57 protein-coding genes, 1 tRNA gene and 4 pseudogenes (2 of these 62 only partly in view) are annotated in these 54,715 nt (G+C 63.2%); 38 read left to right on the plus strand and 24 right to left on the minus strand.

Annotated features, from left to right (window positions below; all coding sequences use genetic code 11):
* The 4 genes in view from P3R82_RS12385 to P3R82_RS12400 are tightly spaced (at most 8 nt apart) and all read left to right on the plus strand, a layout consistent with a single transcriptional unit that may run on beyond the window.
* A protein-coding gene (locus P3R82_RS12385) for a DUF2325 domain-containing protein (RefSeq protein WP_283194046.1) crosses the window boundary here: on the plus strand, window positions 1-228 show its 3' portion. The gene continues 180 nt to the left of window position 1, outside the view; 228 of the gene's 408 nt are visible here — the last part of the coding sequence; its start codon lies off the left edge, out of view; the stop codon is at window positions 226-228.
* Window positions 225-494: a hypothetical protein gene (locus P3R82_RS12390; protein ID WP_283194047.1), complete on the plus strand. Its 270-nt coding sequence runs from the start codon at window positions 225-227 to the stop codon at window positions 492-494. The genes P3R82_RS12385 and P3R82_RS12390 overlap by 4 nt, the downstream gene beginning before the upstream one ends.
* Before the next feature lie 8 nt (window positions 495-502).
* Window positions 503-817, plus strand: a complete 315-nt coding sequence (locus tag P3R82_RS12395; protein WP_283196330.1) for an antibiotic biosynthesis monooxygenase — start codon at window positions 503-505, stop codon at window positions 815-817.
* 3 nt (window positions 818-820) lie between these two features.
* Window positions 821-1,192: a VOC family protein gene (locus P3R82_RS12400; protein WP_283194048.1), complete on the plus strand. Its 372-nt coding sequence runs from the start codon at window positions 821-823 to the stop codon at window positions 1,190-1,192.
* Between the two features lie 21 nt (window positions 1,193-1,213).
* On the opposite strand, the gene P3R82_RS12405 is transcribed toward P3R82_RS12400, so the two are convergent.
* The gene (locus tag P3R82_RS12405) at window positions 1,214-1,588 is read right to left on the minus strand and encodes a DUF423 domain-containing protein (protein WP_283194049.1); all 375 of its coding nucleotides are present in this window, start codon (window positions 1,586-1,588) and stop codon (window positions 1,214-1,216) included.
* Window positions 1,589-1,598: 10 nt separating this feature from the next.
* The gene (locus P3R82_RS12410; RefSeq protein ID WP_283194050.1) at window positions 1,599-1,988 is read right to left on the minus strand and encodes a group II truncated hemoglobin; all 390 of its coding nucleotides are present in this window, start codon (window positions 1,986-1,988) and stop codon (window positions 1,599-1,601) included.
* A gap of 153 nt (window positions 1,989-2,141) precedes the next feature.
* On the opposite strand from P3R82_RS12410, the gene P3R82_RS12415 reads away from it, so the two are divergent.
* The 3 genes from P3R82_RS12415 (at window position 2,142) to P3R82_RS12425 (ending at window position 4,113) form a co-directional block, all read left to right on the plus strand.
* Window positions 2,142-2,702: a TetR/AcrR family transcriptional regulator gene (locus tag P3R82_RS12415; protein WP_283194051.1), complete on the plus strand. Its 561-nt coding sequence runs from the start codon at window positions 2,142-2,144 to the stop codon at window positions 2,700-2,702.
* Between the two features lie 26 nt (window positions 2,703-2,728).
* The gene (locus P3R82_RS12420) at window positions 2,729-3,070 is read left to right on the plus strand and encodes an SMR family transporter (protein ID WP_283194052.1); all 342 of its coding nucleotides are present in this window, start codon (window positions 2,729-2,731) and stop codon (window positions 3,068-3,070) included.
* A gap of 197 nt (window positions 3,071-3,267) precedes the next feature.
* Window positions 3,268-4,113, plus strand: a complete 846-nt coding sequence (locus P3R82_RS12425; RefSeq protein ID WP_283194053.1) for an aspartyl/asparaginyl beta-hydroxylase domain-containing protein — start codon at window positions 3,268-3,270, stop codon at window positions 4,111-4,113.
* A 206-nt stretch (window positions 4,114-4,319) separates the two neighbouring features.
* On the opposite strand, the gene P3R82_RS12430 is transcribed toward P3R82_RS12425, so the two are convergent.
* Window positions 4,320-4,544 carry a hypothetical protein gene (locus P3R82_RS12430; RefSeq protein ID WP_283194054.1) on the minus strand — a complete coding sequence of 75 codons (225 nt, stop codon included), beginning with the start codon at window positions 4,542-4,544 and terminating at the stop codon, window positions 4,320-4,322.
* A gap of 395 nt (window positions 4,545-4,939) precedes the next feature.
* Between P3R82_RS12430 and P3R82_RS12435 the strand changes: the two genes are divergently transcribed.
* Window positions 4,940-6,778, plus strand: coding sequence for an ABC transporter ATP-binding protein (locus P3R82_RS12435; RefSeq protein ID WP_283194055.1), 1,839 nt, complete (start codon window positions 4,940-4,942; stop codon window positions 6,776-6,778).
* 124 nt (window positions 6,779-6,902) lie between these two features.
* Here the strand turns inward: P3R82_RS12435 and P3R82_RS12440 are convergent, their stop codons facing one another.
* Window positions 6,903-7,160 carry a hypothetical protein gene (locus P3R82_RS12440; RefSeq protein ID WP_283194056.1) on the minus strand — a complete coding sequence of 86 codons (258 nt, stop codon included), beginning with the start codon at window positions 7,158-7,160 and terminating at the stop codon, window positions 6,903-6,905.
* Between the two features lie 168 nt (window positions 7,161-7,328).
* Window positions 7,329-8,765, minus strand: coding sequence for an efflux transporter outer membrane subunit (locus P3R82_RS12445; protein ID WP_283194057.1), 1,437 nt, complete (start codon window positions 8,763-8,765; stop codon window positions 7,329-7,331).
* Between the two features lie 248 nt (window positions 8,766-9,013).
* Here P3R82_RS12445 and P3R82_RS12450 point away from each other — a divergent pair, with 248 nt between their 5' ends.
* The 5 genes from P3R82_RS12450 (at window position 9,014) to P3R82_RS12470 (ending at window position 13,566) form a co-directional block, all read left to right on the plus strand.
* On the plus strand, window positions 9,014-9,469 hold the full coding sequence (locus P3R82_RS12450) for a MarR family transcriptional regulator (RefSeq protein WP_283196331.1): 456 nt from the start codon (window positions 9,014-9,016) through the stop codon (window positions 9,467-9,469).
* Window positions 9,459-11,552 (plus strand): FUSC family protein, encoded by a 2,094-nt coding sequence (locus tag P3R82_RS12455; RefSeq protein ID WP_283194058.1) that lies wholly within the window; start codon window positions 9,459-9,461, stop codon window positions 11,550-11,552. Before P3R82_RS12450 ends, P3R82_RS12455 begins: the two co-directional genes overlap by 11 nt.
* Window positions 11,549-11,758, plus strand: coding sequence for a DUF1656 domain-containing protein (locus tag P3R82_RS12460; RefSeq protein ID WP_018897209.1), 210 nt, complete (start codon window positions 11,549-11,551; stop codon window positions 11,756-11,758). The genes P3R82_RS12455 and P3R82_RS12460 overlap by 4 nt, the downstream gene beginning before the upstream one ends.
* Window positions 11,755-12,621, plus strand: a complete 867-nt coding sequence (locus tag P3R82_RS12465) for an HlyD family secretion protein (RefSeq protein ID WP_183902628.1) — start codon at window positions 11,755-11,757, stop codon at window positions 12,619-12,621. The genes P3R82_RS12460 and P3R82_RS12465 overlap by 4 nt, the downstream gene beginning before the upstream one ends.
* 282 nt (window positions 12,622-12,903) lie before the next feature.
* On the plus strand, window positions 12,904-13,566 hold the full coding sequence (locus P3R82_RS12470) for a GNAT family protein (protein ID WP_283194059.1): 663 nt from the start codon (window positions 12,904-12,906) through the stop codon (window positions 13,564-13,566).
* A gap of 132 nt (window positions 13,567-13,698) precedes the next feature.
* Here the strand turns inward: P3R82_RS12470 and P3R82_RS12475 are convergent, their stop codons facing one another.
* A complete protein-coding gene (locus tag P3R82_RS12475) occupies window positions 13,699-13,860 on the minus strand; it encodes a hypothetical protein (protein WP_183902626.1) in 162 nt (53 codons plus the stop codon).
* A gap of 195 nt (window positions 13,861-14,055) precedes the next feature.
* On the opposite strand from P3R82_RS12475, the gene P3R82_RS12480 reads away from it, so the two are divergent.
* Complete coding sequence (locus tag P3R82_RS12480; protein ID WP_283194060.1) at window positions 14,056-14,760, plus strand: hypothetical protein; 705 nt, start codon at window positions 14,056-14,058, stop codon at window positions 14,758-14,760.
* 34 nt (window positions 14,761-14,794) lie between these two features.
* Here the strand turns inward: P3R82_RS12480 and P3R82_RS12485 are convergent, their stop codons facing one another.
* Entirely contained in the window at window positions 14,795-15,406 is a 612-nt protein-coding gene (locus P3R82_RS12485; RefSeq protein WP_283194061.1) for a GNAT family N-acetyltransferase, read from the minus strand.
* 264 nt (window positions 15,407-15,670) lie between these two features.
* Between P3R82_RS12485 and P3R82_RS12490 the strand changes: the two genes are divergently transcribed.
* Window positions 15,671-15,958 (plus strand): hypothetical protein, encoded by a 288-nt coding sequence (locus tag P3R82_RS12490; protein ID WP_283194062.1) that lies wholly within the window; start codon window positions 15,671-15,673, stop codon window positions 15,956-15,958.
* Window positions 15,959-15,995: 37 nt separating this feature from the next.
* On the opposite strand, the gene P3R82_RS12495 is transcribed toward P3R82_RS12490, so the two are convergent.
* Window positions 15,996-16,071: transfer RNA gene (locus tag P3R82_RS12495), tRNA-OTHER, on the minus strand.
* A gap of 171 nt (window positions 16,072-16,242) precedes the next feature.
* Between P3R82_RS12495 and P3R82_RS12500 the strand changes: the two genes are divergently transcribed.
* Window positions 16,243-17,004, plus strand: coding sequence for a hypothetical protein (locus P3R82_RS12500; RefSeq protein ID WP_283194063.1), 762 nt, complete (start codon window positions 16,243-16,245; stop codon window positions 17,002-17,004).
* Between the two features lie 58 nt (window positions 17,005-17,062).
* Here P3R82_RS12500 and P3R82_RS12505 read toward each other — a convergent pair whose 3' ends face one another.
* From P3R82_RS12505 to xylF, 3 genes are all read right to left on the minus strand, one after another.
* Complete coding sequence (locus tag P3R82_RS12505; protein WP_283194064.1) at window positions 17,063-17,863, minus strand: ATP-binding cassette domain-containing protein; 801 nt, start codon at window positions 17,861-17,863, stop codon at window positions 17,063-17,065.
* 13 nt (window positions 17,864-17,876) lie between these two features.
* Entirely contained in the window at window positions 17,877-19,187 is a 1,311-nt protein-coding gene (locus tag P3R82_RS12510) for a sugar ABC transporter permease (protein WP_283194065.1), read from the minus strand.
* Window positions 19,188-19,439: 252 nt separating this feature from the next.
* Window positions 19,440-20,480: a D-xylose ABC transporter substrate-binding protein gene (gene xylF, locus P3R82_RS12515; protein ID WP_283194066.1), complete on the minus strand. Its 1,041-nt coding sequence runs from the start codon at window positions 20,478-20,480 to the stop codon at window positions 19,440-19,442.
* Between the two features lie 229 nt (window positions 20,481-20,709).
* Between xylF and P3R82_RS12520 the strand changes: the two genes are divergently transcribed.
* Complete coding sequence (locus P3R82_RS12520; protein WP_283194067.1) at window positions 20,710-21,927, plus strand: ROK family transcriptional regulator; 1,218 nt, start codon at window positions 20,710-20,712, stop codon at window positions 21,925-21,927.
* Here the strand turns inward: P3R82_RS12520 and P3R82_RS12525 are convergent.
* The gene (locus P3R82_RS12525; protein WP_283194068.1) at window positions 21,924-23,069 is read right to left on the minus strand and encodes an acyltransferase; all 1,146 of its coding nucleotides are present in this window, start codon (window positions 23,067-23,069) and stop codon (window positions 21,924-21,926) included. The genes P3R82_RS12520 and P3R82_RS12525 overlap by 4 nt on opposite strands.
* Window positions 23,070-23,376: 307 nt before the next feature.
* Complete coding sequence (gene iolG, locus P3R82_RS12530) at window positions 23,377-24,369, minus strand: inositol 2-dehydrogenase (protein WP_283194069.1); 993 nt, start codon at window positions 24,367-24,369, stop codon at window positions 23,377-23,379.
* A 167-nt stretch (window positions 24,370-24,536) separates the two neighbouring features.
* On the opposite strand from iolG, the gene P3R82_RS12535 reads away from it, so the two are divergent.
* Window positions 24,537-24,785 carry a hypothetical protein gene (locus tag P3R82_RS12535; protein WP_183902308.1) on the plus strand — a complete coding sequence of 83 codons (249 nt, stop codon included), beginning with the start codon at window positions 24,537-24,539 and terminating at the stop codon, window positions 24,783-24,785.
* Here the strand turns inward: P3R82_RS12535 and P3R82_RS12540 are convergent.
* Window positions 24,786-25,314 (minus strand): annotated as a pseudogene (locus P3R82_RS12540) (hypothetical protein).
* Window positions 25,315-25,415: 101 nt separating this feature from the next.
* Complete coding sequence (locus tag P3R82_RS12545) at window positions 25,416-26,420, minus strand: LysR family transcriptional regulator (protein WP_183902306.1); 1,005 nt, start codon at window positions 26,418-26,420, stop codon at window positions 25,416-25,418.
* 270 nt (window positions 26,421-26,690) lie between these two features.
* Between P3R82_RS12545 and chvE the strand changes: the two genes are divergently transcribed.
* The 9 genes and pseudogenes from chvE (at window position 26,691) to P3R82_RS12590 (ending at window position 36,350) form a co-directional block, all read left to right on the plus strand.
* Window positions 26,691-27,755: a multiple monosaccharide ABC transporter substrate-binding protein gene (gene chvE / locus P3R82_RS12550; protein ID WP_183902305.1), complete on the plus strand. Its 1,065-nt coding sequence runs from the start codon at window positions 26,691-26,693 to the stop codon at window positions 27,753-27,755.
* A 92-nt stretch (window positions 27,756-27,847) separates the two neighbouring features.
* A pseudogene (gene mmsA / locus P3R82_RS12555) lies at window positions 27,848-29,385 on the plus strand (multiple monosaccharide ABC transporter ATP-binding protein).
* Window positions 29,382-30,590: a multiple monosaccharide ABC transporter permease gene (gene mmsB / locus P3R82_RS12560; protein WP_283194070.1), complete on the plus strand. Its 1,209-nt coding sequence runs from the start codon at window positions 29,382-29,384 to the stop codon at window positions 30,588-30,590. Before mmsA ends, mmsB begins: the two are co-directional and overlap by 4 nt.
* 126 nt (window positions 30,591-30,716) lie before the next feature.
* Window positions 30,717-31,712 carry an AraD1 family protein gene (gene araD1, locus P3R82_RS12565; RefSeq protein ID WP_283196332.1) on the plus strand — a complete coding sequence of 332 codons (996 nt, stop codon included), beginning with the start codon at window positions 30,717-30,719 and terminating at the stop codon, window positions 31,710-31,712.
* Window positions 31,713-31,782: 70 nt separating this feature from the next.
* Window positions 31,783-33,216: an aldehyde dehydrogenase family protein gene (locus tag P3R82_RS12570; protein WP_283194071.1), complete on the plus strand. Its 1,434-nt coding sequence runs from the start codon at window positions 31,783-31,785 to the stop codon at window positions 33,214-33,216.
* A 63-nt stretch (window positions 33,217-33,279) separates the two neighbouring features.
* The gene (araD, locus tag P3R82_RS12575; protein ID WP_183902302.1) at window positions 33,280-35,019 is read left to right on the plus strand and encodes an L-arabinonate dehydratase; all 1,740 of its coding nucleotides are present in this window, start codon (window positions 33,280-33,282) and stop codon (window positions 35,017-35,019) included.
* Between the two features lie 167 nt (window positions 35,020-35,186).
* Window positions 35,187-35,441 carry a hypothetical protein gene (locus P3R82_RS12580; RefSeq protein ID WP_283194072.1) on the plus strand — a complete coding sequence of 85 codons (255 nt, stop codon included), beginning with the start codon at window positions 35,187-35,189 and terminating at the stop codon, window positions 35,439-35,441.
* Window positions 35,442-35,545: 104 nt separating this feature from the next.
* On the plus strand, window positions 35,546-36,019 hold the full coding sequence (locus tag P3R82_RS12585) for a VOC family protein (RefSeq protein ID WP_283194073.1): 474 nt from the start codon (window positions 35,546-35,548) through the stop codon (window positions 36,017-36,019).
* 106 nt (window positions 36,020-36,125) lie between these two features.
* Entirely contained in the window at window positions 36,126-36,350 is a 225-nt protein-coding gene (locus tag P3R82_RS12590) for a hypothetical protein (protein ID WP_283194074.1), read from the plus strand.
* A gap of 35 nt (window positions 36,351-36,385) precedes the next feature.
* Here the strand turns inward: P3R82_RS12590 and P3R82_RS12595 are convergent, their stop codons facing one another.
* From P3R82_RS12595 to P3R82_RS12605, 3 genes are read right to left on the minus strand one after another with little or no spacing between them, the layout of a single operon-like run.
* Window positions 36,386-37,210, minus strand: a complete 825-nt coding sequence (locus P3R82_RS12595) for a transglutaminase family protein (protein ID WP_283194075.1) — start codon at window positions 37,208-37,210, stop codon at window positions 36,386-36,388.
* A 12-nt stretch (window positions 37,211-37,222) separates the two neighbouring features.
* Complete coding sequence (locus P3R82_RS12600; RefSeq protein ID WP_112943882.1) at window positions 37,223-38,164, minus strand: alpha-E domain-containing protein; 942 nt, start codon at window positions 38,162-38,164, stop codon at window positions 37,223-37,225.
* A gap of 4 nt (window positions 38,165-38,168) precedes the next feature.
* On the minus strand, window positions 38,169-39,578 hold the full coding sequence (locus tag P3R82_RS12605; RefSeq protein WP_018897244.1) for a circularly permuted type 2 ATP-grasp protein: 1,410 nt from the start codon (window positions 39,576-39,578) through the stop codon (window positions 38,169-38,171).
* 338 nt (window positions 39,579-39,916) lie between these two features.
* Here P3R82_RS12605 and P3R82_RS12610 point away from each other — a divergent pair, with 338 nt between their 5' ends.
* Entirely contained in the window at window positions 39,917-40,816 is a 900-nt protein-coding gene (locus P3R82_RS12610) for a DMT family transporter (RefSeq protein ID WP_283194076.1), read from the plus strand.
* A 71-nt stretch (window positions 40,817-40,887) separates the two neighbouring features.
* Here the strand turns inward: P3R82_RS12610 and P3R82_RS12615 are convergent, their stop codons facing one another.
* Both P3R82_RS12615 and P3R82_RS12620 read right to left on the minus strand, forming a co-directional pair.
* Window positions 40,888-42,600, minus strand: coding sequence for a DEAD/DEAH box helicase (locus P3R82_RS12615; RefSeq protein ID WP_283194077.1), 1,713 nt, complete (start codon window positions 42,598-42,600; stop codon window positions 40,888-40,890).
* Window positions 42,601-42,967: 367 nt separating this feature from the next.
* Window positions 42,968-43,351: a hypothetical protein gene (locus tag P3R82_RS12620; protein WP_283194078.1), complete on the minus strand. Its 384-nt coding sequence runs from the start codon at window positions 43,349-43,351 to the stop codon at window positions 42,968-42,970.
* Window positions 43,352-43,630: 279 nt separating this feature from the next.
* Between P3R82_RS12620 and P3R82_RS12625 the strand changes: the two genes are divergently transcribed.
* Window positions 43,631-46,849 carry a response regulator gene (locus tag P3R82_RS12625; RefSeq protein ID WP_283196333.1) on the plus strand — a complete coding sequence of 1,073 codons (3,219 nt, stop codon included), beginning with the start codon at window positions 43,631-43,633 and terminating at the stop codon, window positions 46,847-46,849.
* A gap of 346 nt (window positions 46,850-47,195) precedes the next feature.
* Here the strand turns inward: P3R82_RS12625 and mnmD are convergent, their stop codons facing one another.
* Window positions 47,196-47,936, minus strand: coding sequence for a tRNA (5-methylaminomethyl-2-thiouridine)(34)-methyltransferase MnmD (gene mnmD / locus P3R82_RS12630; RefSeq protein ID WP_283194079.1), 741 nt, complete (start codon window positions 47,934-47,936; stop codon window positions 47,196-47,198).
* Here mnmD and P3R82_RS12635 point away from each other — a divergent pair.
* From P3R82_RS12635 to P3R82_RS12675, 9 genes and pseudogenes are all read left to right on the plus strand, one after another.
* Window positions 47,935-49,113, plus strand: a complete 1,179-nt coding sequence (locus P3R82_RS12635; protein ID WP_283194080.1) for an FAD-binding oxidoreductase — start codon at window positions 47,935-47,937, stop codon at window positions 49,111-49,113. The genes mnmD and P3R82_RS12635 overlap by 2 nt on opposite strands.
* A gap of 224 nt (window positions 49,114-49,337) precedes the next feature.
* Window positions 49,338-50,060, plus strand: a complete 723-nt coding sequence (locus P3R82_RS12640) for a DUF1045 domain-containing protein (RefSeq protein WP_183902293.1) — start codon at window positions 49,338-49,340, stop codon at window positions 50,058-50,060.
* Between the two features lie 98 nt (window positions 50,061-50,158).
* Entirely contained in the window at window positions 50,159-51,085 is a 927-nt protein-coding gene (gene puuE, locus P3R82_RS12645) for an allantoinase PuuE (RefSeq protein ID WP_283194081.1), read from the plus strand.
* Window positions 51,082-51,579, plus strand: a complete 498-nt coding sequence (gene uraD / locus P3R82_RS12650; RefSeq protein WP_283194082.1) for a 2-oxo-4-hydroxy-4-carboxy-5-ureidoimidazoline decarboxylase — start codon at window positions 51,082-51,084, stop codon at window positions 51,577-51,579. Before puuE ends, uraD begins: the two co-directional genes overlap by 4 nt.
* A 60-nt stretch (window positions 51,580-51,639) precedes the next feature.
* Window positions 51,640-51,933, plus strand: coding sequence for a nucleotidyltransferase family protein (locus P3R82_RS12655; RefSeq protein ID WP_283194083.1), 294 nt, complete (start codon window positions 51,640-51,642; stop codon window positions 51,931-51,933).
* Window positions 51,930-52,292, plus strand: coding sequence for a DUF86 domain-containing protein (locus tag P3R82_RS12660; protein WP_283194084.1), 363 nt, complete (start codon window positions 51,930-51,932; stop codon window positions 52,290-52,292). The genes P3R82_RS12655 and P3R82_RS12660 overlap by 4 nt, the downstream gene beginning before the upstream one ends.
* Before the next feature lies 1 nt (window position 52,293).
* Window positions 52,294-52,794 (plus strand): ureidoglycolate lyase, encoded by a 501-nt coding sequence (locus P3R82_RS12665; protein ID WP_283194085.1) that lies wholly within the window; start codon window positions 52,294-52,296, stop codon window positions 52,792-52,794.
* The gene (gene uraH / locus P3R82_RS12670) at window positions 52,791-53,147 is read left to right on the plus strand and encodes a hydroxyisourate hydrolase (protein ID WP_183902287.1); all 357 of its coding nucleotides are present in this window, start codon (window positions 52,791-52,793) and stop codon (window positions 53,145-53,147) included. Before P3R82_RS12665 ends, uraH begins: the two co-directional genes overlap by 4 nt.
* Window positions 53,148-53,150: 3 nt before the next feature.
* Window positions 53,151-53,892, plus strand: a pseudogene (locus P3R82_RS12675) (metallophosphoesterase family protein).
* Between the two features lies 1 nt (window position 53,893).
* Here the strand turns inward: P3R82_RS12675 and P3R82_RS12680 are convergent.
* From P3R82_RS12680 to P3R82_RS12690, 3 genes and pseudogenes are all read right to left on the minus strand, one after another.
* Window positions 53,894-54,298, minus strand: coding sequence for a type II toxin-antitoxin system HicB family antitoxin (locus P3R82_RS12680; RefSeq protein ID WP_283194086.1), 405 nt, complete (start codon window positions 54,296-54,298; stop codon window positions 53,894-53,896).
* A gap of 2 nt (window positions 54,299-54,300) precedes the next feature.
* Window positions 54,301-54,489, minus strand: a complete 189-nt coding sequence (locus tag P3R82_RS12685) for a type II toxin-antitoxin system HicA family toxin (protein WP_283194087.1) — start codon at window positions 54,487-54,489, stop codon at window positions 54,301-54,303.
* 43 nt (window positions 54,490-54,532) lie between these two features.
* A pseudogene (locus tag P3R82_RS12690) lies at window positions 54,533-54,715 on the minus strand (alpha-hydroxy acid oxidase) (it continues 959 nt past the right edge of the window).

The raw sequence follows: 54,715 nt of genomic DNA on the forward strand, positions 1-54,715 counted from the left end.
ATCCATCACGATGGCGGGCTGCGCGAGGCCGTGTCGCGCATCGACACCGTGCTCCCCTCCGTCGACTGCGTCTTCTGCCCGATCGACTGTATCAGCCATGATGCCTGCCTGCGGGTGAAGACCGGCTGCAAGAAGTTCGGCAAGACCTTCATTCCGCTCCGCAACGGCAGCAAGTCGAGCCTCGAGCGGGCGCTGACGACGATGAACGAACGCGACGCCAACCGATGACCGACAGAGGCCCGCAAGGGTATACGCTGATCGGCCTGCACAAGCTGGCCGCGCACGATGGCGGCGGCATGGTGCCCGAGCTTTTGGAGCTGTTGATGGAGCGCGAGGAGAGACGCGAGCGCTATCCCAATATCGAGCCGTTTCCGATCTGGAAGGCGCGCAAGCCTGGCGTGCTGCCGGCGAAGCCCCTCGAGCGCGATGCCCTCGACGGCCGGAATGTGATAGCGTTCGAATTTCCCGAGGCCGAAAGGAAACGCAAGGCGTGAGTGTTCCCATGTTTATCGCGATGAACCGCTTCAAGGTGACGATCGGGTCGGAAGCGGAGTTTGAAAGCGTCTGGCGCAACCGCGATTCCAGTCTTTCGGAGGTGCCCGGCTTCGTCGAATTCCGGCTGCTGCGCGGCCGGGAGAATGCGGAGGAGGGCTATACGCTGTTTTCCTCGCACACGATCTGGCGCAGCGAGGAGGATTTCCTCGGCTGGACCAAGTCCGAGCAGTTCCGCGCCGCCCATCGCAATGCCGGCGACCGCAAGGCGATGTACAAGGGACCGCCGGTGTTCGAGGGCTTCCAGGTCGTGGACGGAATCTGACGGATGGTGGCTGACAATCCAGATCGCATCGAGGTTCTGCCGGTTCTGCCATCGCTCGATATCGGCGAGACGCTTTCCTTCTATCGCGGCCGGCTCGGCTTCGAGATGATCGTCTATCAGGACAAGGACTATTTGATCCTGCGCCGCGACGAGATGGAGCTGCATTTCTGGCTGACGGACGATCGATCGCTGTGCGAGCGGACATCCGTTTATCTGCGCGGCGGCGGCATTGCCGGGCTGCACGCCGAATACAAGGCGCGGGGCGTCGAGACGCTCAGCGACATGATGGTGCGGCCGTGGAACATGGAAGAGTTCTACATCCACGATCCGCACGGCAATCTGCTGCGCTTCGGCCGTATTCCGCAGCCGGTCTAAGCCGGTTGTTCCCGGCCAGGCTTATCGGGCCCGGTTGCGGAAGAAGGCGCCGGCTGCAATCGCCAGCCAGCCGAACATCATGGCGAAGCCGCCCGTCGGCGCGGCCATCGGAAACAGGCCCGCGCCGACGAACCGGAGCGCCACCAGATCGCCGGCAAAGAGCAGCGTGCCGACGCCCATCAACAGGCCGGCAAGCCACGCCGTCCTCAGCTTTTCACCCGCCAGCGCCAGGGCCAGAAGGGCAGGGGCGTGGGCGATGAGCATGGCGGAGGCGGAGGCGAGGAAGCGCCCTTCGCCGTCGAGATGGGCGGATGCTGCCGCCAGCGCCACGCCGGCAAAGCCAAAGAGCCCCGACAACACCAGGAAGAGCGGCGAGAAGCGCTGGTTGAGCGTCATCGTGTAAACCCTATTGCTTGTTCTGCATGTGGTCGGCCAGCCGTTCGATCGGCGGCAGGATGATGTCGCGCAGCTTCGGGTTCGCGACGGTTTCCTCCAGCGCGCGGCGGAAGCACAGCAGCCACTCGTCGCGCTCCACCGGGCCGATCTCGGCGACGAAATGGCGGCTCCGCAGGCGCGGGTGGCCGTATTTCTCGACGTAGACAGGCGGCCCGCCGAGATAGCCGGTGAGATACTCGTAGAACTTCGCCTCGCTGCCCTCGAGCGTCGGCGGGTGGACGGCGCGAACGTGGCTCGCTTCCGGCAGCGTGTCCATCAGTTCGTAGAAGCGATGCGACAAGGCCCGGATCGTCGCATCGCCGCCGACGGCCTCGTAAAGGGTGATGGTATTGTCGCTCACGGTGCGGTTCCTCAAAAGTTTCTCCTTCATGCACCGCCGGAGCGTCGATCGCAACCGGAACCGGCGCCGGCGAGCGCGACATTTCGCACCGGGCCCGCCGCCAAAACTGAATGACATCTTGACAAAACCGTCCAGACGGTATCTTTATGTGTGATGTCAGATGCTCATCACCGCCGCAAGCAACCCGCCATCGTTCGCCAGCAGCTGCTGGATGTCGCCGCGCGACTGACGAACGAGCAGGGGATGGGCGCGGTGACGCTCGATGCCGTGTCCGGGGCCTCCGGGGTCAGCAAGGGCGGTCTGCTTCACCATTTCCCGACCAAGAATGCGCTGCTCGACGCCTTGTTCGAGGATCTTCTCGCGCGTTTCGATGCCGATCTCGATCAGCGGATGCGCGAGGACCCAATGCCGCATGGCCGGTTCACGCGCGCCTATCTCAATGCCGTCGCCGGCCTGCGCGACAGCCCCGACGATGCCGGCCATTGGGCGCAGGTGACGATCGCGCTTCTCGCCGAGCCGCGACTCAGACAGCGCTGGGCGGAGTGGGTCGAGGGGCGGGCGGAAGAATATGTCGGAACGGATTCGTCGGTCGATGCGCAGATCGTGCGCTTCGCGGCCGATGGCCTGTGGCTCGCCGACATGATCGGCGGCGCGTCCGACGACGCGCAGCGCCAGGCCCTGCTTTCGCGCCTCGTCGAGCTGACAGCGCGCTGATCTCCCCGCGATAAGGATCCCCCACCATGGCACCGATTGCCGTCTACGCGTTGCTGTTCATGGCGATCGTGCTCGAAGTCGTCGGCACGACGGCGTTGCAGCTTTCGCAGCAGTTCAGCCGGTTTTGGCCGACCATGCTGATGATCGCGTGCTATGCCGCTGCCTTCTACTGCCTGTCGCTGACGCTGAAGGTGATCCCTGTCGGGATCGCCTATGCGATCTGGAGCGCGCTCGGCATCGTCCTGATTTCCATCGTCGGTCTCGTCTATTTCAAGCAGCGGCTGGATATGCCCGCCATCATCGGCCTGGGGCTGATCATAACGGGCGTGCTCGTCGTCAACCTGTTCTCCAAGTCCGTCTCCCATTGATGCACGTCTTCCATTGATTTTCATGGCGGCCGGTCGTAAGCCGAGCGGCCTCCAGTGACGCGGGGGAGACAGCACGCGGGGAGACGCTCCGCGGGTCGCGGCATTCCGACCTCGCCGAACAGAAGCCCGACTTGCGCAAAACGGATGCGATGTCCATATGCCGAGTGACAGTTTACGCATCGCGCATTGGAACACCCATGACTGACAGCACTGCTGACCTTTCCTCCCCAAAATCCGCAAATTCCAAGCCCGAAGGCCAGACGTTCGGCACCTCGGGCATTGCCCCGATGGGCCGGCCGAGCGCCGTTACGCGGTTCTTCATGGGCATCGTCGCCTGGGCGGAAAAGCTGAACTTCAAATATGCCAAGCTCGGCAATCCGCCGGTCTACGACAATGCCACCTTCCCCTGGGCGAAAGAGGTCGAGGCCGCTTACCCGCAGATCCGCGCCGAGCTGGAACGCGTGCTGGTGCGCCAGAGCGAATTGCCGACATTCCAGGATATCTCGACCGACGTGAAGACGATCTCGACCGATTCCGGCTGGAAGACCTTCTTCCTCCTCGGCTTCGGCGTGAAGTCGGAGCAGAACATCGCGCAGTGCCCGGAGACGTGGCGCGCCGTGCAGAAGATCCCCGGCCTGAAGACGGCGATGTTTTCGATCTTCGAGCCCGGCAAGCACCTGCCGGCGCATCGCGGCCCCTATAACGGCGTGCTGCGCCTGCATGTCGGCATGATCGTGCCGGAGCCGGCCGACAAGCTCGCCATCCGCGTCAAGGACCAGATCTGCCACTGGCAGGAAGGCAAGGCGCTGATTTTCGACGATGCCTACGAGCACGAGGCCTGGAACCACACGGACAAGACCCGCGTGGTGCTGTTCGTGGATTTCGACAAGCCGCTGAAGTTTCCCGCCCGTTTCGTCAACTGGGCGCTGATGAACCTCGCCGTGTTCACGCCATTCATCCGCGGAGGGCTGGATAACCACAAGGAGTGGGAAAAGAAGTTCTACGCCGAAGCCGAAGCCCTTAGAAACCGGCCTCAAGGTTAAGCCGGGAGGGCCGGGCCCGGAAAGGTAAGACAGCATGGTCTCGCTTCAGAGGCCATGCTGTTGTTCGGCGGGTAGGACGCCGCTCTCAAATCATCGTGCGGCGGTAGCGCCGCAGGCAGTCTCGATGCGCATGTTTCGGAGCAGGCAGGTCGCTTCCCCTCGTAAGCAGGCCTTGTTCCGGCGACCGTGGCCGCCCCCATTCGCAACTAGTTGTTGTTTGCCGCCTTCAGGCGGCGGTCCGGCTTTGTCGCCAGGTAGATGACGTAATCTTCTGCTGCATCTGCCAGGTGAAGCGCGATTTCCGCTTCACGCCATCCCGCCGCGATCGCGCGACGGACAACTTCGGTTATCGCCCCTTTGCAGACGCTTTCGCATTCCCGCGACCGTCCGATATCTTCGGCGTTGAATCTTGGAGAGCGGATGTTTGTCATGGCTGAAGATTGCCATATCTGCCTTGGTTTTCAACATGATGCTAATGGATTGGTTAGCCAGTAAGGTTAAGGCTTGCCGGTGTTTCAGGCTGCGACAAAGCCGCTGTCATGAAACGAAACGACGGGCCGCGAACGGCCGGCGGCGGAGGCCGGAATGTCCCGATCCGGATCGAAGTTCCGGATAGCGGCCGCATGGTCGGCTCGTGCCGCCATCGCGCCGTTAACACACGTCAGGCGTGTTTTCCTGAATTTTTACGCCAAGCGCGTTTGCGGCCCGTTGGTCGATCTGTTAAGGATGGCGCGACGCTGAACGCGAACTCGTTCGAAGGAGACTGTCATGAAAGCGATCCTGTCCAACACGAAAGGAACGATCACTCACAAGGACACTCCGCTTCATGTCTATTCCATTCGTCCGCGCGCGGAAAGACGCGCCGCGTCGTAAACCACTCCCTGTCAACGCCGGGCCTTATCCCGCCGTCGCTCACGTTGCGCGGCGCCGGTCCCGTATAGCCAGGTTCCTCGGCTACTATCGCCCGCATCTGCCCTTGCTCTCAGCCGATATCGCCTGCGCCATCCTCGTCGCGGCGACCGCGGTGGCGTTGCCTGTTTGCGCCAATCTCGTCACCAAGCGTCTTTTGACCATCTCGGATGCGGGGGAGGCCAATGCGCTGATCCTGACGGTCGGCGCGGTCATGCTGGGGCTTCTGGCGGTTCAGATGGTCGCCGTCTTCTTCGTCGATTATCGCGGCCATGTGATGGGCGCGCGCATCGAGGCCGCCGTCCGGCAGGAACTGTTCGATCATTGCCAGAAACTGTCCTTCAGCTTCTATGACCGACAGCGCACGGGCCAGCTGATGAGCCGCATCACCGGCGATTCCCTCTGGCTCGGCGAACTGTTCCACCACGGCCCCGAGGACGTCTCGATCGCCATCCTCAAATATGGCGGCGCCATGCTGGTGCTTGTCTATATCGATCCGGTGCTGGCGGGGCTGATCCTGTTGCTGACACCGGCGGCCGTCGCCTACGCGCTGCATTTCAACCGCCGCATGAACCACGCGCTCGAACGCAGCAAGCAGCAGATCGCCGGCGTCAACGAGCGGCTGGAAGACAGCCTCGCGGGCATCCGCGTCGTGCAGTCCTTCGCCAACGAGAAGCTGGAGCGTGACCGCTTCGCCTTGGAGAACGAGCGCTTTCTCGCGAGCCGCGCCGACGGTTATCGCAGCGAGGCCTGGTTTTCCGTGGGGACGGAGAGCTTCGCGCAGTTCATCACGATCCTGGTCATCGTCATCGGCGGCATCAGGATCGTATCGTCGGCGATGACGGTTGCCGATCTGCTGACGTTCCTGCTCTGCGTGGCGGTGCTCGTCGATCCCGTGAAGCGGCTGGCCAATTTCGTGCGGCTCTGGCAGGAGGGCTATACGGGCTTCATCAGAGCGATGGAAATCCTCGATATCGAGCCCGACATCGTCGACCGACCCCATGCCCGTACGCTGCCGGCGCCGAAGGGAGAGATTCGGTTCGAGGACGTCAGCTTCGGCTACGAGGTGGATTCGTCCGATGTCTTCGAGAACCTCTCCTTCGCCATCGCGCCTGGCGAGTTCGTGGCGCTGGTCGGGCCGTCGGGCGTGGGCAAGAGCACCTTGTGCTCGCTCATCCCCCGCTTCTACGACGTGCAGGCCGGGTCGATCCTGATCGACGGCGCCGATATCAGGGATGTCACGCTGTCGTCGCTGCGCCAACATGTCGGCGTGGTGCAGCAGGACGTCTATCTCTTCGCGGGCTCGGTGGCGGACAATCTCCGCTACGGCCGGTGGGACGCCGCCGACGCCGAAGTGGAGGCGGCGGCGCGGGCGGCGAACGCGCACGACTTCATCATGGCGCTCCCCGACGGATACGACACCGAAATCGGCCAGCGCGGCGTGCGGCTGTCGGGCGGCCAGCGGCAGCGGTTGACGATCGCGCGGGCGTTCTTGAAGAACCCGGCGATCCTGATCTTCGACGAGGCCACCAGCGCGCTCGACAACGAGAGCGAACGGGCGGTGCAGCAGGCGTTGCTCGGGCTCGCCAAGGGGCGCACCACCATCGTCATCGCGCACCGGCTGTCGACGGTTCGCCATGCCGACCGCATCCTCGTTCTTTCCGCCGACGGCATCGTCGAGGAGGGCAGGCACGAGGATCTGATGGCGCGCGACGGCATCTATGCCGGCTTGCACAGCGTGCAGGCCAGCATGTGATCGCCAACATGTGAGAGGTACGCAACGCTTCGTCGAAGCGGAGCGCTGCGTGTCTCTGGCTTTGGTGAATGAGCGGCGAGAAGATCAAATCAGACGCCTCGCCGTTCCTCCGAAGCGATGCGTTTCAGTATTTGAGGTCGCGTGCGGTCTGTCGGCCGCTTTGCTTGGTCTGCCGCTTGTCCTGCCGGCATGCCGCGTTGCTTTGTTGATTGGCGGCACGGCAATCCTGCTTCGTATCGCGCGCGCTCTGCCGCGTCGTCTGCTTGACGTCACGCCCCGCCTGGCGCTGCTGCGCCTGCTCTGTGCTCCACGATACATCGGCTAGGGTCGCCAGGAACAGTCCGGCCAATAGCGTCGTGCCTAGCGGTCTCAACTTGCCCATTGTCTCACTCCCCTTTTTTCGTGCTGTTGGAGCGGTTGCGACGATCAGTCGAAACCGGGAGCGATTTTACAGGATGAGGGTAAGCAGGGGGCGTATCTTACGGTATCGTACACGGCGAGCCCTCAAAAAAGCCCCGGCGAACCGGGGCTTTGTGTGATTGCTGTTGTCTCAGCCCGCCTTAGCGGGGCTTGCCTTGGCGGCGACCGGCTTGGGGGCCGTTGCTCCGCCCGGGTTGTAGCCGCCGCCGATGGCGACGTTGAGCGAGACGTAGTCGATGGCCATCTGCTGGACGGCGGCGGCCAGGCTTGCCTGGGCCAGCGACACCTGACGCTGGGCGTCGAGAACGTCGAGCAGCGAGGAGGCGCCGTCCTTGTAGCTGGCGGTCGACAGGTCGAGCGTTTCCTGGGTCGTCTTGACCTGGGCACGCAGCGCGGCCACCGTCTGGGCGTCGCGGCGAACCGCCGACAGCGCGTTTTCCACTTCCTCGACCGCCTGCAGGACCGTCTGCTTCCAGGCGAGGTACTGGGTCTTGGCGTCGGACTTGGCTATGTCGACATTGGCGCGCAGGCGGCCGCCGTCGAAGATCGGGAGCGTCAGCGTCGGGCCGAACGACCAGCTGGTCAGGCCACCATTGGCGCCGACAGGGCGTATATAGCTCGGCGAGATCGAGCCGGAGAGCGAGATCGACGGATAGAGCTGCGACATGGCAACGCCGATATTGGCGGTGGCGGCGGCGAGATTGCGCTCGGCGACGCGGATGTCGGGACGGTTGCGGATCAGGTCGGCGGGAACGCCGGAGACGATGCCGGCGCGGAAGACCGGCTGGGGACCGGCGCGCTGCAGGTCCGCGACCATCGAGCCGGCCGGCTTGCCGAGCAGGGTGGCGATGCGGTGGGCGGCGATGCGGAAGCTGGTTTCCAGGCCCGGGATTTCAGCCTGGGTCGACTGCACCAGACCTTCCGCCTGCACGACGTCGAGACGCGAGGCGGCGCCGGCATCGAGCTGGAACTTGGTCAGGTCGTAGGTTTCCTGGCGCGACTTCAGGTTGGCTCTCGAGAGCGCGATGCGCTCCTGATAGTAACGGGCGTTGATGTAGGAGTTCACCAGATCCTGGAGATAGGTGAGCTTGGCGACGTCGGCGGTCGAATAGGCGGCGTCGAGCGAGGCCTGGGCGCTTTCCTTGGAACGGCGATACTGGCCGAACAGGTCGAGCAGCCAGGAGACGTTGGCGTTGGCGCCGGTCGTGTTGGTGGCGGCCTTGGTGGTGGCCAGCGAGCCGAGATCGCCGCTCGTGGTGTTCGATGCACCGACCACCAGGCTCGGCAGCGAGCCCGCACCGGCGACGGTGACGCCGGCGGCGGCGGCATTGATGCGCTCCAGCGACTGCTGGATCGACAGGTTCTCGCTCAGGCCCTCGGTGACCAGGGCGTTCAGCCGCGTGTCGCGATAGGCGGTCCACCAGGCAACCGTCGAGACGTCGCCATCAGGCTTGGCCGCGCCCTCATTGAACTTCGCCGGAAGAGGCATCTCCGGGGGAACATGGTCCGGGCCACTCACACAGCCCGTGAGGACGGCTAATCCGGCAAGAATTGCTAAACGGCGCATGAAATCTCCCTCGGCGAAGACCGCAGGGCGGTTCGCTAACAAACTATTGTCGCTTATGGTTAATTTTTGCTTTCCATGGCGTGCCGCAACTTCGCATGGCAAACTTCGCGAGGAAGGGGTTTGGCGCGCCCGGAAGGAGTTTGCAAAGCGCTTGGCGGCAAGAGTTCGCCAACTATCGAATGGCAGCTATGCACCAATATCATTGAATTCAAATCAATAGGATGTTATCTAATTCCATGACAACGAACATGAAGAAAAGCTGGACCGAGTTCGCACCGTTGCTGATGATCTGCGGGCGTGGATGGCGCCGTGCGCTGAACGCCGCTTTGACCGACCACAAGCTTTCCGACGCCAGCGCCGCGCCGCTCATCGCGCTGATACGCCACGGCGACCGGATTCCGCAGAACGTGCTGGCCGAACGGGTCGGGGTGGAAGGCCCGACGCTGGTGCGCGTGCTCGACAGTCTGGAGAATGACGGCCTGATCTGCCGGGTCGCCGACGAGGCGGACCGCAGGATCAAGCTGGTGCAGCTTACCGGGGAGGGCACAGCGGTCGCCGAGCGCGCCGAGCGTTGCGCGGCACAGTTGCGAGAGCAGATCCTTGGCGATCTCGACCCCGACCAGGTCGATGCCGCGCTCGAGGTTTTGCGCGCGGTCGCGGATAGAACCGCGGCGATAACCGGAACGCAGGATAATGACGACTAGCCATAATACGATCGCCCCAAGCATCTGGGATGTCGTTTTCTCCATCAAGACCTTCATCGCGGCGATGCTGGCGCTTCTGATCGCGCTCTGCTTCGATCTGACGAACCCGTACTGGGCGGTCGGCACGGTCTATATCGTGGCGCACCCACTGTCGGGCGCGAGCACGTCGAAGGCGATCTATCGCCTGATCGGCACCGCTGTCGGTGGCGCGATGACCATCATCCTTGTGCCCAATCTCGTCGACGCGCCCGAGCTCTTGACGCTGGCGATCGCCTTGTGGATGGCCTTCTGTCTCGGCGTCAGCCTGCTCGACCGCACACCGCGCAGCTATTCCTTCATGCTGGCCGGCTACACGACCGCGCTCACCGGTTTTCCGATCGTCGCGAGCCCGGAGACGGCCTTTACCTATCCCGTCGCCCGGATCGAGGAAATCGCGCTCGGCATCATCTGCGCGGCGCTCGTCAGCCGCCTGGTCTTTCCGCGCCATGCCGGGCCGGTGCTCGCGGCGCGCATCGACAGCTGGGTTCGCGATGTGGCTGCCCTTGCCATCAGCACGCTCAACAGCAACGACAAGGGCGACGCGCTGCAGGCCGCCGCCCGCAAGCTTGCGGCCGACGCCGTCGATCTGCACAGCTTCACCACGCATGTCGCCTACGACACATCGGGGCTGCGCGACATGGTCGGACGCACGCGAACGCTGCAGCAGCGCATGGTCGCCATGCTGCCCGTCGTCTCCGGCCTCGCCGATCTTCTGAATGCCTTCCGCAAGGCGACCGACGGCAAGCTCACCGCATCGGCCAACGAACTGATCGGCCGCGTGACCGAACTTCTGTCCAACGAGGCCTCCTATGGCGAGACCGAGCGGCAGGAAATCCTGGCGCTGATGGAAAAGACCGAGAAGGAGGGTCGCGAGCAGCAGGAATGGAACGGCCTCCTCGCCCATAATTTCACCTCCCGCCTGCGCGACCTCCTGCAAATCTGGAGCGACTGCCTGGCGCTGCGCGAAGACATTGAAACCGGCGGCCGTCGCGAGTTGCGCTGGCAGCGGTTCGGCACACTCTTCGACCGCGCGCCGATCCACCGCGACTACGGCATGGCGATCCATTCGGGTCTTGCCGTGATGCTGGCGACCTTCGTCGCGTCGGCACTCTGGATACTCACCGGCTGGTCGCAGGGCGGTGCCGCCGCCATGATGGCGGGCGTGCTCTGCTGCATCTTCGCGACGATGGACGATCCGGCGCCGATGATGCTGAAGTTCGTCTATGTGTCGATCTTCACGGTCGCCGTGGCCTTCGTCTTCCAGTTCGGGCTGATGCCGCTCGTTCACGGCTACCTGTCGCTCGCCGCGGCCCTGGGCCTGGTGCTCATTCCGGCCGGCATGCTGATGTCGAAGCCTTCGCTGATGATCTATGGCCTGGGTTTCGGCGTCAACTTTCCGAACATGCTTGCCCTGCAGGACCGCTTGAACCTCGACCTGAGCTCGTTCCTCAATTCCAACATAGCGATGGTGGTCGGCCTGGCCATTGCCTGCGGCACCACGGTGCTGGTGCGCTCGGTCGGTGCCGAGTGGACGGCCTATCGCGTGCTGCGCGCCGGCTGGGCGGATATCGTCGCCGTTGCGCGCAAGTCGGATGCGCCCGATTTCGCAAGGCTGCTCTACCGGATGGTGGATCGCTTCGGTCTGGTCGCTCCGCGGCTGGCGCAGGTCCCCGTCGAATCCGCCGTCGCCCAGAACGATCTATTGGGCGATCTGCGCAATGGCCTGAACACGATGGAGCTGCAGCGCCACCGGCAGCTGCTGACCCGGGACAGCCGCGCCGATGTCGACGAGGTTCTGTCGGGAATTGCCGGCTTCTATCGGCAAAAGCAGAAACATGGCCACGCCCAGCCGGGCGAAGGCCTGTTGAAGGCAATCGATACGTCGCTGGTCGACCTTATCAACCAAAGCCCGTCATCGGCCGTCGAGGGCGCACGCCGGGCCATCACGTCGCTTCGCTACAATCTGTATCCGGATGCGCGCTTCGTGATGCCCGACACGACCATTCAGGCCGGCGTACAACAAGCAAAGGAGAACGCGGCATGAGACCGGAACTCGATCTTTACGGCGTCTTCATACCCACGCTGGCGGCAATCGCCGTTGCGGCCTTCTTCCTCAACTCCATCCTGCGGCGGATCCTGGCTTTCATCGGATTCTATCGTCTCGTGTGGCATCGGCCACTCTTCGATACGGCCATGTATTTCTGCCTGCTCGGCGCGCTGGCGCTGTCTTTGAACAAGGTGTCATTATGAAATCGCTTCTTGCTTATTCCGGCCGTTTCCTGCTGACCGGCGTCGTCGTGGCGCTGGCGGGCGTGCTGGGCTGGCAGCTCTGGGACTACTATATGAACGATCCATGGACGCGTGACGGCAAGGTCCGCGCCGATGTCGTTCATCTGGCTTCCGACGTGTCCGGCATCGTCAGCGAAGTCGACGCGGTCGACAACCAGACGGTCAAGAAGGGCGACGTGATCTTCCGTATCGACCAGGCGCGGTTCGCGCTGGCGCTGCGCCAGGCCGAAGCGCAGATGGAGAGCAGCAAGGCCGCGCTGGACATGGCCCGCAGCGACCTCGATCTCTACCGCAGGCTCGGCGACAACTCGGTTACCCGCCAGAAAATCCAGCAGGCGCAGACCACGGTCCAGCAGGACGAGGCGACCTACAATCAGGCCGTCATCAGCCGCGACACCGCGCAGCTCAATCTCGACCGCTCGGTCGTGCGCGCACCCGTCAACGGCGTGCTCACCAACTTCTCGATGCGTCCCGGCAATTACGTGACGGCTGGAAGTGCCGTGACGGCGCTGATCGATACCGATTCCTATTACATTTCCGGCTATTTCGAGGAAAACAAGCTCGATCGCATCAAGGTCGGCGATGAGGCGCTGGTCTATCTGATGGGCAGCGAAAAGCCGCTCAAGGGTCGCGTCAGCGGCGTCGCCAGCGGCATAGAGGACCGCGAACGCAGCGATACCGGCGCGCAGCTTGCCAATGTCACGCCGACCTTCACCTGGGTTCGTCTGGCGCAGCGCGTGCCGGTGCGGGTGACGCTCGACGGAACGCCCGGCGGAACGGCGCTGGTGGCCGGACGCACGGCGAGCGTGACGATCATCGAGTGAATAACCCAGCAATCGCGTGAGGCAGCCGGTTCGGCGCCTCCGTCGCGATCCAACACGTTACGGCCCACGGGTCCTTCAAGGGCCGTGACGAGGCATGCGCGGATTAGCCCGTCCGCGCATGCCTGACCTTTTCATGCTTCTTCCGCACGCTATGCCGGCGCCGTCGTCGTTGAAATTAGACCTCGCAAAGCAATTCGCCAGACACTAAAACAGCGGATCAATGAAGCGGCTCTCCCTTCGAGGCGAGGCAAGCCGGTTTATGTCGACAATGGGGAGTTTTCGATGGATCTTTCAGACTGGAAGGGCGTGGAGCGCCCTCAGCGTGTCGCTCTCGAGGGACGCTATGTCAGGCTCGAGCCGCTCGACGCCGGCCGCCACGGGCGCGACCTGCTTGCTTCGGCGCAGCAGCCCGGCGCCGACGACCGCTTCCGCTATCTCTTCGAGGACACCCCCGCCGACATGGCAGCGTTCACCGCATGGCTGGAGAAGGCCGAGGCATCGCCCGATCCGATGTTCTTCGCCGTCATCGACAAGCGTACCGGCCGGGCCGAGGGTCGCCAGGCGCTGATGCGCATCGATGCGGCGCATGGCGTGATCGAGATCGGCAACATATTGTGGGGACCGGCGATCGCGCGCTCACGGGTCACCACCGAGGCGCTCTTTCTCTTCGCGAAACTGGCCTTCGACACGCTCGGCTACCGCCGTTTCGAGTGGAAGTGCAACAATCTGAACGAACCGTCGAAGAAGGCCGCCGAACGTTTCGGCTTCACCTTCGAGGGCGTGTTCCGCCAGCATATGGTCGCCAAGGGCAAGAACCGCGATACGGCTTGGTTCGCGATGATCGATGCCGACTGGCCAAGGCTGAAACAGGGCTACGAGGCATGGCTCGATCCCGACAATTTCGACGATGCCGGGCAGCAGAAGCGCAAGCTGCGCTTCGATTGAGCTCCTGCTGATGACTTCGAGCGCTTGTTGAACGATCTTCCGACGTGATTCCGCAAGTCGCGGCAATGCATTGATATTATGAAGCTATTTTCGAGGTATGCGGCGGCCGGGCATGCTGGCCGCCGCACCCTATCAGACGGCGATGCGCCGCGCGGCCTTGTCGGAGGCCTTGCGATCGTCGCCGTGCTCTTCGATGATTTGCTGGGCGTCCTCGACCGAAATGCGGTGCTTCTTGGCAAGCGTGACCGCATCATAGGGTCCTTCGGACGCAGCCGTGTGTTTGGCTTGAGCCATCCTTTGTCTCCAATCGATTGTGTGGGTTTGCGCGGAAGGCGGATCGCGATCGGTCGCGAGGTCTGCTCCGTGGTCCAGACATATATGGGGATTGGGAAGCCTGCGTTCCAGAGAGGGCTACTTGGAGCGAATTTGATTGACCTGTCATGGAACCCATCGAGTCCCGCAGGTGTTTCCTGCCAAAGGAGACTTTGCATGGAAAAAAAGACTGGCGTGAAAAAGAAGTCGAAGCCGCCCATCGTCGAAGTCGCGGTCACATCCGAGGAAGGGCGCGTGGCCGTCGGTATCATGAATGCCGAGCAGGCGCTTGAGCTTGCCGATAGCGTCGATGTCGAGGTGTCGCATCCCGATCACGAGGCGGGGGAGACCGATGTCTTCATCCCGGCTGAAAAGCTGCGCGAGCATCCCGCCGTCGCCGCCGCGTCGGCCCCGTCGATGAAGACGAGCGGGGCCACGGGGGCCAGGAAAGGCAAGCCGGAAGGGCTCGAGACGGAAGCCGCGTTGCGGGAGCACCTGGCCGCCCTGGAGGCCGACGCGCCCGCCGAAGACGACCCGCAGAGGCCGCCGGCCGACTATGTGCTCGACAATGACGGTGTGAACGCCGATGACATGCTCGACGAGGAGGGATCGCTACGACGACTTCAGGAAGAGGTCGACAATCTGCGCGCCCGGCTTCACGTCATCCGCGAGCAGGCGGGAACCGTCGTCAGCGCCAATGCCAGATGGGCGGATGCGAGCGCGCATGAACAGCTCGGCGCCTATCCATGGGCAAAGCTTGCCGGCGCCATGGCCTTGACCTTCGTGGCGACCAGACTGCTTCGGCGCTTGCCGCTCGGCGCGGTGGCCACCGCGGCCCTGCCGCTGGCGGCGGCCGAGATGCGCCGGCGCTACGACCGGTAGTGATGCCGCTTCGCGATCCTGACCAGCGTGCCGGTCAGGGTCGAAGCAGCGGAACATGCGGGGCGGCGGTTTCGGGGATGTGGCCGGAGAGGCGTGGATCGTCGACCACCTCGACCAGGAAGCCATAGGGCTTGAAGCCCGCCTTCTGGTAGAAGGAGATGGCGGAGGGGTGATCGAAGTGGCAGGTGTGCAGCCAGAAGCGGTTGATCGGTCGCGCCCATGCGCGGGCCACCGCCTGCGTGATCAAAAGCTTGCCGGCGCCCTGGCCGATCGCATCGGCAACGAGGCCGCAGAAAACCAGCTCGCATTCGCCGGGCTGGCGAAAGTCGAGTTCCAGCAGCCCGATGCGGCGGCCTTCCTCTGACAGGATCACGTAAATCTCGACATCCGGATGATGGATGATTGCCCTGAGTTCCTCGTCGTCCATGATCAGCCGCGACAGCCAGAGCCAGTTCTCGCCCACCTCGCGAAACAGCCGGCGATAGTCGTCGAGCGCGGCCGCCCGCCAGCGTTCGAAACGCAGGGCGCCCGATGCGGGCACGTTCACCTCCGGCCTTTCACGCATTTCCAGGCAGGTCACGACATTGGCGAGCTTGCCTCGAGGGAGTTCGGAATAGCCCATCGGCAGCGGCGGATTGGTCTTCATAAAAGCGTCCTTGGTCTTCGTCGGTCGATGCCTGCCGGCGCCGGTGGGGCCACGAAATACGGCCCAGGCGACCTGGCCCGGACGATGCGGCCCAGGCGGTGCGGCCCGGGCGGTGCGGTCCGGCTCTGGCCATGCGATCCGATCCCGGCTCAAACGATCTCGCATTGCCGCCGGGCGGTTGGCAATACTATTTTCAGCGATCCACTTCCCTTCCTCGGGCTTTCGGCCTTACACTCTTTTCCATCTCCCGCTGGATGAATGCTCATGCTGTGCAACAGGACAGTATCGCTCACATCATTCGTGGTCGCCGCCACGGTCGCCAGCCAGGCGCTCCCGCTATTGGCGCAGGAGAAGGGAGCGCGCCTCACGCCGCCGGGCCCGATGGTTTCCGTCCGCGATGTCATCAAGCCCAACCCGCACGACGGCGCGCTCGCAGCGCCCGTATTATCCGATACCTGGTGGATGCGGATGGCGGAAGGCCAAGAGCGCGTGCGGCCGACCACGCGCGGCGGCGGCGATGGCCGCGCGGCAGCGGATGGCAAGACGCCGTGAAGGGACTGAAAGCTTGGGGACTGTTTTTGAGAGAAAGTGGCGCACCCGACAGGATCCGAACCTGTGACCTTTGGAATCGGATCCAACACTCTATCCAGCTGAGCTACGGGTGCATGCCTAAGGCGGTTTGAATCGCCTGTCCGATGCGAGGTTCTTAGCCTAGCTCAGCGCGTCCTTCAATCTCTCTCTGTCGAATTTCTTCGGCATGTCGCGCTGCGGCGGTTTCTTTTTTTCGGTGCCGGCTTAAAGCTTCTCTATTCATTCATGTTTCTTTGGGGGATCTGATGAGTGAGGTGAGGGATTTGGCGCGCCGGGCGCGCATGGCGGGGCTTTCCGGCAATTTTCTGCAGGGACACGAGATTCTAGACCAGGCACAGGCGTTGGTGAGCGACGATCCTGTTGGGCAGGCGTCGATTGCGATCGAGCGGGGGCGGCTGCACAACTCCGCGGGATCGCGGCAGGACGCGCTTCCTTACTTTCTCAAAGCCTGGGAACTGGCGGAGGGCGCCGGCGATCATAACCTTGCCGTCGACGCAGCCCACATGATGGCGATCGCATCCGATCTGGCGGAAGCCGAGCATTGGACGCAGGTGGGGCTTGCGCGCGTTGCCGCCGGCGACGCGAGTGCGCATTGGGCCGGCATGCTGCACCACAATCTCGGCTGGACATATTTCGAGGCCGAGCGTTTCGATGACGCGCTTGCCTGCTTTCGTCGTGACGAGGCGGTGCGTGAGGCGGCGGGCACGGCCCAGACGCTGAAGGTTGCGCGGTACGCGGTGATCCGCACCCTTCGCGCCTTGCGCCGCTACGCAGAGGCAATCGCGCTTGGCGAGCAGGTGGTCGCGCTTGCCGATGCCGCCAACGATCAGGCGCCCTTCGTCTGCGAGGAGCTTGCCGAGTGCCATGCCGCGAGCGGCAATGCCGAGGCGAGCAGGGCGTTTGCCAGGCGTGCCCATGCCCTTCTTGCCGGCAATCCCGCTATGTCTCGCGACGAGCCGGCAAGGCTTGAGCGGTTGGCGGCTTTGGCCGGTATTGCGCCGCCCTGAAAGTAAAAGCCCGCCGGACTTTCGGTCGACGGGCCTTCTGTTGCTACTTTTCTGGCGATCAGACCTGCATGGCGCCGGGGCCGGGGATGGCCTTGGGCGGGACCTTGCCGAGGATGATCATGCCGAGCACTTCGTCCTTGGTCACGTCCTCGGTGCGGGCGTGGCCCACCACCTGGCCGTTCTTCATGACGGAGACGCGGTCGGCGAGGTCGAAGACGTCGTGGATGTCGTGGCTGATCAGGAAGATGCCGATGCCTTCCTTCTTCAGCTGCTTGATCAGCTCGCCGACCTGCGCCGTCTCCTGCGGACCGAGCGCCGCCGTCGGCTCGTCCATGATCAGGATGCGGGCGTTGAAGAGGATGGCGCGGGCGATCGCCACCGATTGCCGCTGGCCGCCCGAGAGCGCCTTCACCGGCTCCTTGAAGCGGCGGAAGTTGGGGTTGAGGCGGCCCATCACCTCGCGCGCCGAGGCCTCCATGGCGACGTCGTCGAGCGTGCCCCACTTGGTGCGGATCTCGCGGCCGAGATAGAGGTTGGCGGCGGCGTCGACGTTGTCGGCGACCGCGAGCGTCTGGTAGATCGTCTCGATGCCGTATTTCTTGGCGTCGCGCGGGTTCCTGATATCGGCGGGTTCGCCCTCGATCAGGATCTCGCCGCTATCGCGCTTGTAGGCGCCCGACAGGATCTTGATGAGCGTCGACTTTCCCGCGCCGTTGTGGCCGAGAAGGGCGACGACTTCGCCGGGGTAGAGATCGACCGAGGCATTGTCCACGGCGTGGATGCCGCCAAACGAGATCGAGATGTTCTTCAGTTCCACGAGAGGAGTGTTCGGGCTTGGGGAAGTGCGTTGATCAGTCATATCCAGGCTCCTCTTACTTCGACCGCGAGCGATAGACGGTGTCGAGCCAGACGGCCACGACGAGAACCGCGCCCACGACGACGTTCTGTATGGGGGTATCGACGTTTGCGAGACCCATGCCCGACTGCAGCGACTGCATGACGAGCGCGCCGAGCATGGCGCCGGCGATCGTGCCGGTGCCGCCGGCAAGCGACGTGCCGCCGATGACGGCCGCCGCGATGGTGTAGAGTTCGTAGGTCGTCCCTTGCGAGTTGGCGGCGGCGTTGAGGCGGGCCGTCGAGATCGCCGCGGCCACGGCTGCCAAAAAGCCCATCAACGCGAAGATGCGCACCGCGACCCAGCGGGTCTTGATGCCGGCGAGTTCGGCCGCTTCCGGGTTGCCGCCGATCGCGAAGACATAGCGGCCGAAGCGCAGGCGGGTGGCGATGAAGGTCATGACGATGCCGACGAGAACGGCGATCAGCACCGGCACGGCGATGCCGTAGGAGATGAAGAGACCGGTCTCCGGCCAGGCGATGCCGTTGGCTTCGGCGTATTTCCTGGCGATCGCCACCGGCCAGTAATAGATGGTCGAGACCCAGATGGCGCCGAGCACCAGGGCGCAGCCGAGGACGGCCAGGAAGTATTCGGCCCAGAGCGGCCGGCGCGGGAAGTTGAAGCGCTTGCGCTGGTGGCGCGAGCCGATGATGCCGACGATGATCAGCACGCAGGCGACCAGCCCGATGATCCAGCTCCAGGTGGCGCCGACGGAGCCTTCGGCGCCGCCGCCCATGATGCGGAAGGTGGTGTCGAGGGGGGCGACCGTCTGGCCTGAGGTGACGTACCAGGCAAGGCCGCGCCAGGCGAGGAAGCCGCCGAGCGTGACGATGAACGAGGGGACACCCATGAAGGCGATGATGACGCCCTGGAAGAGGCCGATCAGCGTTCCGGCGATCAGGCCGCAGACGAGCGTGATCAGCCAGGTCCAGGAATTGTCGAAGCCGAGATATTGCGGCAGGAACTTCGCCTGGACGACGCCCATGATCATGGCGACGAGGCCGAGCATCGAGCCGATCGACAGATCGATGTTGCGGGTGACGATGACGAGAACCATGCCGGTCGCGAGGACCGCGATCTCGGTGGTCTGCACCGAGAGGTTCCAGAGGTTGCGCGGCGTGAGAAACAGCCCGCCGGTGTAGAGATGGAAGCCGATCCAGATGACCAGCAGCGCCGCGACCATGCCGAGCAGGCGCGTGTCGATCTCGGTGGCGCGCAGGAAGCGCGTGAAAGCGTTACCCTCCGCCGAGCGCGGATGGCTCGATGAGGATTGCATGATGTTTGCCATGGGTTTGCCGTTTCCCCCATTGTTTGGGCTCTGGCGCGGGCGCCCGAAAGCCCTTGCCGAGGTGCCCTGTTCTTCAAATCGACCACCGAGAGACTTCCGAAGCGGCCGCGCAAGGGGCGGCACTGGTCCGGCAGGGAATCAAAGCGTTCGCGGTGCGTTGCGAGGCGGGGAGCGCTTCAGGAGGGCTCCAGCCGCATCCGGCGCCGCGGCGAGATCGCCACGGCGCCGGTGTGTCGGTTCAGCTGGCGAGGATCAGTCGCAAGCCTTGACGCTGCCGGCCTTCACGCCCTGGCAAGCTTCGGCCTTGGTGATCCAGCCCGCGTCGATGACGACGTTCAGGTTGTCCTTGGTGATGGCCTGCGGCTTCAGGAAGATCGACTGCATCTTCACCTTCTTCGGACCGCCTTCGAAGGACGCGACGCCTTCGATCTTGTCCATGGTCGTGCCGCCGGCGAGGTCGAGCGCGATTTCAGCGGCGCGCTTGCCGAGTTCGCGGCTATCCTTCCAGACGGAAACCGTCTGTGTGCCGAGCGCGATGCGGTTGAGTGCCGCCTTGTCGGCGTCCTGGCCGGAGACCGGAACGGTGCCTGCCATGCCCTGCGCGTCGAGAGCAGCAACCGCGCCACCGGCCGTGCCATCGTTGGAAGCAACAACGGCGTCGACCTTGTTGTTGTTGGCGGTCAGGAACTGTTCCATGTTGCGCTGGGCATTCTGCGGCAGCCAGCCGTCGGTGTAGGCTTCCCCGACGTTCTTGATCTTGCCCGCGTCAACGGCAGCCTTCAGGACTTCCATCTGGCCGGCGAACAGGAAGTCCGCGTTCGGATCGGAAGACGAGCCCTTGATGAAGACGTAGTTGCCTTCGGGCTTGACCTTGAATACGCCTTCAGCCTGCAGGCGGCCGACTTCCTTGTTGTCGAAGGTGATGTAGAAGGCAGCCGGGTTTTCGATCAGGCGGTCGTAGCCGACAACAGGAATGCCTTCAGCGGCGGCCTTTTCGATGGCCGGGCCGATGGCGTCCGAATCCTGAGCGAGAACGATGAGGGCGTTGGCGCCCTGCGAGATCAGCGATTCAACGTCGGTCAGCTGCTTTGCGGCGGACGACTGGGCGTCGGCGGAGATGTACTTGGCGCCCTTGGCTTCGAGTGCCTTCTTGATGGCGGCTTCGTCGGTCTTCCAACGTTCTTCCTGGAAGTTCGACCACGACACGCCGACCACGAGGTCGGCTGCCATTGCGGCGGTATGCACCGATACGAGGATGGCAGCACCTGCCATCAGCTTCAAAACATGCTTCATAATATCCTCCCGAATAGAATGCGGCCAGCCCCAGCCAGTGGTTCCTCCGGCCGCCGCGATGTGCTGTCGGGAAAGGTTTTCATTATTTTCTCGACAGTCGAGAAATTAAGTGTCAGAGATTTTTTCAACTGTCAACACCGCACTACCTGTGAATGATCTCTCACGTGGAGGTTGTTGGAGATACGGTGTGAACGAGGGGTGGAATGCACGCGGGAATAGGGCGGCCTTCATGCTGACCAGATCGAGCACGGAACTGGTGCGACAGCGCAACAGCGTGCTGGTGCTTGCCGCGTTGAGGCGTCATGGCGCGCTTTCCCATACCGAAATAGCTGATTTCACCGGACTTTCCTCCGCCACGATTTCGGCGATCACGGCCGATCTGGAGAAGGGCGAGGTGATCGAGAAATCCGAGCAGCAGGCGGCGAGCGGCAGGGGGCGGCCGCGCGTGCAGTTTCGCCCGAGGCGCGACTGCGGCTATCTGATCGTCGTCATCATCTCGTCCGATGGCGTACAATATTCCCTGGTGGATTACGCCGGCACGCTGATCGACCGGTTCAGCGAGGAGCGATCGCACGACCCTCATGGCGCGGCACGATCTGCGGATGCTGTCGGCGAGGGGCTGGAGCGGCTGCTATCGCGCTCGCGCCTGTCGCGGACCAAGATCAAGCTGATCTCGATCAGCAGCAAGGGGCTGGTGAGCTCCGACGATGCCGTGCTCCTGTGGTCGCCGATCTTCGGCAGCGAGCGGATCGATTTCGAGGCGGCGTTGAGGGCCTCATGGCAGGCCAAAATCATTCTCGACAACGAGACGCTGCTGGTCGCCGCGGCGCTTGGCGCGCGCGAGGATGCGGGCAATCCGGAGGGGCTGCGGTCGCTGGCGGCGCTGTCGCTCGGGCACAGCATCGGGCTCGGGATCGTCCGCAACGCGGGGCCGGCGGAGCGGGAGATCTCGGCGCCGAATTTCGGGCACATGCTGCATGTGGCCAATGGCGGGCTTTGCCGATGCGGGAGCAGGGGGTGCATCGAAGCCTATGCCGGTTTCTACGCGATCCTGCGCATGGCCTTCGAGGTGCCCGACGATACGATCCCGGCGAAGTTCGTGCCCGTTGGCGAGCTGGACAAAATCGCGGCGCGGGCGCGCCAGGGTCACCGGATGTCGGCCTTCGCCTTCCGGCAGGCGGGCGTGGCCCTCGGCAACGGGCTGTCGCGGCTTCTCAGCCTCACCGAGAGGATGCCGGTCGCGATCACCGGGCCCGGCACCCGCTATTACGATCTGCTCAGGCCCGGCATCGAGGAGGGGCTTGCCCAGTCGCACATGGTCAGGATGCAGGGCATGCCCGAGCTGCGCGTCGTGTTCGACGAGCCGCTCTTGGTGTTCGAGGGTCACCTTAACCGGGCGCTGTCGGTCATCGACGGCGATATCGTCCAGGCCGGGTTCCACATCTAAGCCGCGGTCGCCCGGCGCCGGGTGAGCATCTTGCCGATCTTCTGTCCCTGCATCTCGATGCATCTGTGGCCTATCGCCGACAGCGCGTAGACGATCGGCACGGTGATGGCGAGTGAGAGCAGAAATCTCTGGAAGTCGCTGATATCGTTGCCAAAGGTCTTGATGAGGTAGGCGATGACCGGCTGCATGATCAGCAGGTGGAGAAGATAAGCGCCGAAGGAGAGTTCGCCGAGCTCGTGGAAGAAGCGGTTGCCCATGAAATCGGAAATCCGGTTGAGCGGCCTTGCCAGCAGGCGCGGCAGGTGCGCGTGGAAGATCAGCGCGAAGAAGGCGACGACCAGCCCGACCCGCACGACCTCGCGCGGCACCGTCATGCCGCCACCGATCGGTAGGGCCACGAAGACCACCGCCAGGAGGAAGTGGACGAAGGCTCTCCTGCTCGAAACATTGAGCGCGCCGGCAAGCAGCATGCCGGCGATGAAGATGTGCATCTTCAGCGGCAGGAAGGACGGCATCGGGAAATTGATGCCGGCAAGGCGCAGCCCGATCGAGATCGCGACGCCTGTCGCGACGATGCCGATACTGCCGCGCAGCCATCCCAGCCTGTGGATGAAGAGCATCAGGAACGGCAGAACGGCATAGAACTGCATTTCCAGGCTGATGCTCCAGTCCGGCAGCGGTGTTCGGAAGGCGTGCGCCGGCGACAGGCCGAACAGGAAGCTCACATGCATCATCACATTCTCGAAGCTGCCGTCGAGGTAGCGCTCGGGCAGCTGCGGCGTGATCTGGAGGAAGCGGTCGATCACCATGCGGCTGTCGAACATGACGGGGCCGAGCGCGATGGCGATCGCCAGCATCACGTAATAGAGCGGGGCGATGCGAAAGAACCGGCGCGTCCAGAAATTCGACCATGTCGAGATCTCCGACCAGGGCTCCTTCTCCTGGCGCAGCTGATAGTGAAACACCATCAGAAAGCCGGAGAGCATGATGAAGAGATCGACACCGAGATCGGGGTCGCCGATCAGCGGCACACGCCAGCCGGTCAGCAGCATTGCGTGGCCGACCAGCACCCATAACGCGGCGATGCCGCGCAAGCCATCGAGACTGCCAATTCGCCCGGAAGCGCCCGAAATATCCGCCATCTATTGATCACCCGGTTCGTCGAAGGTGCCATGAATGGCGCGAAAATTGAGGTAATCCAATGGTGATTCAGATACTGCGAGCGTTGTAACACACGTCAGACGTGCGGAAAATCTGCTAATAAGCAAACGCGCCAACGCACTTGCGCGGTTCGCGGCAAGGACCGCTTTGTGATCGAAGCAGGCAAATGTTACAGGCGAATTCGAAGGGTTGGGGTCGCAGCGGCGATGTTGCCGGAGGCAAAAACGAGAAATGGCCGGGTCGGGCCCCGGCCATCTCATGCACGGCTTTCGGTCGGGGAGAAAACCGTCAGCCGATCTTGATCAGCTTGCCTTCCTTGACGGACTGGACGGCCGCGTCGGCGAGCACCAGGGCCGCGAGGCCATCGGCGCCCGAGGGGGAGATCCTGGCGCCCTTCTCGATGGCGGCGATGAAGCTCGAGATCTCGTTGGCATAGGCTTCGGTGTAGCGGGTCATGAAGAAATCGTGCAGCGGCGGGCGGGTGTAGCCTTCGCCATTGGCGACTTCGATCGACACGGCGCGCTGGTTTTCGGCCGAGACCATGCCCTTGGAGCCGTGCACCTCGATGCGCTGGTCGTAGCCGTAGGTGGCGCGGCGGGAGTTGGAGATGATCGCCTGCTTGCCCGACCTAGTCTGCAGGATGACCGAGACGCTGTCGTAATCGCCCGCTTCGCCGATCGCCTTGTCGACGAGGACGGCGGCCGTTGCCGTGACGGCGACCGGCTCTTCGCCGAGCAGGAAGCGGGCCATGTCGAAGTCATGGATCGTCATGTCGCGGAAGATGCCGCCGGAACGCTTGATGTAGTCGACCGGCGGGGCACCCGGATCGCGCGAGGTGATCGTCACCATCTCGACGTCGCCGATACGACCGTCGTCGATCGCGCCGCGCACGGCCATGAAGTGCGGGTCGAAGCGGCGGTTGAAGCCGACCATCAGCTTGCCCTTGGTCTCTTCCACCACCTTGATGCAGGCCTTGACGCGCTCGACGGAGAGATCGACGGGCTTTTCGCAGAAGATCGCCTTGCCTGATCGGGCGAAGCGCTCGATCAGGTCGGCATGGGTGTCGGTCGGCGTGCAGATGACGACGGCGTCGATATCGCTGGCGGCTTCGATCGCCTCGATGGTGCGGACGTCGCAGCCATAGGCCGATGCGATGGCGTTGGCGGCTTCGGGAAAGGCGTCGGCGACGGCAACCAGCCTTGCATTGGCGTTGGCGCTGACCGCCTTGGCGTGAACCTTGCCGATACGACCGGCACCAAGAAGACCAAATCTGACTGTCATGACTTCCTCCCTTGAATTCGGCTCGCCCGGATGCGGAATGAATGGACCGAATTTATCTCATTGTGGAATTTTCATTCCATCTTATCACCGTTTCGTCAAGTCCGCGGCTCTTTCACATTTGAAGAAACCATCTTAAAGACGTGTAACAATTTATATGTGGGAATGAGATGCAACTGATCGATCCAAGCCACCCGGCCTACCGCGCTTTGTGGGTGCGCGTTCTCATCGTCGTGGTCTGCCTTAGCTGGACAGGGATCGAGGCCATATGGGGCGATCCCTTCTGGGCGGTTCTGGCAGCCGGCGCCGGCGTCTATGCGGCCTACATGCTTCTGTGGCGCTACAAGGCGCCGGACCCTGCGGCGGAAAAGGCGCCAGAGCCCGTGGCGACGCGGGACGATCGCGAGAACGACGCGTAATCAGCGCCTGGCGCTTCGCGTCTTGCGACGGATCGCTTCGTCGATCAGGAGATTGGCGATCGTCATGCGCTTGGTGGCGTTGTCGCGAAAAAGCGGGTGGACGCGATCGGGGTGATTCTGTCTTGGCGAAGCTCCGCCGCTTGTCGCTCAGGCCCTGGATGCTGTCCTGCGCCGAAATGGCGAGTTCCCCGGCGATGTCCGATAGCGCGGTGCGGGCGAGATGCGGCGGCATGACCGGCTCCGGCTCCGGCTCGATTTCGGGGACCGGGGCGGCGGCTTGCTCGGGTGGTTGCTCGGGCGGCGGCGTGTCGCAGGTCGCCTCGCGGAAGGTTTCGAATTCCAGATTGTCGAAATAGGCCTGGCCGGGCCGCGCCGACGGGACGGACACGCCCTGCATGACGTCGAAGGCGAGGCCGGTCGTGAAGCCCGGCACGCGGTGCGAGACGGAAACGGCTTCGCGGGCGGTGTCGCCATCCTCTTCCTTCAGGCGATCGAGGACCGACTGGAACACCGATTGTCCGAACAGCATGAAGCCTCCCTTGCGCGAAAGGGCATATGACGCGACCAACATGGCGCGGGGCTTGCGAGGCCTCATTGGTCAGGCCGGCGGCGAGGGGCAGCCGCCAGCGATCAGGCGCCGGCTTTCCTGCTCTCGGCCAGCACCAGGTCGTAGAGCATCCGGGCGCTGGGGGGCAAGGCGCGCTCCCTCGCGGTGATCAGGCTGTAGGGCCTGACGTTGATCTCGAAATCGATCGGCAATATCCGCACATCGGAGGCGCGCGAGCGCTGCGTCGCCAGGAAGTTGGCGACGTCGACGGCAATCGGAGCGATGGCGTTCGTCTCGCAGATGATGGCGCAGGTGAGCAGCAGCGACGAGGTGTTGACGACATTGTCGGGCACGGCGACGCCGCGCGACAGGAAGAGATCCTCGATCGTGCGTCGCAGCAACGTGCCGGGCGGCTGGAAGACCCAGTCGTAACCCGTCAGGTCGGTCAGGCTGGCCACGCCCTTCTGAAGGAGCGGATGGCCGCTGCGCACGATCAGGCAGGCGCGCTCGACGCCGATCTCCTGAACCTCGAAGAGCCTGGGGTTGAGGTCGTCGGGGATACGGCTGATGACGAAGTCGTGGCGGGCGGCCAGAAGCTCGCGGGCCAGCACGTTGCTGGTCTCGACCTGGATGGTGACCTCGATGCCGGGAAGCGCCGTGCGGATTTCCTTGATGGCGGGTACGACGAGGCTCATGGCGGGCGCCGTCACCGCGCCGATGAAGACCGATCCGCCCTTGCCGGATTTCAGCTCCGCGATCTCGCGGTTTGCCTCCCTGAGTTCCAGCATGATCTTGCGCGCACGTCTTGCGAGTGCCTCGCCGAAGGTGGTGAGCACCACGCCGCGGGCGACGCGCTCATAGAGGGCTGTCTTAACGATCGTCTCCATTTCCGACAGCATTCGCGACGCGGCGGGCTGAGAAATGTTAAGAGCCTCGGCGGCGGCCGAAATCTGCCCGCTATCTTCGATTGCGACGAGCATCCGCAGGTGATTCAGCTTGAGGCCCGCCCGCAGAAGGCCGTCATCCCCAAAAATGTCCGTCTGTATATCCACGTTTTCTAATGCCACATGCCCTGAATTGCTCGACATGGTTGCAGCCTCCCCACTGCTCTCCATCAAAAGTAATACTTTTTAACGATATACCAAATTTGTTATGCCTTTTGCCAGTTATTCTATTTGACAGTTATAGGAATCCATACCAGTTTGCCGCCGTGTGCTGGTTGGCACTCAACACGTGTGAGAGCGTGGAGGAGACCTACTTCGTTTCTCGCTATCTGAAGTATTATCCAATACGAAACCCGCCACAGTTCGGGGTGGGCGAGGAGTCGCCCGCGCATTTATTAACTTAGGGAGAGAGAGATGAAATCCATTATCTCGTTGATGGCAGCGGCCGCTTTCGGCGTTGCTTCGTTCGTCATGCCGGCTGTCGCCGCTGACAAGGGTCTCGTTGGCATCGCCATGCCGACCAAGTCGTCCGCTCGCTGGATCGACGACGGCAACAACATCGTCAAGCAGCTCCAGGAAGCCGGTTACACGACCGACCTGCAGTATGCCGACGACGACATTCCGAACCAGCTTTCGCAGATCGAAAACATGGTCACGAAGGGCGCCAAGGTTCTCGTCATCGCTTCGATCGACGGCACAACGCTTTCGGACGTGCTGCAGAAGGCCGCCGATGCAGGCATCAAGGTCATCGCATATGACCGCCTGATCCGCGATTCGGGCAATGTCAGCTACTACGCAACCTTCGACAACTTCCAGGTCGGCGTTCTTCAGGCCGGCACGATCGTCGACAAGCTCGGCCTCAAGGACGGCAAGGGCCCGTTCAACATCGAACTGTTCGGCGGTTCGCCTGACGACAACAACGCCTTCTTCTTCTACGATGGCGCAATGTCGGTCCTGCAGCCTTACATCGACAGCGGCAAGCTCGTCGTGAAGTCCGGCCAGACCGGCATGGACAAGGTCGGCACGCTGCGTTGGGACCCGGCAACGGCCCAGGCCCGCATGGACAACCTGCTCTCGGCTAACTACACCGACGCAAAGGTCGACGCCGTTCTGTCGCCTTACGATGGTCTGTCCATCGGCATCATCTCCTCGCTCAAGGGCGTAGGCTATGGTTCCGGCGACCAGCCGCTCCCGGTCGTTTCCGGCCAGGACTCGGAAGTTCCTTCCGTCAAGTCGATCATCGCAGGCGAGCAGTATTCCACGATCTTCAAGGATACCCGCGAACTGGCGAAGGTTACCGTTGCCATGGTCGATGCCGTCATGTCCGGCAAGGAGCCTGAGGTCAACGACACCAAGACCTACGACAACGGCGTAAAGGTCGTTCCGTCCTACCTGCTGAAGCCGGTTGCCGTCACCAAGGACAACTACAAGACCGTCCTCGTCGACAGCGGCTACTACAAAGAAGACCAGCTGAAGTAATCTGACGAACGCCGGAATCCGCTCGCGCGGATTCCGGTTTCCGATTTTTGAACGCCTGGCCGATCTTGCGGCCACGGCGCTGGATTATGATCATGGAAAATACACTCCTCGAAATGCGGAACATCACCAAGACGTTCCCGGGTGTGAAGGCGCTCGAGAACGTGAACCTGAAGGTTCGCCAAGGTGAGATTCACGCAGTTGTGGGGGAAAACGGGGCCGGCAAGTCCACCCTGATGAAGGTTCTTTCCGGTGTCTATCCCTCGGGCACCTATGACGGGGAAATCTTCTACGACGGCAACGTCCGCAACTTCAAAGTCCTGAAGGACTCCGAAGAGATCGGCATCGTCATCATTCACCAGGAACTGGCGCTCGTACCGCTGCTGTCGATCGGGGAAAACATCTTCCTCGGCAACGAGAATGCGAAGAGCGGCGTCATCAGCTGGGAAACCACCTTCAACCGCACGAAGCAGCTGCTCGCCAAGGTGGGCCTGCGCGATCTCCGAACACGCTCGTGACCGACATCGGCGTCGGCAAGCAGCAGCTCGTCGAAATCGCCAAGGCCCTGTCCAAGAGCGTCAAGCTGCTAATTCTCGACGAGCCGACGGCTTCGCTGAACGAAAGCGATTCCGATGCGCTGCTGAACCTCCTGATGGAGTTCCGCAAGCAGGGCATCACGTCGATCATCATCTCGCACAAGCTCAACGAGATCCGCAAGGTCGCCGACCAGATCACGGTTCTGCGCGACGGCATGACCGTCAAGACGATGGACTGTCATAAGGAAGAGATCAGCGAGGACACCATCATCCGAAACATGGTGGGCCGCGATCTCGAGGACCGCTATCCGCCGCGTTCGGTGCCGATCGGCGAAACCATCTTCGAAGTGAAGAACTGGAACGTCTTCCACCAGCAGCATCGCGACCGTCAGGTCCTGCACGATATCAACGTCAACGTCCGCAAGGGCGAGGTCGTCGGCATCGCCGGTCTCATGGGAGCCGGGCGCACGGAATTCGCGATGAGCGTGTTCGGCAAGGCCTATGGCCACAAGATCAGCGGCGAGGTCTATGTCGACGGCAAGCAGGTGGACACCACCACCGTGCGCAAGGCGATCGATGCCGGCCTTGCCTATGTGACGGAAGACCGCAAGCATCTCGGTCTCGTGCTCGCCGACAACATCATGCACAACACGTCGCTGGCCAATCTGGCGGGCATTTCGAGCGGTACCGTCATCGACGGCATCAAGGAGAGCAAGGTCGCGACCGACTACCGGTCGAAGCTGCGCATCCGCTCTTCGGGCATCTACCAGGAGACGGTCAATCTCTCGGGCGGCAACCAGCAGAAGGTGGTTCTGTCCAAGTGGCTGTTCTCCGATCCCGACGTGCTTATCCTCGACGAGCCGACCCGCGGCATCGACGTGGGTGCAAAATATGAAATTTATACTATCATCAACCAGCTTGCTGCCGATGGAAAAGGCGTTCTGATGATCTCGTCGGAAATGCCGGAACTGCTTGGCAACTGCGACCGCATCTATGTGATGAACGAAGGTCGCATCGTCGCTGAACTGCCGAAGGGCGAAGCGAGCCAAGAAACCATCATGCGCGCCATCATGCGCTCTGGGGAGAAGAAACAATGACTCCTGTCAACCCGACCAGTCACGAGGAAAGCAACGTCGTTTCCGTCGTCGATTACATCCGCGGCAACATTCGTGAATACGGCATGCTCATCGCGCTCGTCGCGATCATGGTGTTCTTCCAGTTCTACACCGGCGGCATCCTGTTCAGACCGGTCAACCTGACCAACCTCGTTCTCCAGAACTCGTTCATCGTCATCATGGCGCTCGGCATGCTGCTGGTCATCGTGGCGGGGCATATCGATCTGTCGGTCGGCTCCATCGTCGCCTTTGTCGGCGCGCTGGCGGCGATTTTCACCGTCTCCTGGGGTATGAACTTCTGGCTCGCGGCCTTTCTCTGCCTCGTCATCGGCGGCATGATCGGCGCCGCGCAGGGCTATTTCATCGCCTATCACCGGATTCCGTCGTTCATCGTGACGCTGGCCGGCATGCTGGTGTTTCGCGGCCTGACGCTGACCGTTCTCGGCGGCAAGAACATCGGTCCGTTCCCGAGGGAATTCCAGGTCATGTCCACCGGCTTCCTGCCGGGCGGCATGGTCGATCTCTTCGGCGTGCCGACGCAGCTCACCTCGCTGGTGCTCAGCGTCATCCTGCCGGTCATCCTGTTCTACCTCGCCTGGCGCCGCCGCAAGGTGAACGAGAGCCATGGCATCGACGTCGAGCCGATGGGCTTCTTCATCGCCCAGAACGTCATCATTTCGCTGGCGATCGTGGCCCTCGGCTACCTGCTGTCGACCTATCGCGGCCTGCCGAACGTTCTCATCGTCATGCTGGTGCTGATCGCTGCATACAGCTTCGTCACCCGTCGCACGACGATCGGCCGCCGCATCTACGCGATGGGCGGTAACGAGAAGGCCACCAAGCTTTCGGGTATCAACACCGAACGCCTGAGCTTCTTCACCTTCGTCAACATGGGCGTTCTCGCCGGTCTCGCCGGCATGATCGTGGCGCTCCGCCTGAACTCGGCGACTCCGAAGGCCGGCGTCGGCTTCGAGCTCGACGTCATCGCGGCGTGCTTCATCGGCGGTGCCTCGGCATCCGGCGGCGTTGGCAAGATCACCGGTGCCGTCATCGGCGCGTTCATCATGGGCGTCATGAACAACGGCATGTCGATCGTCGGTCTCGGCATCGATTTCCAGCAGATGGTCAAGGGTCTCGTGCTGCTCGCAGCCGTCTTCTTCGACGTCTACAACAAGAACAAGGGCTAAGCGCTTCGGCGCTGCCCACCTATTCGCAGTGACTTGAATTCGCAGTGACATGAACGTGTCATCCGGCTCCCTCGGGAGCCGGAACGGCGGAGCACATTCCGCGCAATCGAAAAAAGGATGAAGACCGTGCTTATTTCGCAGATCAAGGGTTCGAACGGAGAGATCGTCGTCGCCGTGCGCGAGCCGGGCGGTACCGCGAAAGCCGTCAAGAACGCCGGCAGCGTCTACGCGCTCGCCATGGAAGCCGCGAATGGCGGCAAGTCGCTGGCATCGGTGATCGAGGCGCATGGCCTGGGCGATGCCGTCGATCTCGAGAAGGCTTACGCGGAAGGCCGCTTTCTGCCGCCGATGACGCATCCGGATGCCGCGCACCTGCATCTGACGGGCACCGGCCTGACGCATCTCGGCTCGGCCGCGACGCGTGACAGCATGCACAAGAAGACCTCCGAGGCCGCCGAAGAGACGCTGACGGACTCGATGAAGATGTTCAAGATGGGCCTCGAGAACGGCAAGCCGAAGGCCGGCGAAAAGGGCGTCCAGCCCGAGTGGTTCTACAAGGGCAACGGCCATGGCGCGGCAGCTCCCGGCGCCGCACTCGTCTCCCCGTCCTTCGCGCTCGACGGCGGCGAAGAGCCCGAGATGGCCGGCATCTACGTGATTTCAGAGGACGGCACGCCGTTCCGCATCGGTTTCGCGCTCTCCAACGAGTTTTCCGACCACGTCACCGAGCGCCAGAACTATCTCTACCTCGCGCACTCCAAGCTGCGTCCGGCAAGCTTCGGTCCCGAGATCCGCATCGGTGCGGCGCCGGACGATATCCGCGGTACCTCGCGCATCAAGCGCGGCGATAAGGTGATCTTCGAAAAGCCCTTCCTTTCGGGCGAGGCGAACATGTCGCACACCTTCGCCAACCTCGAATACCACCACTTCAAGTACGGCCTGTTCCGCGCGCCCGGCGACGTGCACGTGCACATGTTCGGCACGGCGACGCTGTCGTTCGCCGAAGGCATCAAGACGGAAGAGGGCGACGTGTTCGAGATCGAGGTCGCCGACTTCGGCCTGCCGCTGCGCAATCCGCTGAAGATCGACGCCGAAGAAGAGATCGTCGTCAAGCAGCTCTGATTTCTCATGGCCCGGCGCATTGGCGGTCGGGCCACTCTTTCATAAGCGGTAAAGGAGGCTTGCAGGGCCCATGACCATTTATCAGAACCTGATCGCCGGCGAATGGATCGGCTCGGACGCAACCAAGAACATCAACCCGTCGGATACGAACGAAGTCGTCGGCCTCTATGCCGATGGTTCGGCGGAAGACACGAAGAACGCGATCGCCGCCGCCAAGTCCGCATTCCCGGCCTGGTCGCGCTCCGGCATCTGGGAACGCCACGTCATCCTGAAGAAGGCCGGCGACGAGATCATGGCCCGCAAGGACGAGCTCGGCGCGCTGCTTGCCCGCGAAGAGGGCAAGACGCTTCCCGAAGCCATCGGCGAGACCATCCGCGCCTCGCAGATCTTCGAATTCTTCGCGGGCGAAGCGCTGCGCCTTGCCGGCGAAACCATCCCCTCGGTGCGTCCGAACATCGGCGTTGAGATCACCCGTGACCCGCTCGGCGTCATCGGCATCATCACGCCCTGGAACTTCCCGATCGCCATCCCGGCCTGGAAGATCGCGCCGGCGCTCTGCTACGGCAACACCATCGTGTTCAAGCCGGCCGAGCTGGTTCCGGCCTGCTCCTGGGCGATCGTCGATATTCTCCACCGTGCCGGCTTGCCGAAGGGCGTCCTGAACCTCGTCATGGGCAAGGGCTCGGTCGTCGGCCAGGCCATGCTCGACAGCCCGGATGTCGCCGGCATCACCTTCACCGGCTCCACCGGCACTGGCAAGCGCGTCGCCGCCGCTTCGCTCGAGCATAACCGCAAGTTCCAGCTGGAAATGGGCGGCAAGAACCCGATGGTCGTCCTCGACGATGCCGACCTCAACGTCGCCGTCGAAGCTGCCGCCAATTCCGGCTTCTTCTCCACCGGCCAGCGCTGCACGGCCTCGTCGCGCCTGATCGTCACCGAGGGCATCCACGACAAGTTCGTGGCGGCGCTGACGGCCAAGCTCGAAACGCTCGTGGTCGACAACGCCATGAAATCGGGTACGCATATCGGCCCCGTGGTCGACGAGAAGCAGCTCAAGACCGACACCGACTATATCGAGATCGGCAAAAAGGAAGGCGCCAAGCTCGCCTTCGGCGGCGAGCTTCTGAAGCGCGACACGCCCGGCTTCTACCTGCAGCCGACGCTGTTTACCGAAGCCACCAACCAGATGCGCATCTCCCGCGAGGAGATCTTCGGTCCGGTCGTCTCGGTCATCCGCGTCAAGGATTACGAAGAGGCGCTGGCGACCGCCAACGACACGCCGTTCGGCCTGTCCTCCGGCATCGCGACGACCAGCCTCAAGCATGCGACGCACTTCAAGCGCAACGCCGAAGCCGGCATGGTGATGGTCAACCTGCCGACGGCGGGTGTCGATTTCCACGTTCCGTTCGGCGGCCGCAAGGGCTCGTCCTACGGTCCGCGCGAGCAGGGCAAGTACGCCGCCGAATTCTACACATCCGTCAAGACCAGCTACACGCTGGCCTGACGTCAAAATAGCGATACGGGCCGTCGCGAGAACGGCTCGGCATCCCTCAGAAGGCAGAAGACAATGTTTAAAAAAGCGGAATGGCCGCGCAAGCTTCGATCGCAGGAATGGTACGGCGGCACCAGCCGTGACGTCATCTATCACCGTGGCTGGATGAAGAACCAGGGTTACCCGCACGACCTGTTCGACGGACGCCCGGTGATCGGCATTCTCAACACCTGGTCGGACATGACGCCGTGCAACGGCCATCTGCGCGAACTGGCGGAGAAGGTGAAGGCGGGCATCTGGGAGGCCGGCGGCTTCCCGATGGAAGTGCCGGTGTTCTCGGCTTCCGAAAACACCTTCCGCCCGACCGCCATGATGTACCGCAACCTCGCGGCACTGGCGATCGAGGAAACCATTCGCGGCCAGCCGATGGACGGCTGCGTGCTGATGGTCGGCTGCGACAAGACCACGCCGTCGCTGATAATGGCGGCCGCCTCCGTCGACCTGCCGTCGATCGTCGTCACCGGCGGCCCGATGCTGAACGGCTACTTCCGTGGCGAGCGCGTCGGTTCCGGCACGCATCTGTGGAAGTTCTCCGAAATGGTGAAGGCCGGCGAGATGACGCAGGCCGAATTCCTCGAGGCCGAGGCCTCGATGAGCCGGTCGTCCGGCACCTGCAACACCATGGGCACCGCGTCCACCATGGCGTCGATGGCCGAAGCGCTCGGCATGGCGCTTTCGGGCAATGCCGCGATCCCCGGTGTCGATAGCCGCCGCAAGGTGATGGCGCAGCTGACCGGCCGCCGCATCGTGCAGATGGTCAAGGACGACCTGAAGCCCTCCGATATCATGACCAAGCAGGCCTTCGAAAACGCCATCCGCACCAATGCGGCGATCGGCGGTTCGACCAATGCCGTCATCCATCTGCTGGCCATGGCCGGCCGTGTCGGCATCGACCTGACGCTCGATGACTGGGACCGTTGCGGCCGCGACGTGCCGACTATCGTCAACCTGATGCCATCGGGCAAGTACCTCATGGAAGAGTTCTTCTATGCCGGCGGCCTGCCTGTTGTCATCAAGCGCCTCGGCGAAGCCGGCCTGCTGCACAAGGACGCGCTGACGGTTTCGGGCGAAACCATGTGGGACGAGGTCAAGGACGTCGTCAACTGGAACGAAGAGGTCATCCTGCCGGCCGAGAAGGCGCTGACGCAGTCGGGCGGCATCGTCGTGCTCCGCGGCAACCTGGCGCCGAAGGGCGCTGTCCTGAAGCCATCCGCCGCTTCGCCGCACCTGCTCACGCATCGCGGCCGCGCCGTGGTGTTCGAGGATATCGACGACTACAAGGCCAAGATCAACGACGACAATCTCGACATCGACGAGACCTGCGTCATGGTCATGAAGAACTGTGGTCCGAAGGGCTATCCCGGCATGGCCGAAGTCGGCAACATGGGTCTGCCTCCGAAGGTTCTGAAGAAGGGCATCACCGACATGGTGCGCATCTCGGATGCCCGCATGTCCGGCACCGCCTATGGCACCGTCGTTCTGCACACCTCGCCGGAAGCCGCCGTCGGCGGTCCGCTCGCCGTCATCAAGAACGGCGACATGATCGAGCTCGACGTGCCGAACCGCCGTCTGCACGTCGATATCTCCGACGAAGAGATGGCGCGCCGCCTGGCCGAGTGGAAGCCGCAGCACGAGCTGCCGACCTCTGGCTACGCCTTCCTGCACCAGAACCACGTCGAAGGTGCCGACACCGGCGCCGACCTCGACTTCCTCAAGGGATGTCGCGGCAGCGCGGTGGGCAAGGACAGCCACTGATCGGTCGTTTCGATCGGGTGAATCGACGAGGAGGCGGGGCGAAAGCTCCGCCTTTTTCGTATCGGGAGGCCGACGTGCACCGGACTGCCCGATCGCGCACTTATAGTTAAAGATTTAATAAAATCGTGCTAGGTTGTGATTGCACTGCAATGACGACGAGGCCAGACATGCGCAAGCCCGCGCCGAAGACCATTCATCACGACGCCGACGGGACCGAGACGGAAGACAATCGCCAGCTGGTGAACCGTCTGCTCGAGAACGCGCAGCGTGAGGTGAGGGGCGAGGTGCAGACCGTTGCCGACGACACGCCCAAGGCGCGTCATTCCGTGCTCGAAATCGCCGTCCTCGTCTGCTTCATCCCCTTCTACTGGCTCTATTCGTTGGCGACCCGCCGCACCGCGGAAGAATACGAAAGCCTCTGATCCCGCCGCCATTTTGGACGCGCCGAAAACAGCGTTGCGCTGGTCAACCGTGATCTCCGCCTTATGTGTCCCGACATAGGCAACGAAGGCGGGAGGAGCGCGCGATGGCCAAGAACACGATCTGCGTATGGTACGACAAGGACGCGGAGGAGGCGGCGCGCTTCTACGCGAAGACGTTTCCCGACAGCTCCGTCGGGGCGATCACGCGGGCGCCGGGCGATTATCCCTCGGGCAAGCAGGGCGAGGTGCTCGTCGTCGAGTTCACCGTCGCCGGCGTTGCCTGCATCGGCCTCAATGGCGGCCCCGTCTTCAAGCACAACGAGGCCTTCTCGTTTCAGATTTCCACCGAGGACCAGGAGGAAACCGACCGCTACTGGAACGCCATCGTCGGTAATGGCGGCAAGGAAAGCGACTGCGGCTGGTGCAAGGACAAATGGGGCGTCTCCTGGCAGATCACGCCGCGCGTGCTGACGGAGGCGATGAACGCCGGCGGCGCCGAGGCCAAGCGCGCATTCGATGCGATGATGGACATGGGCAAGATCGACGTCGCGGCGATCGAGGCTGCCCGCAGGGGCTAGTCCAGGACTTCGCTCATTTCTCCTTCGCACCACTCGTCACCGGGAACGAAATCGGCCGTCCTGCCGTTATCGCCGCGGGAGAACGTTCATTCCAGGAGTGCGGAAATTGATTGTATTGAGCGCGTTCAACATCGACGGCAGCGGCGCTCTGGTGCACGCGTTCGAGCCACGCCGGATGAAGCGCGAGGACACCGCTGTCTATGTCGCCGAAACGATGGTCAATGATTATGCCGGTGTGGTTGTCTGGTGCCGCGAGGCTAATGTCGCGGTTGGAGAAGAGGGGCCGTCGGTCATTCTGTTCCAGTCGGGCAAGGTTCTGGAATTCGATTGATCTGGCAGCCGCACGGTTGCGGCCGCCGATGCTCTTCAGCTCTGCGACTGACTCTGGGATTGCCCCTGGTCCGCGACCTTGACGATCACCTGCAGCTTTTCGCCCGGCGTGCCGATGCGCATGCCTGATACGGGTGAGGCATCCTTGTAGCAAAGACCGCTGGCGATGCGGACATAGCGCTCGTCGGGGCAGATCTTGTTTGCGGGGTCGAAGCCGACCCAGCCGAGACCGGGGATATGGGCTTCCGCCCAGGCATGGGTCGCCGCCTGCTCGATCTTTTCTTCCATCATCAGATAGCCCGAGACATAGCGCGCGGGAACGCCGAGCGCATGGGCGGCGGCGACGAAGATGTGGGCGTGATCCTGGCAGACACCCGTCTTCTTCTCCAGAGCCTGCTCGGCCGTGGTTTCGACGTCGCTGGTGCCGGGCTGGTAGTCTACCGTCTCGTGGATGGTGTTCATCAGCGCATGCATGCGGCCAAGCTCGTTGTCGCCGCTGACGCCCTTGATCAGTTCCTTCACCAGCTTGCCGGGCTTGGTGCGCGGCGTATCGCGCAGGAACAGCCAGAGCGGGCAGAAGCCGGTATGCGGGCCGGTGACACCGTTCAGATCCTCGGTCTCGACCTCGCCCTCGGCGACGATGCGCGTCACCTGCTGCTCGCCTTCCAGCGAGACGAGATTGACGTGGTTGCCGAACTGGTCGTCATACTCGACCTCCGGCTTGGCGCCCTCGACATGCAGCGACCAGTTCAGCACCTTTTGGCCGGGGCCTGATGGCGGGGTCAGCCGCAGGCGCTGCAGCGAGAAGGCGGAGGGTTCGTCGTAGCGGTATTCGGTGACGTGGCTAATCTTCAGTTTCATGTCGCGACCCGCCTATGCGTAGAACCGGTAACCGTCGGAAATTTCCTGTCCGAGCTGGTTGTTGCGTGAGACGAAGTCCTCGAGGAATTCGTGCAGGCCCTGATCCATGATGTCCTTGATCGCCTGCTTCTTCAGCGACTGGCGGATGGCGTCGGCGGTGTCGTGCGCCTTCAGCCGCTCGCCGTAATCGGTGGCGAGGTGGCCGAGTTCGCTGGTGATCTTCTCGTAGCAATAGGCGAGCGAACGCGGCATCTGGCCGTTGAGGATCAGGAAGTCGGCGATGTTGGTGGCGCGGTATTCGCCGTCATAGGCCCAGCTGTAGGAGCGGTGGGCGGAGACAGAGCGCAGGATCGATTCCCACTGGACGTTGTCGATCGAGGTTCCGACGGCGGAAACGGCCGGCAGCAGCACGTAATACTTCACGTCGAGGATGCGGCTGGTGTTGTCGGCGCGCTCGATGAAGGTGCCGATGCGGGCGAAGTTGTAGAGCTCGTTGCGCAGCATCGAGCCGTGCAGCGCGCCGCGGATCAGGCCGGCACGGTGCTTGATGACGTCGATCGCCTGCGGCAGGTCGGCCGGCTTCAGCCGCTTCGACAGGAGCTCCTTGAGCTCGATCCAGAACTCGTTGGTCGCTTCCCAGGTCTCGCGCGTCAGCGCCGTGCGCACCATGCGGGCATTGTTGCGGCCGAAATCGACGCAGGACATCACGCTCGACAGGTTGGTGCGATCGCGCAGCAGGTAGTCGATGGCATCAGGGCCGGTCAGCTTCGAATGGCCCTCGTCATAGGCTTCGCGGACGCCGGCGCTCTGCAGCACGCCGTCCCAATTGTCGTCGCTGCCGCTGCTTCGGGTCAGCGACATGCGGATGCCGGCGTCGATCAGGCGCGCGATATTCTCGGCGCGCTCGAAGTAGCGGAACATCCAGTAGAGGCCGTTTGCGGTTCTTCCGAGCATCAGATCAATCCTCCAATACCCAGGTGTCCTTGGTGCCGCCGCCCTGGCTGGAATTGACCACCAGCGAGCCCTGCTTCAGGGCAACGCGGGTGAGCCCGCCGGGAATGATCTGCACCTTGTCGGAGACGAGCACATAAGGGCGCAGGTCGACGTGGCGGGGCGCGATCCCCTTGTTGACGAGAATGGGGACGGTCGAGAGCGAGAGCGTCGGCTGGGCGATGTAGTTGCTCGGCTTGGCGCGCAGCTTCTCGGCGAAATCGGCGCGCTCCTTCTTCGAGGCGGTCGGGCCGACCAGCATGCCATAGCCGCCGGAGCCGTGCACTTCCTTGACGACGAGCTCTTCCAGGTGCTCCAGCACATATTTCAGGCTGGAGGCCTCCGAACAGCGCCATGTCGGCACGTTTTCGAGAAGCGCCTTGCGGCCGGTGTAGAACTCGACGATCTCCGGCATGTAGGAATAGATCGCCTTGTCGTCGCAGATGCCGGTACCCGGCGCGTTGGCGATGGTGATGTTGCCGGAGCGGTAGACATCCATGATCCCGGGGATGCCGAGGGCGGAATCCGGGCGGAAGGTGAGGGGATCGAGAAAATCGTCGTCGACGCGGCGATAGAGCACGTCGATCGCCTCGTAGCCGCGCGTGGTGCGCATCTTCACCTTGCCGTCGATGACGCGAAGGTCCGAGCCTTCGACCAGCTCGACGCCCATGGTGTCGGCCAGGAAGGAGTGCTCATAATAGGCGGAATTGTAGATGCCTGGCGTCAGGACCGCCACACGCGGCTTGCCCTTGCAGCCGGGAGGGGCGAGCGAGGCGAGCGACTGGCGCAGCAGATAGGGATAATCCTCGACCGGGCGCACCTTGTTCTCGTGGAACAGCTCCGGGAACATGTGCATCATCGTCTCGCGGTTTTCCAGCATGTAGCTGACACCGGACGGCGTGCGGGCATTGTCTTCCAGAACGTAGAACTGGTCCTCGCCGGTGCGCACGATATCGGTGCCGACGATGTGAGTGTAGACGCCGCCGGGCGGGCGGAAGCCGATCATCTCGGGCAGGAAGGCGTCGTTCTTCTCGATCAGCTCGCGCGGAATGCGGCCGGCGCGGATGATCTCCTGCTTGTGATAGATGTCGTCGAGAAAGGCGTTGAGCGCGATGACGCGCTGCTCGATGCCCTGCGCCAGCTTGCGCCATTCGCGGCCGGAGATGACGCGGGGGATGATGTCGAAGGGAATGAGCTTTTCGGAACTGTCGGCGTGGCCATAGACGGCGAAGGTGATGCCGGTCTTGCGGAAGATGTTTTCCGCATCGCGGGATTTGGCGATCAGATGAGCGCGATCCTGATTATTGTACCACTCAAAGTATTTCTCATATGGCTGTCGCGGACTTTCGTCCCCGGTGATCATTTCATCAAATGCCAAAGGTGTGGCTCCCCTTTTTTCTTCATTTGAGTACAACGGACAAAGCAATGCAAGAAGCATGCTCAGTTCGGACGGAAGATTCATAAAATCATGAGTTTCGGCGAAAACAGCCGAAAAACTGAGCATTTTCGGGAAGGTAGCGCCGCGATGTCGAAGGGCAATCGGGTCCTGCCGCTCAAAACATGAGCATGTGATTATTTTCGACGCGCGGCGCGATTCATTTTCGGGCGATGGTGGCCGGCGCTTCAATGAAACTTGAAATAAGCATCAACGCTTCGCCTTTGACCTTGGCAGTCGATCCCGGTTATCCCCGCTGCCTTCGCTCTCGAAAGTGTCAAATGTCGCTCGATCGTCTCGCACCCGCCATCTTCGTTCTCCTGTGGTCCACCGGCTGGGTGGTGGCGAAATACGCGGCCATTCATTCCGAGCCCTTCACCTTTCTCGCCATCCGCTTCGCGCTGTCGGCGCTGGCGTTCCTGGCGCTGTGTCTCGTGCTCAGGGTTCAGTGGCCGGAGAGGGCAGTGATGTGGAGGGCGATCTATTCGGGGCTCTTCCTGCACGGCTTTTATCTCGGCGGCCTGTGGTGGGCGATCGCCAATGGGGTGCCGGCCGGCATCTCCGGCATCATCGCGGCGCTACAGCCGCTTCTGACGGCGATGGCGGCGCCACTGCTGATCGGCGAACGATTGCAGCCGAAGCAGAAGGCCGGGCTGCTGCTCGGCTTCGTCGGCATCGCGATCGCCATCTCGCCGAAGCTGTTCGATCCCGCCAACGCCAATCTCGCGCATGCCATCGTGCCGCTCGCCATCAACCTCTTGGCGATGGCTTCGGTCACCTATGGAACGCTCTACCAGAAGAAGCACCTGCAGGCCGGCAACCTGCCTGCCATCGCGACGCTGCAATATGTCGGCGCGCTCGTCGTCAGCGTCCCCTTGATGCTCGGTTTCGAGCGCATGCAGTTCGACGGGTCGGCAACGGCGATCGCGGCCCTCGTGTGGTCGGTCTTCGGGCTGTCGATGGGCGGGGTGGGGTTGCTGCTTTATCTGATCCGGCGCGGACAGGTGTCGCGCGCGGCATCGCTGATCTACCTGATGCCGCCGACGGTGGCGCTGGAGGCCTTCATCGCCTTCGGCGAACCGCTGACCGTGCCGCTCGTCATCGGCACGATCGTGGTCGTCACCGGCGTCTATCTGACCAACCGGCAGTCGGCCGCGCCGCTGCGCGAGCAGGCGCAGTAAGCTCAGCGAGCAGGCACAATAGAAAACGGCGGGATCTCTCCCGCCGTTTCTTGTTCAAAGGCTTTCAAGGCTTACGCGCGTTCGCGACGCTGGCCGCCATTGCCGCCGCGCGAGGGGCCGCCACGGCGGTTGCCGCCGTTGCCTTCGCGACGTTCACCGCGTTCGCCACCGGCATTCTGCTGCGCGCCACGGTCTTCACCATGCTTGCGGGCCGGACGGCCCTGGCCGTTGCGGGGCGCATTGCGGGCACCGCCGCCGGGCTGGTGACGGTTTGCGTCGCCATGGGCGTGGTTGCCGTGCTGTGGGCGCTGCTGCTTGCGGGCCTGGCCTGCGCCACGGAAATCCGAGGTCGAGGCGAGATCGTTGTCAGGGCCTGCCGTGACCGGCGCGACTTCGCCGCGACGCTGGCCACGGAAATCCTCGTTGCGCTGCGTCTGGCGTTCCGGACGGGGGCGACGCTCGCGGCGCTCCTCGTTGGCGCGGACCTCGTCGCCGGCTTCGGGGCGCGGACGGCGCTCGGGGCGACCGGCGCGGGCGTTGCCACGGCCTTCGCCACCCCTGCCTTCACCATTGCGACCTTCACCGCCACGACCCTGGCCCTGGCCACGATGGCCATTGCCGTTGCCGCGCTTCGGCGCCGCGTTCATGTTGGCCGGGGCTTCGCCAGAGGCAACCGCGATCGAGATGTTCATCAGGCGCTCGATATCGCGCAGCAGACGGGTTTCATCCGGTGCGCAGAAAGCGATCGCGATACCATCGCGGCCGGCACGCGCCGTACGGCCGATGCGGTGGACGTAGGCGTCGGGCACTTCAGGCAGGTCGTAGTTGTAGACGTGGCTGACAGCCGGGATATCGATGCCGCGCGCCGCGACGTCGGTGGCGATCAGCGTCTTGATGTCGCCGTCCTTGAAGGCCTTCAGCGCGCGCTCGCGCTGACCCTGGCTCTTGTTGCCGTGGATCGAGGCGACGGAGTAGCCGACGTGCTCGAGATGCTTCATCAGCTTCTCGGCGCCGTGCTTGGTGCGCAGGAACACGATGGCGCGGCCATCGGGGTTTTCGGAGAGCGACTTCTTGAGAAGATCGGTCTTGTCGTTCTTGCCGTTGACGAAGTGAACATACTGCTCGACCTTGTCGGCAGCCTTGCCCGGAGGCGTCACTTCGACCTTGACCGGATCGGTCAGGAAGTCGGCGGCGAGATCCGCGATCGCCTTCGGCATGGTGGCGGAGAAGAGCATCGTCTGGCGACGCTTCGGCACCATCTTGGAGATCTTGCGCAGATCATGAACGAAGCCGAGGTCGAGCATCTGGTCGGCTTCGTCGAGCACGAGGTAGCGCACGGCGGTCAGGCCGATGGCACGACGGGCGACGAGATCGAGCAGGCGGCCGGGGGTGGCGACCAGGATGTCGGTGCCCTTTTCAAGCTGCAGCTGCTGCTTGTTGATCGACACGCCGCCGACGACGACGTTGATGCGCAGATGCGACTTGCGCAGGAAGTTCTTCAGGTTCTGGGCGATCTGGTTCACCAGTTCGCGGGTCGGCGCCAGGATCAACGTACGGGTGGTACGGTTGTCGGGGCGGCGTTCTTCCGGGATCAGCTTTTCGATCAGCGGCAGGCCGAAAGCGGCCGTCTTGCCGGTGCCGGTCTGGGCGAGGCCGATCAGGTCGCGGCCTTCGAGAAGAAGCGGGATCGCCTTTTCCTGGATGGGGGTCGGCGTTTCGATGCCGAGCTGGAACAGTGTGGCGACGATCGGCTTGGAGACACCAAGCGATTCAAAATTGGTCAAGTCATAACCTTTTCAGGGGCGCCAAAACAATACCGCCGGAACGCGGGTTTGCGGTCCGGTGTTACTCTGGCGTCAAGAACCCCGCGTGAAGTGGGAACTTGTCTTGTTGGAAAAAGCTTTCCAGCGCTTCTGCCGCGTCCCTTGGGATGCGGTCCATTCGAAATGCGCTTTGTCCTTCTTCCTGCATCCTATTTGCTGGCAGGGGCACGCTCACGCGGCGGCCGGAAGGTGAAAGCTGGCCTGCATTTGGTCTAGTTCCGCCGCAAAGTCAAGGGGAGGGCCGCAAAAGGCCGCGCCGGGACTGACCGCGCAGGGTGCGTCGCGGACAAGGCGCACCGCGCGCGGTCGCCGAAGCAGGCCGCCGGTATCAATAAGGGCAGACGCGGACGCGGTAGGCCTCGCCCCATCCGTTGCGCCGCCACTCGAGATGGCAACGGCGGTAGGGCTGGGAATAGTAGCTGCGGTAAACCGGATAGGCGCCGTATGGCCGGTAAGCCCTGTAGGGATATCTATAGGGGTATCCGTAGCGATAGCCGTAGGCATAGGGATAGCCGTAGCCGTCGGGGTAGCCGTATGTGTAGGGGTAGGGACGAAGCGCCTGCGACAGCAGCATGCCGCCGACGAAGCCCGCCGCCGCGCCGCCCCAGATGTAATCGTGGTTCGCCATCGCGGGCGAGGTTAATGTCAGCGTCGCGGTTGTGAGCGTGAGAAGGATAGAGCCGGTTGCCATGCTTTTACGAAGTACGGACATGTTCGCCTCCTGTGACGGACGAGTTCTTCTTGGGGCCACCAGCAGAACATCGGGCCGGTGCTCAAGAAATGGCTGCGATTTTAGCACGATTTCCGGGGTTTTGCTTGACGACGACATGGGGTCAGGAGATGCAACCGGGCATCCGCTCGCTTTAAACTTCTCAATCCGAAGCGTTATTTTTGTTCGGCGGGATCATGGTTAATGCGTTGTTAAACGCCTCTCGGCTATGGTCGATGACGTCGCAATTTGCCTAGTGTTTTCATGGTGGAGCAGGTGTTTTTGGGAGCGAACGGGGACATTCTCGAACTGGCATGCCGCCGGATCGCGGATCTGGACAACCCTGCCTATGTCAAGAACAGCGAACTGCGCTATGTCGCGGTCAACCAGGCCTATGCGGATTTCTTCGGCAAGGAGATTTCCGATTTCATCGGCCGGCGCAGCCGCGAGCTGTTCGACCGGCCGGAAGAGCAGGATCGCGAGGACAAGGAGCGCCGCGCGCTGGTTTTCGGCAGCGAGGAAAGCGCGCTCTGCTTCGACGCCACAGGCGATGCCCATGACCGCGTGCGGATCGAGAGTTTCGCGCTCTCGGAAGAGCGGATCTATGTGCTCGGCATGTTCGAGGAGGCGCGCAAGGCGTCGCGGCCGACATGGCCGGCGACGCGGGCCTCCAGCGCAAACCGTACCGACATCGACTTCCTGCGTGACGTGATCGAAGCGCTTCCGGTCGCCGCCTTCGTGCGCGACGAGGATCATCGGCTCGTCTATGCCAACGCCTCTTACGAACAGCTGACGGGGCTGCCGCGCGCCGAGGCGCTGGGCAAGACCGAGCGCGAGATGTTCGGCACGGCGTCCGGCGACATGGTGAGCCGGGGGCACGTGCAGGCGCTGGCCAAGGGGGAGGCCCGCGATATCGAGAGCCTCGTGCCAGGGGCCAGCGGCGGGGTCTATCCGATCCTCGCGCAGATCAACCGGATCAGTGGCGGCGACGGCCGGCACTATACCGTCGGGTCGTTCTCGGACGTGTCGCTGCTGAAGGAACGCGAGAGCGCGCTCATCGCGGCGCAGGCCCATACCGAAATTCTCCATCGCGACATGGCCAGGGTGCTGAATTCGCTGCCCGTCGGCGTGCTTATCCTGGAGAGCGATCTCACGATCCTCTACGGCAACCAGGCGTTCTACACGATCTCGGACCTGCCCGAGGGATACTTCGACGGCAAGAGCTTCGCCGAGCTCGTCGAATACAATCATATGCTCGGGCGCTATCCGCCCGGCGTGGCCGCCGAGGAGATCCTGGCGCGGCGCACCGATCAGTTCCGCTCGGACCACCCGGCGGCGGCAGAGATCAACTGGGGCGACAGGTTTCTCCTGGTCGACAGCCGCAAGATCTCCACGGACCGCATTCTCCTGACCTACGCCGATGTCTCGGCCGTGCGCCTGCATGAACGGGCAATCCACGCCGCCCGCGAGGAACTCGAGAACCTCGGCGAGCTGATGGGCGACGCGACGCATGCGATGTCGCAGGGGCTGCTCGTGCTGCAGGACGGCGAGATCCTGCTCAGCAACGATGCGCTGGCCGGCATGCTCGACCTTGCCGGCGACCGTGTCGCCGTCGGCCGCGACTGGCGCGAGATGCTGTCGTTCTGCGCCGCCAGGGGCGATTTCCCGGAAGATGCCGGTCACCTGCTCAACGATATCGGCCAGGCGCTTGCCGATGACCAGCCGGCGTCGCATCTGTTTCGCGTGCCCGATGGCCGCTGGGTGCAGATGGACGTCATGGTCAGCGCCCGCCGGCATTGGGTGGTGCTGTTCACCGACATTTCGACGATGAAGATCCGCGAAGGCGATCTGGAGAGCCTGCTCGAGCGCGCCGAAGTCGCCGATCGGGTGAAATCGGAGTTTCTGGCCAATATGAGCCATGAAATCCGCACGCCCATGAACGGCGTGCTCGGCATGGCCGAACTGCTGTCGAAGACCAATCTCGATACGCGCCAGAAGACCTTCGTCGATATCATCACCAAGTCGGGCAATGCGCTGATGACCATCATCAACGACATTCTCGATTTCTCCAAGATCGATTCCGGGCAGATGACCCTGCGCCGCATCACCTTCGATCCGGTCGAGGCCGTCGAGGACGTGGTGACGCTTTTGTCGTCGCTGGCGGCGGAAAAGAGCATCGAGCTTCTGGTCCGCGTCACGCCTGACATGCCGGCCGCCATCATCGGCGATGCCGGGCGCTTCCGCCAGATCGTCACCAATCTGGTAGGCAACGCCGTCAAGTTCACCGAGCGGGGACATGTGCTGGTCGAGCTCGGCTATGTCGCGGGCGCGGCCGACGAGATCATGGCGACGCTGCGCATCGAGGATACCGGCATCGGCATGCCGAAGGACCGGCTCGACCAGATATTCGGCAAGTTCTCGCAGATCGATTCCTCCTCGACGCGGCGTCACGAGGGCACCGGGCTGGGGCTGGCGATCACGGCGGGTCTCGTCGACCTGTTCGGCGGCTACATCGAGGTCGATAGCGCTGTCGGCGAGGGGTCGGTCTTCACCGTCACCCTGCCGTTCACCATCGGCGCCAAGCGGGCGGAGCCAAGGCCGCTGCCCATCAACGTGCGTGGCGCACGCGTGCTTGTCATCGACGACAACGCCGTCAACCGCCAGATCCTGACCGAGCAGCTCACGCAATGGGGCTTCGACGGCGCGGCGGCCGAAGACGGCGTCGAGGGGCTCGCCATTCTCGAGGAAGCCTTCGCGCTCGGTGTTTCCATCGATGCGCTGGTACTCGACTACCAGATCCCCGGCATGAATGGCGCCGATATCGCCCACCTGCTGCGCGCCGACGAACGCTTCGCCGACCTGCCGATCGTCTTCCTGACCTCGATGGATATCTCGGGCACCGAGAAGGAATTCGCGGCGCTGAACGGCCAGGCGCATCTGATGAAGCCGGCACGCGCCAACGTGCTGCGCAACACCATCGTCGATGTCGTGCGCACCAACCGGATCAGGCTGGCGCCGACGCTGCGGCCCGTCATCGAGGCACCGCCGCTCGAGCCCGAGCTTTTGCCGGAACCCCTCAGCGAAAGAGCGCCGCCGTCCTTTATCGACGTGCTCGTCGCCGAGGACAACGAGGTCAACCAGATCGTCTTCACGCAGATCCTGCAGGCGACGGGGCTGAACTTCCTCGTCGTCAAGAACGGCGAGGAGGCTGTCGAGGCCTGGGAGGCCCATACACCGCGCATCATCATGATGGACGTGTCGATGCCCGTGATGAACGGCCACGACGCGGCACGGCGCATCCGCGAGCTCGAGCGCGGGCAGGGGCACCGGGTGCCGATCATCGGCGTCACGGCGCACGCGCTCGACGCCGACCGCGATCTCTGCCTCGACGCCGGCATGGACGACTACATGGCCAAGCCGATCAGCCCGGAGCTGCTGGAAGAGAAGATCGCGCTGTGGCTCGGCAAGGAAGGCCGCGCGAGCGGGGTTTCGCTGAGCTGATCAGGACCCGGGTCCAGCTCTGCGACCGGCCGTTGCTGCTGTTTCGGAGTGCCTAGAGCCTTTCCTGCTTAGATTGAAGCATTCTGCCGGAGCAGGTTTTCGTCAGGGCAAAGGCGATTGGCGAAGGGCATACCCCAGGTACGGTCGAGCCGATCGCCTTTGATCCTGGCGCAAAGATGCCCGGCCCCAGCCGGTTTGCGAAGCAAACCAGCGGGGGTTGGCTGAAACGGGCCGCCTGATCGTCCGGCCGGCTTGGCCGTATGCGTTGGCTACGACGCGCGCCGGCCGGACGACCATCCGACTCCGTTTGAGCCAACAGAATGTTTCAATCTAGCCAGGAAAGGCTCTAGCTCTCGGCGCGCTTGACGCCGCACAGCATTTCGCGCTTGCCGGCGAAGCCAGGACGACGCTCGACCACAAAGCCGGCGGCGCCGAGATTGCGGCGGACGAAGCCGGCGGCGGCGTAGGTCGCGAAGGTGCCGCCCGCGATCGTCTTTTCGCAAACCAGCGTCATCAGTTCCTGTGACCACATATCGGCGTTTCTCGACGGCGCGAAGCCATCCAGATACCAGGCATCGAAACCCGCCTCGGCGGCCGTCACGCCATCGAGCGCCCGGCCGCAGACGACGCTGAGCGTGGTCTGCTCGTCGAGTGTCAACGAGACGGTTCCCTCCGGTACATCCGGCCAGGCCGAGACCAGTGCGATACGCTCGGCGCCGATCTCCGGCCAGTGCGACAGCGCGCGGTCGATCTCGTGTCGCTGCATCGGGTAGAGCTCGAAGGACATGAAGTGCAGTTGCTGGCCTTCCGCGCGCCTCAGCTTCCAGTTCCGGAAGGTCTCGGCGAAGTTCAGGCCGGTGCCGAAGCCGAGCTCGCCGATCAGGAAGTCTCGCGCCCCTGCCCAGCGCTCGGGCAGGCCGTTTCCGGCCAGGAAGACATGGCCGCATTCGAGGCGGCCGTCGGTCTGGCAATAAAAATGGTCGCCAAAGGCCGGCGAATAGGGCATATCGCCGTCGCGCCATTCCAGCGGCCGGTTCGCCATCTCAGCCTGTGCCAAGTTAATCTGATCGGGATCGATGTCTGTCATGTCAACAGCCGATAGTCCGGCCTTGCCCCCGGGTCAATCGTCCACCGATCTGTTGATCGTCGGCGGCGGCATCATGGGTCTCTGGGCGGCGGTTCACGCCGAGCGCATGGGGATCGACGCGGTGCTGATCGATGCTGGATCGTTCGGCGGCGGGGCGAGCGGCGGGTTGCTCGGCGCGCTGATGCCGCACATGCCGGATAAATGGAACCCGAAGAAGCAGTTTCAGTTCGATGCGCTGGTGGCGCTGGAGGCCGAGGTGGCGCGGCTGGAAGACGAGACCGGCCTCACGGCCGGCTATCGCCGCTCGGGTCGCCTGATCCCGCTGCCCAAGCCGCATCTGCGCGATATCGCGCTTGGGCATTCGGCCGATGCCGACAGCCACTGGCATGCAGGCGAGCGTCGCTTCCATTGGCATGTGATCGATACGCCTGATGTATCCGGCTGGCCGGACGCTTCTCAAATGGAGGGCGGCTTCGTGCATGACACGCTGGCCGGCCGGGTGGCGCCGCGATCGCTGACGGCTGTGCTTTCAGCTTTTCTCCGCGGTGCCAGACACGTCCGCATCATCGAGAATTCGGCCGTTCACAGTATCGATGCCGCGCGCGGGGTCGCCGAAACCGATGCCGGGGCGATCGCCTTCGGGCATTGCGTCATCGCGGCCGGCTACCAGTCGTTTTCGCTTCTGGCGCGCGACACGGCAGGGCTGACGCAGCCGCTCGGGCAGCCGGTGAAGGGGCAGTCGGCGCTTTTGAAGGCCGATATCGATCCCGAGCTGCCGACCATCTTTCGCGACGGGCTCTATGTCGTGGCGCACGAGGGCGGGCATGTCGCGATCGGCAGCACCAGCGAGAACCGTTTCGACGCAGCGTTTACGACAGACGGGCAGCTGGATGTGCTGGTCGAGAAGGCGCGGGCGCTGGTGCCCTTGCTGCGCGACGCGCCCGTTGTCGAGCGCTGGGCGGGGCTGCGCCCCAAGGCGATCGACCGCGATCCGATGATCGGCCCGCATCCCGCGCATGAGAGAGTGCTGGCGCTGACCGGGGGCTTCAAGGTCAGCTTCGGCCTCGCGCACCGGCTGGCCGAAGCTGTGGTGCACATGGCCGCTGGCAACGTGGTTCCGTTCCCGGTGCCCGAGAGTTTTCACCTGATCAATCATATTCACGTCGCTTCACGCTAAAGTGCCTCGCGCTCGCTTGAATTTTCTCGTTTCGCTTACGCTTTTCCGTTTTTCGCCGTCTTTATCCTGAAATCGGCGGCCACTTTCGCGAGATATTTCGAAATTCACGTTAAACGTGAATTAGCACTCGCTGTGTTTCGTCAATCTGTCATGCAAATCGCCTATCTGCTTGCAAAACGGCGGCGCGCTTACGAGTCGCGCCTGGTGCCGACGGAGATAATTGCATGCGATACGCCATCTGCTTCACGCCCGCCGCGAATGACCCGCTGTCGCATGCGGCTGCCAATTGGCTAGGCCGAAACGTGTTTTCCGGCGAGATGGTGGAGCCGACGGCCATCCCCGGGCTCAGCCTTCACGAGGTCGCCTTTCACACGGCTGTGCCGCGGCGCTACGGCTTTCATGGCGCGCTGAAGGCACCCTTCCGGCTTGCGGCGGACCAGTCGGAGCCGCAACTATTGCGGGAATTGATGCGTTTCTGTGGCACACTCACGCCGTTTTCGGTTTCGCGGCTCGAGGTCGCGCGCACCGGCAGCATCTTCAGCCTGGTGCCGTCGCTGCCCTGCGACAACGTGCAGTATCTGGCCTCCTCCATCGTGGCGCAGTTCGACCAGTTCCGGGCGCCGCTCAGCGATGCCGATATCGAGCGCAGCGATCCGGATGGGCTTTCGGCGGCGCAGTTCGCCAATCTGCATCGCTGGGGATCCCCCTATGTGATGGACGAGTTCCGCTTCCACATGCCGCTCACCGGTCCGGTCAGCCTGATCGACATGCCGCGCATCGAGCGCTCGCTGCGCAGCGTCTTCGAGCCGGTGCTGGTCGATCCGGTGAAGATTTCGAACGTGGCACTGATGGTCGAGGAGGGCAATGGCGGGCCGTTCAGGGTGCATTCGCTGCATCCGATGGGCAAGGTCAGCGCACGGCGCGAGCGGGTTCCCGTTCCGGCCTAAGCGTTTGTGCGATAAGCGCAAAACGCCGCTGCGCAGTTTCCGTCTCGACATTCGCCCTTGAGGTGTTACCGTTCGCCGACTTTCTGGAAGGTGATTTCATGGTATCCGAGACCTACCCGCGCAATCTCGTCGGCTATGGCCGCAATCCACCCGACCCGAAATGGCCCGGCGGCGCCAATATCGCCGTGCAGTTCGTCATCAACTACGAAGAGGGCGGCGAGAGCTGCGTCCTCGATGGCGACGCGGCGTCCGAAAACCTGCTGTCGGAGATCGTCGGCGCGGCGGCATGGCCCGGCCAGCGCAATCTCAACATGGAATCCATCTACGAATACGGCTCGCGGGCCGGTTTCTGGCGGCTGTGGCGGCTGTTCACCGAGCTCAAGGTGCAGGCGACGGTCTATGGCGTGACGCTCGCCATGGCGCGCAATCCCGAGGCGGTGGCGGCGATGAAGGAAGCCGGCTGGGAAATCGCCAGCCACGGCTACCGCTGGTTGGAATACAAGGATTTCCAGGAGGACCTGGAGCGCAAGCATATTCTGGAAGCCGTGCGGCTGCACACCGAACTAACAGGCGAGCGGCCCTACGGCATGTACCAGGGCAAGCCATCCGACAACACGCTGAGGCTGGTGCAGGAGGAGGGCGGCTTCCTCTACTCGTCGGACAGCTATGCCGACGATCTGCCTTTCTGGGTGAAGGGCATGGACGACAAGCCGTTCCTGATCATTCCGTATACGCTTGAGACCAACGACATGCGCTTCGCCACGCCGCAGGGCTTCAATTCGGGCGACCAGTTCTTCACCTATCTCAAGGATGCCTTCGACACGCTCTATGAAGAGGGCAAGGCGGGCAGCCCGAAGATGATGTCGATCGGCCTGCATTGCCGTCTCGTCGGCCGTCCGGGCCGCGCGGCGGCGCTGAAACGCTTCATGCAATATGTGCTGGAGCACGAGAAGGTGTGGATCCCGCGCCGTATCGAGATCGCCGAGCATTGGCATAAGCACCACAAGCCGGAGACCATCCGATGATCGCACGCGACGAGTTCATTTCCCGCTTCGGCGGCGTGTTCGAGCACTCGCCCTTTATCGCCGAGCGGGCCTTCGACGACGGTTTCGTCGGCGAGACGCTCGATGTCGACCGGGTGCACACCGCGCTGGTGGCCATCTTCCGCGCCGCGAGCCCGGAGGAGCGTCTCGGCGTTCTGCGCGCCCACCCCGACCTCGCCGGCCGCCTGGCGATCGCCGGCGAGCTGACCGAGGACAGCAAAAAGGAACAGGCCGGCGCCGGCCTCGATCGGCTGAGCCCTGAGGAGCACCAGCGCTTCACCGAACTCAACCGCGCCTATGTTGAAAAATTCGGCTTTCCCTTCATCATCGCGGTGAAGGGTCTCGACAAGCAGGCGATCCTTTCGGCCTTCGAAAAGCGCATCGACAACAGCCGCGACGCGGAATTCGAAACGGCGACGGCGCAGGTGGAGCGCATCGCGCTTCTCAGGCTCGAGGCGCTCCTGCCGACACGCTGAGCGACACCACTTTTCTCTTGTCCGTCCGCCGCTTATAGTCGTCGGGAGGGAGTGAAGACGATGAGACCATCCGAGGTGCTGGAGAAGAACAGGCAGGCGATCCGCGAGGCGACCAAGCGCTTCAACGCGGCCAACCCGCGTGTCTTCGGCTCGGTGGCGCGCGGCGAAGATCGGGCGGATAGCGATCTCGATATTCTGGTCGATACGTTGCCGGGGACGTCTCTATTCGATCTCGGTGGATTGCTCGAGGAGTTGAAGGACCTCATGCAGGGGACAGATATTCATCTCATGGTCCCCGGAGATTTTCCTGAAAGAGTGCGCGCGCGCGTTCTCAGCGAGGCCAAGCCGATATGAATTCGGACTGGCTGCGATCCTATCTCGACCAGATGGAACAGGTTTCCCTGGAGATCGGCGATTTCGTGAAGGGAACGTCCAAGGAGGCGTTTCTTCAAGACGTGCTGAAGCAGCGTGCCGTCGGCATGAACCTGCTGATGATCGGCGAGGTCGTCACGCGGCTGTCCGACGAGTTTCCCGATGTCGTCGCGGCCCATCCGGAAGTTCCATGGACCAAGATGCGCGGCATGCGAAACCGGATCGCGCACGGCTATTTCAATATCGACCTTGAGACGGTCTGGGACACGGCGACGAACAATATCCCCGAGTTGATCGATAGCCTCCACATGCTGCGCCACTGGCGCATACAAGGCGAATGACGTGACAGACTTCCTCGATATCCAGCCGCTGACCAAAGCCGCCTTCGCGCCTTTTGGCGAGGTCATCGAAGCCGATCCGGCGACGATGCGCTATATCAACAACGGCACCACGGAGCGGTTTCATGCGCTGGCTGCCGCTGACGTGGTGGGCGAGGGCGCGCGCGTGATCATCAATCTGTTTCGTGGCCAGCCGCGCGATTTTCCCTATCAGGTCGGGATGATGGAGCGGCACCCTCTCGGCAGCCAGAGCTTCTCGCCGATCTTCGGCCGGCCGTTTCTGGTCGTGGTGTCCGAAGATGAGGGTGGAAAGCCCGGACGTCCGCAGGTGTTTCTGGCGCACGGCGATCAGGGCGTGAATTATGGGCGCAATGTCTGGCACCATCCCCTGATGTCGCTCGGCGCGGTCAGCGATTTCCTGGTTGTCGATCGCGACGGGCCGGGCAACAATCTGGAAGAATATTTTTTCGACACTCCCTTTGTCATCAGCGAGCCAATTTCATGACCGGATTGACCACGCACGTCCTCGACACCGCCTCCGGCAAGCCCGCCGAGGGGCTGAAGATCGAGCTCTTCCATATCGAGGCCGAGGTCCGGCGGCATGTGAAGACCGTCGTCACCAATGCCGATGGCCGTGTCGATGGCGGGCCGATCCTTGTTGGAGAGAGTTTCAAGGTCGGGACCTACGAGCTCCTGTTTCATGCCGGCGATTATCTGCGCGGCATTGGTGCCGCGCTGCCGCATCCGGCCTTCCTCGACCTCGTGCCGATCCGCTTCGGCATCGCCGACGAGAGCGCGCATTATCACGTGCCGCTCTTAATCTCGCCCTACGGCTATTCCACCTATCGCGGGAGCTGAGCGATGCGTTTCGCCGCGATCGCCGATGTGCATGGCAACCATCTGGCGCTCGAGGCGGTGCTGGCCGATATCGCCGCGCTTGGGATTTCCGAGATCGTCAATCTCGGCGATTGCCTGAGCGGGCCGCTCGAGGCAGGCAAGGCGGCGGACAGGCTGATGTCGCTCGATGCGCTGACGGTGCGCGGCAATCACGATCGCTACCTGGTCGAGAGCCCCGCCGACGCCATGCCCTCCTGGGAGCAGCATGCCTACGGGCAACTGTCGGCCGCGCATCTCGGCTGGCTGCGGAGCTTGCCGTTCAGCGCCGTCTATCGCGACGAGGTCTATCTCTGCCACGCCACACCCGGGCATGACGAAACCTACTGGCTCGAGATCCGTCTCGCCTGATGGTCATGTCTTCCTGAAGCCTCTCGAAGAGATCGAGGCGCTGGCCGAGGGGATCGAGCAGAAGCTGATCCTCTGCGGCCACAGCCATGTGCCGCGCATGCTTCGTCTCAGCGACGGGCGCCTGATCGTCAATCCCGGCAGCGTCGGCTGCCCCGGCTATAGCGACGACACGCCCTATGAGCACAAGGTCGAGGCCGGACATCCGCTGGCCTGCTACTGCATCATCGAAAAGACCGCGTCCGGCTTCGCGCCGCAGTTCCGGACCGTTGCCTATGACCATATGTCGATGTCGCGGCTGGCGTTGAAAAACGGGCGGCCGGATTGGGCGGGCGCGCTGGCGACGGGGTGGGTGCGTTAATCTAAGCCGCCGCGTTGCGTTCGATCTCGTGCTTCGCGGCCTTGGCGAGAAAGGCCGAGCGCGACAGGCCGGCTGCTGCGGCGACGGCGTCGATGCGGGCCAGAACATCCTCCGGCAGCGTGACATTGATGCGCACGGCCCTGCTGGACGCTGCTTTCAGCGAGACGAGGATGGCAACGCCGTCCTTGTTCTCCGGGTTGGCCATGACGGTATCGAGCGAAGAGGGTTGCGGAAGCGTCTCTCCGTCCTCGATCAAACCCTCGACGTGAAAAGCCAGGGCTTCCTCGGCCATTTCGCGCGCCTCGTCCAGCGTCGAGCCGGCCGTGATGGCGCCGGGAAAATCCGGAAAGGAGACGCCGTAGTCGCTCTCGGCGTCCTTGTGGATCAGTCCGATATAGTTGCGCATGATCACCTCAACTCCAGGCCCGACTGTTTCTCGATGCTGCGCAACGTCCCGATCGGAATGTCCCGCTTGGGATGCGGCACGGTCACGCGGCCCGGCTTGTCCGCATGTTTGAACTGGGCGTGACTGCCCTTCCGGCCGACCTCGAACCAGCCGGCTTTCAGTAGCAGGACAATGACGTCGGCGCTCTTCATCGGGCTGAATTATACACAATGATGTGTACAATTCAAATCGCACCTACTGCCGTCCCGCGATGATCGATGAGTTCACGTCCTTGATGTCGCGCTTGCCGCAAAGGGCCATGGTCACGTCCATCTCCTTGCGGAGAATGCTCAGCGCCAGCGATACGCCTTCCTTGCCCATGGCGCCGAGGCCATAGAGGAAGGGGCGGCCGATGTAGGTGCCCTTGGCGCCGAGCGC

The sequence above is a fragment of the Rhizobium sp. AN80A genome (assembly GCF_030053015.1).
GTDB lineage: Bacteria > Pseudomonadota > Alphaproteobacteria > Rhizobiales > Rhizobiaceae > Rhizobium > Rhizobium metallidurans.

Bases quoted from the DNA above. Each gene is read 5' to 3' on its own strand.
- P3R82_RS12505 (WP_283194064.1), bottom strand. From the start codon at position 17,863: ATGACTGATCAACGCACTTCCCCAAGCCCGAACACTCCTCTCGTGGAA.
- P3R82_RS12585 (WP_283194073.1), top strand. From the start codon at position 35,546: ATGGCCAAGAACACGATCTGCGTATGGTACGACAAGGACGCGGAGGAG.
- P3R82_RS12500 (WP_283194063.1), top strand. From the start codon at position 16,243: ATGAGTGAGGTGAGGGATTTGGCGCGCCGGGCGCGCATGGCGGGGCTT.
- P3R82_RS12440 (WP_283194056.1), bottom strand. From the start codon at position 7,160: ATGGGCAAGTTGAGACCGCTAGGCACGACGCTATTGGCCGGACTGTTC.
- P3R82_RS12680 (WP_283194086.1), bottom strand. From the start codon at position 54,298: ATGCGCAACTATATCGGACTGATCCACAAGGACGCCGAGAGCGACTAC.
- P3R82_RS12610 (WP_283194076.1), top strand. From the start codon at position 39,917: ATGTCGCTCGATCGTCTCGCACCCGCCATCTTCGTTCTCCTGTGGTCC.
- P3R82_RS12455 (WP_283194058.1), top strand. From the start codon at position 9,459: ATGACGACTAGCCATAATACGATCGCCCCAAGCATCTGGGATGTCGTT.
- P3R82_RS12400 (WP_283194048.1), top strand. From the start codon at position 821: ATGGTGGCTGACAATCCAGATCGCATCGAGGTTCTGCCGGTTCTGCCA.
- P3R82_RS12660 (WP_283194084.1), top strand. From the start codon at position 51,930: ATGAATTCGGACTGGCTGCGATCCTATCTCGACCAGATGGAACAGGTT.
- P3R82_RS12460 (WP_018897209.1), top strand. From the start codon at position 11,549: ATGAGACCGGAACTCGATCTTTACGGCGTCTTCATACCCACGCTGGCG.
- P3R82_RS12445 (WP_283194057.1), bottom strand. From the start codon at position 8,765: ATGCGCCGTTTAGCAATTCTTGCCGGATTAGCCGTCCTCACGGGCTGT.
- uraH (WP_183902287.1), top strand. From the start codon at position 52,791: ATGACCGGATTGACCACGCACGTCCTCGACACCGCCTCCGGCAAGCCC.
- P3R82_RS12470 (WP_283194059.1), top strand. From the start codon at position 12,904: ATGGATCTTTCAGACTGGAAGGGCGTGGAGCGCCCTCAGCGTGTCGCT.
- mnmD (WP_283194079.1), bottom strand. From the start codon at position 47,936: ATGACAGACATCGATCCCGATCAGATTAACTTGGCACAGGCTGAGATG.
- P3R82_RS12640 (WP_183902293.1), top strand. From the start codon at position 49,338: ATGCGATACGCCATCTGCTTCACGCCCGCCGCGAATGACCCGCTGTCG.
- P3R82_RS12485 (WP_283194061.1), bottom strand. From the start codon at position 15,406: ATGAAGACCAATCCGCCGCTGCCGATGGGCTATTCCGAACTCCCTCGA.
- iolG (WP_283194069.1), bottom strand. From the start codon at position 24,369: ATGACAGTCAGATTTGGTCTTCTTGGTGCCGGTCGTATCGGCAAGGTT.
- puuE (WP_283194081.1), top strand. From the start codon at position 50,159: ATGGTATCCGAGACCTACCCGCGCAATCTCGTCGGCTATGGCCGCAAT.
- P3R82_RS12685 (WP_283194087.1), bottom strand. From the start codon at position 54,489: ATGAAGAGCGCCGACGTCATTGTCCTGCTACTGAAAGCCGGCTGGTTC.
- araD (WP_183902302.1), top strand. From the start codon at position 33,280: ATGTTTAAAAAAGCGGAATGGCCGCGCAAGCTTCGATCGCAGGAATGG.
- P3R82_RS12570 (WP_283194071.1), top strand. From the start codon at position 31,783: ATGACCATTTATCAGAACCTGATCGCCGGCGAATGGATCGGCTCGGAC.
- xylF (WP_283194066.1), bottom strand. From the start codon at position 20,480: ATGAAGCATGTTTTGAAGCTGATGGCAGGTGCTGCCATCCTCGTATCG.
- P3R82_RS12415 (WP_283194051.1), top strand. From the start codon at position 2,142: ATGTCAGATGCTCATCACCGCCGCAAGCAACCCGCCATCGTTCGCCAG.
- P3R82_RS12390 (WP_283194047.1), top strand. From the start codon at position 225: ATGACCGACAGAGGCCCGCAAGGGTATACGCTGATCGGCCTGCACAAG.
- P3R82_RS12450 (WP_283196331.1), top strand. From the start codon at position 9,014: ATGAAGAAAAGCTGGACCGAGTTCGCACCGTTGCTGATGATCTGCGGG.
- P3R82_RS12430 (WP_283194054.1), bottom strand. From the start codon at position 4,544: ATGACAAACATCCGCTCTCCAAGATTCAACGCCGAAGATATCGGACGG.
- P3R82_RS12580 (WP_283194072.1), top strand. From the start codon at position 35,187: ATGCGCAAGCCCGCGCCGAAGACCATTCATCACGACGCCGACGGGACC.
- P3R82_RS12655 (WP_283194083.1), top strand. From the start codon at position 51,640: ATGAGACCATCCGAGGTGCTGGAGAAGAACAGGCAGGCGATCCGCGAG.
- P3R82_RS12510 (WP_283194065.1), bottom strand. From the start codon at position 19,187: ATGGCAAACATCATGCAATCCTCATCGAGCCATCCGCGCTCGGCGGAG.
- P3R82_RS12525 (WP_283194068.1), bottom strand. From the start codon at position 23,069: ATGGCGGATATTTCGGGCGCTTCCGGGCGAATTGGCAGTCTCGATGGC.
- P3R82_RS12600 (WP_112943882.1), bottom strand. From the start codon at position 38,164: ATGCTCGGAAGAACCGCAAACGGCCTCTACTGGATGTTCCGCTACTTC.
- P3R82_RS12395 (WP_283196330.1), top strand. From the start codon at position 503: ATGTTTATCGCGATGAACCGCTTCAAGGTGACGATCGGGTCGGAAGCG.
- P3R82_RS12480 (WP_283194060.1), top strand. From the start codon at position 14,056: ATGGAAAAAAAGACTGGCGTGAAAAAGAAGTCGAAGCCGCCCATCGTC.
- P3R82_RS12535 (WP_183902308.1), top strand. From the start codon at position 24,537: ATGCAACTGATCGATCCAAGCCACCCGGCCTACCGCGCTTTGTGGGTG.
- P3R82_RS12490 (WP_283194062.1), top strand. From the start codon at position 15,671: ATGCTGTGCAACAGGACAGTATCGCTCACATCATTCGTGGTCGCCGCC.
- P3R82_RS12465 (WP_183902628.1), top strand. From the start codon at position 11,755: ATGAAATCGCTTCTTGCTTATTCCGGCCGTTTCCTGCTGACCGGCGTC.
- P3R82_RS12545 (WP_183902306.1), bottom strand. From the start codon at position 26,420: ATGTCGAGCAATTCAGGGCATGTGGCATTAGAAAACGTGGATATACAG.
- uraD (WP_283194082.1), top strand. From the start codon at position 51,082: ATGATCGCACGCGACGAGTTCATTTCCCGCTTCGGCGGCGTGTTCGAG.
- P3R82_RS12635 (WP_283194080.1), top strand. From the start codon at position 47,935: ATGTCAACAGCCGATAGTCCGGCCTTGCCCCCGGGTCAATCGTCCACC.
- P3R82_RS12405 (WP_283194049.1), bottom strand. From the start codon at position 1,588: ATGACGCTCAACCAGCGCTTCTCGCCGCTCTTCCTGGTGTTGTCGGGG.
- P3R82_RS12620 (WP_283194078.1), bottom strand. From the start codon at position 43,351: ATGTCCGTACTTCGTAAAAGCATGGCAACCGGCTCTATCCTTCTCACG.
- P3R82_RS12520 (WP_283194067.1), top strand. From the start codon at position 20,710: ATGCTGACCAGATCGAGCACGGAACTGGTGCGACAGCGCAACAGCGTG.
- mmsB (WP_283194070.1), top strand. From the start codon at position 29,382: ATGACTCCTGTCAACCCGACCAGTCACGAGGAAAGCAACGTCGTTTCC.
- P3R82_RS12475 (WP_183902626.1), bottom strand. From the start codon at position 13,860: ATGGCTCAAGCCAAACACACGGCTGCGTCCGAAGGACCCTATGATGCG.
- P3R82_RS12420 (WP_283194052.1), top strand. From the start codon at position 2,729: ATGGCACCGATTGCCGTCTACGCGTTGCTGTTCATGGCGATCGTGCTC.
- chvE (WP_183902305.1), top strand. From the start codon at position 26,691: ATGAAATCCATTATCTCGTTGATGGCAGCGGCCGCTTTCGGCGTTGCT.
- P3R82_RS12595 (WP_283194075.1), bottom strand. From the start codon at position 37,210: ATGAAACTGAAGATTAGCCACGTCACCGAATACCGCTACGACGAACCC.
- P3R82_RS12425 (WP_283194053.1), top strand. From the start codon at position 3,268: ATGACTGACAGCACTGCTGACCTTTCCTCCCCAAAATCCGCAAATTCC.
- P3R82_RS12435 (WP_283194055.1), top strand. From the start codon at position 4,940: ATGTCTATTCCATTCGTCCGCGCGCGGAAAGACGCGCCGCGTCGTAAA.